The sequence below is a fragment of the Streptococcus sp. CF4-3 genome, assembly GCF_024295385.1.
Lineage (GTDB): Bacteria > Bacillota > Bacilli > Lactobacillales > Streptococcaceae > Streptococcus > Streptococcus infantis_I.
Window position 1 is genome coordinate 173014 of the sequence record NZ_JANCPN010000001.1, and the last position, 57671, is coordinate 230684.

A 57671-nucleotide genomic window follows, 5' to 3' on the forward strand; every position below is an offset into this window, starting at 1 on the left:
CAAATGTCCATATGGCATGGATGAGGACAGTAGCTGGTCGTTTGAAATCTGATTACAGATATTCAAAAGACATTGTTTATAATAATTTCCCTTGGCCTGAATTGACTGAGGAGCAGAAGAGTAAAATCTCTAAAACTGCTCAAGCAATTCTCGATGCACGTGCGCTATATCCAGATAGCTCATTAGCTGATCTTTATGATGAGTTAACTATGCCAGTCGAACTTAGACGGGCTCACCAGGCTAATGATAAAGCAGTTATGGAAGCTTATGACATGACAAAAATCGTAGATGGAAAGAGAACTTGGTTAACTGAAAGTGAAACGGTTGCAAGATTGTTTGAGATGTATGAAGATATAACAAAAACCAAATAACAAAAACTCTTCAAGATACACTCAATTACTTTAAGTATCGCTTAGGTTCGTACAAATTTAAGAAGGATATCACAGATATGCAACAGCAAAGATTTCATATTCCTAATAATGTAATAGAGCCATATCAATACGATATAGCTCTGAACTACATTGAAGCGTATCAGCCATCGACTGAAATTAATAATTTAATAGAAACCTATTTAATACTGAAGTTAATTAAAAAAGAAATTGAATTTTCTAAATTCAAACATCTAATTTCAAAATTTCATAACGATATATCCACGAATTTCCCAAATACCATTTTTGAAATAGACTATGATAGCATTGAAATTTTTTATAAAGATATCTTTTGGGAATTAGTATTATCCTTAGGAAAAATTAATAAAGATGATGCTTCCCAGTTTGAATCATACATTAAAAAATATAACATTCGGACAATAAATCTTAAAATTGTTACAAAATTGATTGATCTATTCCCACAAGTTGTTAAAGAAAATTTTCTCTCTTTATCTAGAAATATAGAATTTTTCCTGGATCATCAATCAGGAAGATTTACAGATTCTAATAATGGCTTATACATTAAATTAGGAATCACAAATGAAGAGATAAATAATCTAGCAAAAGAATATTGTAATACGGATAATATTAACCCAAACTATTTACAAAAAATAGTTGATTATAAGAAATTAAGCGAATATAAGTTTAATGACCCAATTAAACTCCTAGCTAAAAGAACTATTGAAGAGTTCTTAGAAAAAAATTCTGGTATCAGTCAGACATTACAGTATTCTCAATCCATTAGTATTGATAACTTAGCAGCTGATAAGTTATTTCAGTTAGAAAAAAATAAAATTATTCTTAACAAATTATTACTGGATGAATATCATGACTTTCCAACCTTATTAAATAACTATATATATTTTTTGGGTTTCTTTAATTATGAAATAGGATTACCCTGGCTTATTGCCAATGACGAAAGATTTGACTTCTCACGCTTCTTTTCCCCAAAATCAAATGCTAATTTTAATGGTTTTCATCCGAAATTAAAAACTACGTATAGTTTGTTATTTTTTGCATATTTTGTTTATTTGAAAAAAAATGGCATTGATATTGAAAAAATTGTGGAATGGTACTTTAATATTTACTTAAAGGATGAGTTAAATATAGTGGGATTCTACTTTCATGCTTCTAATAAAGATTCTACTTTCTATGAAAGAGGAAAATGTATAATCAGTGAAATGGATGGTATTTTAGACCAATATGAATTATTTTTTAGAAATGGAGAAATTGACCAAGATTTATTAGAGATTAAATCTGGCACTTCCTCTTATGCTACATTGAAATCCTTTAATAAGAAAAAATTTATCAAATTGAACGACACTCCTGATAATTCTGCATTGTTCTCTGCGCTTTTTTCTGATCAAAGTCCACTTAGCTTCATTTCATCGAAAGAAGAACATAAAACCTTCTTCAAACATATAAAAGAAGGTGTGAAGATTACAGATTTTGATGATTATCAGATAAGACAAATAAATATTCTAATAGAAAAGAATCTTTTAAAACTATCAAACGATGTAATAAAATTTTCAAACTTTCAAGAAATTAACATTTTGAATAAATTATGGAAATCAGGTACATATTGTCTATACTATAAAGATAAAATGATACTAAATATTGCAGAGGACCTTTGTAAGAAAGGGTATTGTGAATACTCAGATAATCTTTTTTCTGAACATGAAAGTAATTATTTATCTTATATTTTGGATGATAAAAAATATGGCAATGGATTAAAGATTAGAAATAAGTTTTCTCATGGTAAATTTGGATATAAAAGAGAAGAAGAACATTTACAAAATTATTTAGAGTTGCTCCAAATAGTCATTTTTTATGTTATAAGAATTAACGATGAGTTAGAATTTTCAAATCAAAGCTAGCTAATATATAATCTAGGTGTTTGTAAAAATCATCTATACTATATAAAAAGCACATAATAATTATTAGTGTATTTTCCTTCAATAACCATAAATGATTATATTGCAACAAACCATGGTAACGTCGCTTTCTTCTAGTATAGACAGGTTCGTGGAGTTTAGAAGAACAGAATCAAGATAAGGTGAAATAATCGACAAAAACAAATGGATTTTACAAATATTTCTCTTATCAGCTATAGCTGATAAGAGAAATCAAATCCTAAGGAAGTCCTTGAACTACCAAACTCCGTATCAAGTTTTTCTGAGTCTTGTGAAATTGTCTAGCTTAATTTAACAAATGAGATTATATAAGCTATGGGGGGAAACACGCTCTGGTTAGGATAAAAATATTGACCCCTACGCACCAGCTAAATAAGAAGCACTTATAAAACACTCTAAATAACTTAGTGAAAAATGGGCGTTCATTCTTTAATATGACGAACAACCTTGTTATCTTAATGGTAGAGAATGGATTGATGAAATAGCGAATAAAAATAGACCCCCAGTCGAAAATTTGTTTGACTGGGAACTGACACTAGTGACTTGACTTTTTGGAGGATTAGAAATGGAAAATATAGAAGAATTATTAGTAACTCTGCAGGAACAAAGCTTTACCTTCAATTATGAAAATAGAGAAGTGAGGATTGATTTAGATACATTATTGTCTGATTATGATGATGGAACATCATTTATAGACTACATATCAGATTTTTATTACGTTCAATCTGTTTATCAAAAATTAAAAAATAGTGAAGGTGCTGATCCTGTAGAATTCTTCAAAGAATTCTCTAATAGTAATAAATCATACTATAAACTATTATCATTTATTAAATTCTACTATTCAGAACTTAAAAAATGTCTTTATGAAATTAAAGATGGCACGAAATTTCGACGTCGGATACACTTTGAAATATATAGAGAGCTATTATACACCTCTTATTCGTATATAAAAATCGGTTGGATCCCCTATTTAGATAAAGAAGATAATGATATTGATGTGACTATTTATATTGAATCAAATTTGGAGGAAAAAAATAAAATTTTAACCTATTTTATTAAACAATATGATATAGGTTTAAACCCTGTACTCAAACTAACACTCTTACGAATTATTTTAGAATTACTAATTAACGATAGAGAGAATTTTGAACTGAGAAAGCAATCATTGGAAAAATTTTTGGAATCTTTTTCAAACAAATTAAATAATTTAACAAGTAAATTCCAAAGTACATTGAACAGACACGTTCCTAATCAAATACTTTGTCTTGTTTCAGTCGATAACAACAATTGGTTCGGACAAATGATTAATAATGTCGAATTTTCTAATGCTTTGAACACACTGACAGGAAAAAATAGACGGAACTTGAATTGTTATGCTGTTGCTTATAATGATAGTTTTGATTATTATTCTTATTCAATAAATCACCTAGATTTAGATGACCGAAATGACCTTCATAACATATTTAGTGAGTTACTAAATAAAGTTCCAGCAGCAAAATTAACTGATGATGTGAGATACTTTTTACCTAATGAAAATGATTCTATAACATATGGACAATTCAAAGATTTTCCAGAAAAATCAAATAGTAAATTTAATCGGATGTTTACGTGCTGTGAGAGGAAACTCTTCGCAAAACTTAGGAAGGAAGAGTCGGAAATTAATAAAATGAATATACTTGTAACACAGGCACCTTGCGTCTATTGTTCAAGAGAATTGAATTATATTAAGAAAAAATGTTCAGTGACTATTGACATAAATTATCCTGAATTAGACAGAATTAATACTCATGATTGCTTAGCACAAAAAATATTTGACTCTTTTCCGATATCGTCTCGTATACTTATATGGATTAAACAGAAATTTAAATTCAATCTCAAGTAGATAATAGAACAGTTTAAACAATGTAAATATTTTCGAACTTCCTTAAATTACTTTTTGCAAGCAATTAACCGACCATCTGAAGGGTAAATTGATTTCCCAACAAGTTGTTTAACATCTTCTGTTAGAGTAATATTTTGTATTTATAAGATTACTTTTTTCTATAAATTTCTTCCTTTAATTCGGGAGAATAGTAACGACTCTTCCCTTTTTTAACAATTTCTATTTCGTAATGAACAATCAATTTAATCATGTACTGAAAATTAGAAATGTTTATCCCAAATTGATCTGATAGCTGTCTAAAGCTCTCCCCTTGCTTTCTCATTTCATATATTTGAACTTTATCTTCATAAGTTGATTTCATAATAAAACACCCCAAAAATTAGACAGAAAAATCTAACTTTTGGGGTGCAGTTCATTACATTCAAATTAGAGTGTTTTTGTGTTCACTTTACAAAATAACACAATATATTGTGTATGCTTTTTAAAAAAACACAACATATTGACAAAGCAAATATTTAGTAGTATTATTACATTAAAGATGTTACTGGATTATAAGCTTTCTGAAGCAGAGTGACTATAAAATAGAGGTGTAGATGTTAGAATTTGATGTAATTGAACACTTTAAAGCGTTTGAAAAAAACTTGAAGACTTCTGAAGATGATGTAAATACTATAAGCAATAGAGTAAAAGTAATTACTAAAATAATTAACAAAGCCTATTGGAATATAGATTCTGAAGTTTTACATAGCATATTGGTAGGTTCGTATGGACGGGGGACAGCAATACACTTGAGTGATATAGACTTACTTGTAGAGCTTCCAGAAAATCAAAAAGATCGATTTGCTCAGTATAGCGGAAACGGTCAGAGTGCCTTGCTTCAGGATCTGAAAAGCAAATTATTGAAGCACTATTCAGATTCGATTATTAAGGGAGATGGACAGATTGTTAGCATCGAGTTCTCTGACGGCATTCGCTTTGAGGTATTACCAGCTTTTAAATTATCTGGTACAGATAAGTATGAATATCCTAATGCTAATAACGGTGGTAGTTGGGAAGAGACAGACCCTAGGCTTGGACAATATAAACTAACGGACCAGAATAAACGATATAAAAGTGCTGTTAAAAAATTTTGTCGTATGTTACGTGCATGGAACGATACAAACGATGTTGGATTGCATGGAATTGCCATAGATTCATTAAGCTATAGTTTTTTTGAAACTTGGGATGAGTCTAAGACAGGGTATGTATATTTTGATTGGATATCGCGCGATTTTTTCAGGTATGTAATAAATTTTATCGAAAATAATAATATTCTACTCTCGCTAGATGGAAGCTACAGCATTGAGATTGACACTGCTATAAAACGTAAGGCAGAGAGTGCTCTAAGGATTTGCGAAGCAGCTATTGTTTTCTGTAGAGATAATCAGAAATCAGAAGAGTATTGGAGTAAAGTCTTTGGGAAAAAATTTCCAAAACTGCTATCTGGAAAAAATTTCCAAACTGACAGAGTTTCAATCTCAAAACGTAGCACTAGAGAACCAATCGGCACTGCTATTGATACTGAGCAATTTGCAGATGAAATGGGATGGGATATTGCTATAGAAAAGACTGTTGAAATCCAATCAAGTTTGGAGATCAATGGTTTTAGGAAAGGTAGCATTTCACATAAATTTAGAATCCCAATAAAACCTAACTCAAAAATAATCTTTTCAGTTAAAGATGCTCCTGGTATTTATTGGTATTGGAAGGTTAGAAATGTTGGAGCGATAGCAAATAGTAGAAATGCAATCAGAGGTCAAATTGTAAAAAGAACATATAAGATCGTTGAACCTATTAATTTCAAAGGCAATCATTATGTAGAAGTATACGGGGTACATCAAGGCAGAGTGAAAATTTATGGGAAAATAGATGTGCCTTTGGAGGATTTTTTATGAGTGAAAATATTATGTATCAAAAGTTATGGCAACAAATCGTTGAACAACATGCCAAGTTAGTATATAGTTTTACTACAGATGAAAAAGAAATAGCTCGTATATTATGGTGGGCGAAATTTCGACAAGTAATATCTATTATTTCGTCTGCAATAACAGTTAGTCCCGCTCTTTCATCTTTGTTTGGTCATAATGTGTGGTGGAAGTTTTTTTCTGCAATAGCGGGTATCGTTTTATTATGCTTATCTACTTACAATCTTAAAACAGATAATGACGATAAGGTGATCGCTTTAAGAAAGTCAGCAGATACTTTATGGGAAATTAGAGAAAAATATATATCTTTATTAGTTGACTTTGATAATTTTACGATAGAGGAAATTAGAGATAGAAGAGATGAGCTGATTAAAGAGACTGCTAGTGTTTATAAAAATAGACCTAAGACAAGTCTACGTGCTTATAAAAAAGCTCAAAAAGCTTTACAAGTTGAAGAAGAGCAAACATTTAACGAGGGAGAAGCAGAGCAGCTATTACCTAGGTCACTGAGAAACAGGTATCCGAGGTCTTAAAAATTGATATAACGAAAAAGACAACAGATTTGACCCTGTTGTCTCTTTTATATATCCGAACATCTAATTTATTTCACAAAAAATGTAGTCAAAAATGTAGTCATTCGGTTGATTTTTATTGCAATACATTGAATTTTTAAAATTCAAGAATCGCGTTAAATCAAGGTTTTTTCGTTTCTACTGAAACGTAATGACCCACTATTTAACTTCTGTAAACACAACGTGTTTGCGAAGTTTTGGTGAGTATTTCTTCAATTGAAGACGGTCTGGAGTGTTACGTTTGTTTTTAGAAGTAAGGTACAAGCGTTCACCAGATTCTTTGTGTTCAAGTGTAATATTTACGCGCATGGTATCTCCCTTCTATTATTCAGCTGATGCAGCTTTAGCGATCTTACGTCCTTTGTAGTATCCTTTAAGTGATACACGGTGTGAACGTGAGTAATCTCCAGTAGTTTCGTCAAAGTTTACAGATGGAGCTGTTACTTTGTAGTGTGTACGACGTTTGTTTTTCTTCGCTTTTGAAGTGCGACGTGCAGGTACTGCCATTTCGTTTTTCTCCTTTTAAGATATAAATTCAATTAGGTTTGATTTTCATCAACTTTAATAGTATATCAAAACTTTTTTGTAAAGTAAAGTTACTTGACAAAAAAAGTTGTATTTTTTTATCGTACACTGTTGAATTGTCTGAAAATTTAAAAATTTTCTTCTGTTATTCATGTGAAAATTGTGCTATAATGGAACAAACTGAAATGGGAGGGACTTGAATGACAGAATTAGATAAACGTCACCGCAGCAGCATCTATGACAGCATGGTAAAATCACCCAACCGTGCCATGCTTCGTGCGACTGGTATGACAGATAAGGACTTTAAAACACCGATTGTTGGGGTCATCTCGACTTGGGCAGAAAACACACCGTGTAATATTCACTTGCATGACTTTGGGAAATTGGCTAAAGAAGGTGTTAAATCTGCTGGTGCTTGGCCTGTGCAGTTTGGAACCATTACCGTAGCCGACGGTATTGCCATGGGAACACCGGGTATGCGCTTCTCCCTAACGTCTCGTGATATCATCGCGGACTCAATCGAGGCTGCTATGGGAGGTCACAACGTGGATGCCTTTGTGGCTATCGGTGGTTGTGACAAGAACATGCCTGGATCTATGATTGCCATTGCCAATATGGATATCCCAGCTATTTTCGCTTACGGTGGTACTATCGCCCCTGGAAAACTGGATGGCAAAGACATCGACTTGGTTTCTGTATTTGAAGGAATCGGTAAGTGGAATCACGGCGATATGACTGCTGAGGACGTGAAACGTCTGGAATGTAATGCCTGCCCTGGCCCTGGTGGTTGTGGTGGTATGTATACTGCCAATACTATGGCTACTGCTATCGAAGTTTTGGGGATGAGTTTGCCAGGTTCTTCTTCTCACCCAGCTGAATCGGCTGACAAGAAGGAAGACATCGAAGCAGCCGGTCGTGCAGTTGTCAAAATGCTTGAACTTGGTATCAAACCTTCAGATATCTTGACTCGTGAAGCCTTTGAAGATGCTATTACAGTGACAATGGCTCTCGGTGGTTCTACTAACGCCACTCTTCACTTGCTTGCTATTGCCCACGCAGCTAATGTTGACTTGTCTCTTGAGGACTTTAATACTATCCAAGAACGTGTGCCTCACTTGGCCGACTTGAAACCTTCTGGTCAGTATGTCTTCCAAGACCTCTACGAAGTTGGTGGTGTGCCTGCGGTTATGAAGTACTTGCTGGCAAATGGATTCCTTCATGGAGACCGCATCACATGTACTGGTAAAACTGTCGCTGAAAACTTAGCTGACTTTGCAGACCTCACACCGGGTCAAAAAGTCATCATGCCACTTGAAAATCCTAAACGTGCGGACGGTCCGCTTATCATCTTGAACGGTAATCTTGCTCCTGACGGTGCAGTTGCCAAGGTATCAGGTGTTAAAGTGCGTCGTCACGTTGGTCCAGCCAAGGTCTTTGACTCAGAAGAAGATGCTATCCAAGCGGTCTTGTCCGATGAAATCGTTGATGGCGATGTTGTCGTTGTTCGTTTTGTTGGACCTAAGGGTGGCCCTGGTATGCCTGAGATGCTCTCACTTTCATCAATGATCGTTGGTAAAGGCCAAGGAGACAAAGTTGCCCTCTTAACAGATGGACGCTTCTCTGGTGGTACTTATGGATTGGTTGTTGGACATATCGCTCCTGAAGCTCAGGATGGTGGACCAATTGCCTACCTTCGTACAGGAGATATCGTTACGGTTGACCAAGATACTAAAGAAATTTCGATGGACGTTTCTGATGAAGAACTTGAAAAACGCAAGGCAGAAACAACCTTGCCACCACTCTATAGCCGTGGTGTCCTTGGTAAGTACGCCCATACCGTATCTTCTGCATCACGTGGTGCTGTTACAGATTTCTGGAATATGGAACAATCTGGTAAAAAATAAGCTCTCATATTATCCTATAAAGAATTACCTTATTACAGTGGTATAATAGGGCACACAAAAAGGATGAAGTTCTTACGAACTTCATCCTTTTTCATTGGAATAGGCAACAAAGTATGTTATCTACTCCACTTTTTTCTTTTTCCACAAGTAAATGAGTACGATGAGGGAAGTCATTGAAAGTACTATTCCAGTGTTTAACCCTGGTGGGCTATAACTCCATATAATCTCGTGTTCTCCTTCAGTTAGTGAAACACCCATAAAGAAACCAAGAGATTTTTGAACTTCTTGAGCTTGACCATCTACTGTTACACTCCAACCTGAGTGATATGGAATAGTGAAGGTTGCGAAGGATTGTTCACTATTTGGAACATTGACATGTGCTTTCACCGTTGAATTTGAATAGGAATCAATGGTGATATCATGTGTTTTTTTAAACTGTTCCAATGCATTTGTTAGCGTTGGTATATCAATTGAATAAAATTTAAAACCTCGAAAATCCCATTCTTTGGCTTTTCCTTCTTCAAAAGTGAGAGTAATCGTTTGATCTAAGTTTCCATTGCCAAGCATCCAAAATTGATTATCTCGGAATCGATTTTCATAGGGATAACTTAATCCGTTGAGCTTCACCTTTGACTTATTTACCGAACCAGCTTGTCTTTCTGGAATTTCAACAAAGTACAACTTATTTGGTTCAAGAGTCAACTTCCATTCAATGTTAGAATATTCTCCTTCATTTGATAGAGTGTATTTGTCTCCCGACTTTGTTAAATTCGAGGTAACTGGTTCCCCAACACTCACTTCGCTTAGTGCATTTGCTCCAGATAATCCAATCACTTGTAATAGCTGATTCAAATTGGCAGCGGGTTGATGTGCTTCAAATGAGATATTCGTCGCTGAACTTTCATTAGTTAAATATCCAAGAGAAAAGGCATATGGATTACGATAAACAGCAAAGTTCTTTAACGTACCTACTTTCTCATACAATCCACGAACGTCTGAAAAAATACGTTTTTCATCTCCATCCATCATAAAGTTTGAGATTCCAAAGAATGAATCCAGAATGACATTACGACTTGTATAGTTAACAACTGATTGCGATGACGGCAATCCTAGATAGCTCAATTCCTCAATCAATGAATACTCGAGACTCGAAGTGAAATGTGATACCCCATTATAATTATAGGCAATAGGGAAGTTGGCATGAGACAAGCCCTTATGCATTTCCATCCTTGTAAATACCTTTGAACCGCCGTAACCTTCTTGGTCAAAAGCAGTGGCGTATTCCATTTGACTCTTTAATCCTTCATTACCAATGAAAAAAGGTACCCTTTTTAATCCAACAAAAGAACTGATCATTAGTTCGATAATCACCACTCCGGCCACTAATTGTAACCTACGAACTTTATCTACTTTTCTAAAGAAAAACGCTAATAAGATGGTTGTCCAAAAGCAAAATGCGAGTATTTTCTGCGGCGTTTCAACAAATTGAAGACTTCTTTGAGTCGATAATACAAGTATTGAACCAAACCCAAAAATAGCCACTAGAAACTCGCTTAATCGAAGCTTATCTTTCCATTGTAGTAAGCTTTCTGACGCCAATACCAGCATAAAGCTGTTGGCTACCCATGAATTTCTAAAGAAGAAACCAACGGGACGTTGTCCCATATGCCAAATTTGATCGAAGCCTTGAATAGAGAATGAGAGAAACAACACAAGAAGGACGACTATCGCTGACAACTTCTTAAGGAGAGTAATCTCTTTCTTAGCAAAGAATGTAAACAACCCAAAGAGAGCCAAGCCACCAATATATAGCTGCGGTAGAGCCTTTGGATCACCCCATTCTTTTTCTCCGAAGGATCCTAGAATAAATTTTTGAGGCATTGCTACTACATCATTGACGAAGTCCCATGACCACGCGAAGGTACTCCCAGCGCTCGCTTTACTCTCTAACAAGGCACTAAAGACCGGCAATAACCAAAACGCTGCAATTCCTACACCAATTAGTGCAAATAAAGCAACTCTCCCCATTTTTAGTAGCGCCTCAATCAGAGGGTCATCCGTTGAGAAGATAATATAAAACGTATACAGTGCTACAAAAAGGCACATCATATAGCCTGTATAGAAATTCGTAATCAAACTAATAGAAAGAAAAATCGGTAATTTAAACGATCGCTTTCCACCCGCAATTTCTTCAATTCCTAAAAGAATCAACGGTACATAAATTAGATTATCTAAGAAATTAGGATTGTACTGTTGCGATACGATAAAGCCACTAAGAGCATACGACGAAGATAATCCTAACGATAACCAGTAATGTTTAGACACTCCTTGAAATTTCTTTTCCAAGAAATACCCAAAGACGACTCCCATTATCCCAGAACGAATTAGTGGGATTACATAACTCAAAATTTGAAATATTGAAACCGGGAAGATTACGTATAAAAACGTGAATGGACTTAAACTATTAAAACCCCAAACACTTGGCATTGCTCCTCCAAGTGATTTCTCGAAGGACCAAAACAGACCGCCATAATCTCCACTCCAGAACAGTTTATGTAATCCGATATATAGCGGAAAATATTGTGCAAGAAAGTCTCCACTATGTATCGAATTTTGTGAAAAGGGAGTCAACCCTAAACAAAGGAAGACCCCTAACATAACCATAAATGGAACAAAGAACAGCGAACTATATTTTAATTTCATTTTTGAAATTTTCATTATAGTCTACTCCCACTATATTAAATCCATTTTTTGTAAATTGCAAATCCATAAAGAGCGATAGATACGGTTGAGATTATAAAACCTAAAACAAATCCCTCTGGCAAGTAACTCATTTCAACTGTATGCTCACCTGGTGTAATTTTATATGCCAACAGGCTATCCCAAACTCTTGCAGTTTCAACTACTTTTCCATCTACTTTAACAGTCCAACCTTTTTCAAATGGAATACTTGTCATCATCCAGGTACTGTCATCAGTAATATTCACTGTCCCTTTAAAACTACGATTATCCCAATGAGACAATTTTATTCCTTGAAGCTGACGTTCTTGAATGATACGATTTACTAATGCACCATTTGAACGAGCTAATCGTAATCCAGATAAGTCATATTCATTATCCGTTTCAATTTCAATCGTTAAATCTACAGGTTGGCCAGCAGAATTATGCGCAATTTGTATGAACTGTGTTTGTTGAAATTTATCTTGGAATTCGTAATTTTTGCCATTCAACAAGATACGAACTTTGTTTTTATCTGTATGAGATAATTTTTGCGGAATTGATACCCAATAATCTTCAGCAGATTGAGGTAATAAGTGATAGGTAATCGTTCCTGGTTTAGATGAATCAATTCGTTTGTAAGTTTCTGGTTTAGATGATTCCATATTATCTAACTTCAATTCATTTGCTGCTAATATAGCTAAATAATAATCGCTCGTCGCTCCCATTGCTTGTACTATCTTATTTTGATTTTGAATCGGTTGGTGGTTCTCTAATTTTACATTCACCGTTGCATCATTAACACCATAAGCAATTGGTAAAATCAAATCTGTCTCGAAAGTCTTTGTTCTAGCAGCTTCATAAACAGGTTCTTTTGTCGTAATATCTTTACGCGTTACCATATTTCCGAATACATACAACTTGGATGTATCCGGATAGTCCTCTTTAAGCACTGGTTTTGGAGTCACTAAGTATTTCACTGAGAAGAGTGCATCTTGTAGCGGAGTTCCTTGATAGTAGGTCGTTGCGTTAATTCCATTATTTCCTAAACGGTCAAATAAATCTCGCGTACTATTTTCTAAGTTGGAACTAAAAATTGATAAGCCAGGATAATCCACCATGAATGGATCATTCTTACTTAGATTAAATGATTTATTAATTCTGTAAAAATCACTGTGGTCAGGTCGAATAGGGTTAATAGCATCCTTTAATTGTAAAACAGCATCGTGATACTTGTAGGCATCTGTATAGCCAACACGTGATTGAACAAGTGCTGCATTAGCTGTTAACTCAACTACAGTCAAAGCAGCTATAATCATCCAAGCTCTTTTTACTTTAGGATAGAATAAAGCCCCAAGCAGAACCACAAAAATCAAAATCGTTGCAAGACGTTGCCAAACTGTTAAGAAAGAGTGTTGTTGTAACTGTACAATAGAAAAGATAACTGCACCGCTAATCAGCAGGAAGCTAGCTTCTCTTTTAGTAAATTTCTCCACTTCTCGTAGACTTAGATAAGCCAAATAAACTAAAAAGAAAGCAATAATCCATGAGAATCGATAGAAAAATCCAGCAGGATTTTGTCCCATATGCCACAACTTACTTGTAAATTCATGGGCACAAGAAATCAAAAACACTACGAGAACAAAACTTGCTGCAATTTTACTCCATTTTGAAATCTTACTTGAAATAAAGTAATAAAGTGTTCCTAGTAAACCAAAGCTAGCCACATATATATTTGGCAAGTTAGGTCCAGCTGGCCAAGAAGTATTATCAAAAGCTCCTAAAAAGAGTTTTGCTAAAATCTCAAACGGATTGATTTGTAACTTCCAATCAAATCTCAGAGTGCTTTGCAAGCCCCCTTTTGTTGATACCAAACTAATCAGAATTGGGAGCAATACAGCTGATACTATTCCAACAGCTAGTATAGATGCGGCAGCTAATTTCCCCAGTCTTGTTAGAATAACCTTTTTATTTCTTAAATTCTCTGAACGAATAATGTAGAACAAAGCATAAATGACCACAAAAATGCAGGTCATATAACCCATGTAAAATTGAACAAAGAGAGATAATGCCAGCATGCCAATATAGCCTCTTGGAGACTTATTATCTAGTACTTGTTCAACCCCAATTAAAACTAATGGAAGCATGATCATTCCATCATAGAAAATTGGGTTCATTTGATAACTAACATTAAACCCATTTAATGCGTAGATGGTAGCGACGATTGGAACCAAGTAGGCCTTATTCTTTAATCCATCATATCGTTTAACCAAGAAATGTGCCATGGTTAATCCCATCGCTCCATAACGTAAGGCAATAACAATTGGAACCACCCATTGGAAATTTTCTTCAGAGGTTAATAGAAAGAGTAAGTTAAATGGACTCAACAAGTTGAAGCCCCAAATCCCTAACATCCCCCCTCCAATGGATTTAGAGAAAGAGTAGAAGAAACTACTCCAATCGCCATTTAAAAATAAATGTTTGAAATAAGCATATAAGCCAATATACTGTGCGTTAAAGTCAACCGCCATGAGTGACTTTGTCCCGAAAGGAAAGAAGCCATCAATAGCCCAAGCTACAAACATAATGAGCATAGGCGCAATAAAACTTGCTAGATAGACTTTTTTCTTAGTCGTCATTTTGCTCTCCTTTCACAGTAATGTTCGTTTGGTCAACAAGATAATGTGGACGTTTCTTCACTTCATAATAAATCTTACCGATATATTCTCCGAGTACCCCAATAGAAATCAATTGAATTCCACCAAAGAGAACGACTGAGAAGATTGTAGTAAAGTATCCACTCACGAGTGAATCCGGTACTACGAGATATTGGATAAAGGTCCAAAGAACATAAACCAATGAAATTAATAAGCAGAATAAACCAAAATTAATACACATACGTAGAGGTTTATCGTTGAATGATAAAATCCCTTGAATCGCATAGTTCAATGAGAACTTCAACGAGTATTTTGTTTCACCTACAGTACGAACTTGGTTTTCATATTCGATAACTTTTTCGTTAAAGCCGATCCAAGCAAAAATTCCTTTAGAAAAACGATTGTATTCTTGCATAGATATAATGGCGTTTACAACTTTACGGCTAAACAATCGGAATTCAGAGACTCCGTCCATTAGCTCGATATCCATCATTTTATTGGCAAGTTTATAAAAATGTTTAGCTAAAAAAGTACGGTGACGTTTTTCTCCTGTACGTGTACGACGAGCACTTACAACATCGTATCCTTGCTCATAAGCTTCAATCATTTGTGGAAGCATTGCTGGTGGATGCTGCAAATCTCCATCCATTAGAATAACTGCTTCTCCTGTTGCATATTCAAGCCCTGCAATAGTTCCAGCTTCTTTCCCGAAATTCCGACTGAAGCTGATGTATTTAACACGTGAATCGCCAGCTGCGATGGCTAACATACGTTCAAAAGTACGGTCCTTACTTCCGTCATTAATAAAAATAATTTCAAATTCCGCCTTTGTAATTTGATTGATTTCTTTAACCAATTCATCATACATCTTCTGAATCATATTCTCTTCGTTATAAAACGGAATTACTACAGATAATTTCATATCTATTCTACCTTATTCTTTTTATTATAATCACTTCTACTATAATAACATTTTTTTGAGTGAAGTGGTTACTCTTAACAAAAATTTTTGTTTATTGTATGAAATAAATAAACAAAAAAAAGAAAAATATAAATCAGGTCTTTAATCCCGATTCATAATTCATCTTATCACTCTATTTTTTATCGCGGAGGCAATCCCAGAGCTATACGTCCATAACGACTAATACGTGTAATCTTCCAGGCTGGAGACCAAGTAACTTCAACCTTGACATCTTCAATGCCATCAATTTGTTTTAAACCTGCTACGATCTCAATCGGCAAACTTTCTGCACAATCACAGGCAGTATCAGTGAAGGTCATGACAACTGTACAAAGACCAGCCTCATCTAAATGAATCTCATAAATCAGCCCAAGATTGTATACATCTAGCTCTACATCTGTATCATAAACTTTCTCGAGTACTTCAATGATTTGGTCTTCTAATGCTAGAGCACGGTCATTAATCTTGATGTCTTCTCTCATTGTATTCCCTCCATTTTTTGACTGTTCCTATTTTCTCATAATTCTGACAATTTGGCAAGTTTTTCCCAATCCTGTTTAAAGCAAAAAAGTAGAGATAGAATCTCTACTTTTCATTGATTATTTTGATTTGACAGGTTTATCTGCAAGAGATTTAACAGCTGCGTTAATCGTTTCTGCATATAGTTTAGCACCTTCATCCTGCTTAGTAGTATCACTACCAAAGTGAACTTGGTCTGTCCCTTTCCAAATATCTGGATGATCTTTGGCTACTTGATTCCAATCTGCAAGTGCAATATATGGATATTTTTGTGCCAATTCACGCGCATAGCTTGCATACTGTTCTACGTAAGGTTGTGTTTCCTGTGTTGTGTCACCCTCATATGGAGTTACAAGAACAAGCTGATGTCCCTTAGGTAGATTTGTTATCAGTAGATCAAGATCTTCCTTATAATTTTCAGGGTTATTGACACCAGTCGCGATGACTACAATTTTAGGCAAGGCTTTATTCTGACTGTAATTCAGCATCAATGCATTTGCTTGTTTAGTATTTCGACTGATCTGGCCATCAATCTGAGCGTCTGGTAAGAGCTCTTTCAGTCCAGCTGAAGCACGTAAGGTTACAGAATCTCCAATGATAGATACACCATCAGCTATGTTGTAGCGACTTGCTTCTGCTTGTTCTGCCATAGTTTTTGTTCGAGTGATATTAGTTTGAGCTTGATTAAGGCCAGTAAGCATCAAATCCGTTTCAAAAGCACCTACTTGTGGAGCTATCAGAATCACAACCAAGGTAATCAAACTAAGAACTCCAACACTACCAGCAAAGATTGGTTTGATGTGAGGAATTTCTTCTGCCATCCGCAAGAGTTTGCTGGATTTCCCTGCAATGAAAGGTTCGATCACATAGAAAGAAAGGGTAGCAAAAAGATAAGAAAAGATGGTCGTTAGAATCACTGCCGGTATATTTCCCACCAATTGAGAGAAAATAATATAAAACGGCCAGTGGAAAAGATAGACGGCATAGCTAGTGTCTGCTAAAAAACCGATAACCTTTGGTTCTTCGATTGTCGGAGTTTTCTCGTGCAACAGTCGTGCTGCAACAATCATCAGAAGCGCAGCTAAGCTTGCCAACAAGAAACCAAATAAATAAGCAAAAAGATAATTAAATTTTACAAAGAAGGTCAATAAGAGCAAGACTCCTAGACCCGCCCCAAAGACTAGTAAGGTTTGTCTCAAATCCAAGATTCTATTCAAACGTTTGAGAAGAGGCGTTACATGACGAACACCTACCAAGGTCGCAAGCACACTTCCTAAGAAGAATGGATAAACATGAGTCAAAGTTGAGAAGTAGAGTGTTGAGTAGGAGCTAACGATAAAGCTACCAATAAACATAGAAAGGAAGCTAACCATAAAGGTCGCTGAAGAAAGTAGGAAAATCATTCCTCGTAGTTGTCCACTTGTTTTTGCTCGCTTGGCCAAGAACCAAACTGCCAAGCCCCACAAAACATAATAATGAACTTCAACAGCTAAGCTCCAGTTGTGAACAAAGAGATGGGGGATAAACTGGGACTCATAACTTCCTCCTGTCAACATTTCATAGAAGTTTGTCATAAATCCAAGAACACCAGCAATCTGGCCACCGATACCTGCCACATAATCTTGACGAACCAAGAAAGTGAAGGGCATAACGACGAGGACCATCAAAACAACCGGCGGAAAAATCCGATAGAAGCGTCGTCTAAAAAATCCTAGGATATCAATTTTACTTTTTTGTTCAAATTCTTCTAATAAGAGAGATGTAATTAGAAAACCTGAGAAGGTGAAGAAGACGTCAACCCCGAAGAAACCTCCTGGGAAAACCGTCTGAAAGAAATGGTACAAGAGTACCAAAAGCAAACCTGTAATCCTAATCAAGGAAAACCATTTAATACGCATACGAGTTTATTCTCCATTCATTAGATTAGCAAAAAAAGCCATCTAATTTTCAATCCATAGTACCTTTATTTTATCAAAAAAAACAGAAAAATCCTAAGATAAAACTTAGGATTTTTAGCTGATATTAAGCAAAATTTAGAAATTTCGCCCAGACTTGTTATATCCATATTTTTCAACAAAATGCTCACGGAATTCCAAGAGATTGTCATCCATAATCGCCTGACGAACCTGCTTCATGAGATTGAGCAAGAAGTAGAGATTATGGTAACTTGTCAAGCGGATACCAAAGGTTTCATCGGCCTTGAGCAAGTGGCGAAGATAGGCACGAGTGTAGTTCTTACAAGTGTAGCAATCACACTCAGGATCAAGCGGTGTAAAGTCCTCTGCAAACTGAGCATTCTTCACAACCAAACGACCTTGACTGGTCATACAAGTACCGTTACGAGCAATACGTGTCGGCAAGACACAGTCAAACATATCTACCCCACGAATCACCCCATCAATCAAGCTATCTGGCGCTCCCACTCCCATCAAGTAGCGAGGTTTATTCTCAGGAAGCAGCTGAGTGGTGAAATCCAAAACAGCGTTCATCTCCTCATGAGTTTCTCCAACTGCTAAACCCCCGATAGAGTAGCCTGGGAAGTCCATGCTTACAAGGTTTTGAGCTGACTGACGGCGAAGATCTTCAAATCCTGCACCCTGTACAATCCCAAATAAACCTTGATCATGTGGACGACGGTGAGCTTTCAAGCCACGTTCAGCCCAACGGCTGGTACGTTCGATTGATTTTTTTACATAATCATAGGGTTGATAAAATTGAGGGCACTCATCAAAGGACATCATGATATCTGAACCTAGATTATTTTGGATAGAGATGGCCTTTTCAGGTGAAAGGAACATCTTAGAACCATTAAGGTGATTCTTGAAGGTTACTCCTTCCTCTGTGATATTACGGCTATCCGCTAGAGAATACACTTGAAAACCACCGCTATCTGTCAAGATTGGTTGGTCCCAGTTCATAAACTTATGAAGCCCACCAGCGCGGGCAATGAGTTCATCACCTGGACGAAGCCACAAGTGATAGGTGTTGGATAGGATTATTCCTGACCCCATCTCTTTTAATTCTTCTGGTGACTGAGTCTTGACCGTTGCTTGAGTCCCTACTGGCATAAACATAGGGGTTGGGAAGGTCCCATGTGGTGTGATAATTTCACCCAGACGAGCTCCCGTGTGTTTTTCTTTTTTGATCAAGCGGTATTTGATTGGCGAATCTGACATTTTTTACCTCCGAAGCTGGGAAAGACAGTCCCAGTTCATACTTTGTGCCCAAGGGCATACTGTATGATTCTATCAAAAAAAACAGGAACTGTCACGAACTATGGTATAATGAAAGAATGAAGTACCCAAAAATTAATTTAAAAGAAGTTCGCCAGCAGGCTAGACAATTTCAAGCTGAGCATCCTCGTCTGCTGCTTGTCTTTTTATTGCCAAGTATTCTCTTGATTCTATCGAGCTTCATCAGGCCTTTATCCCTGCTCGACGAGGGCATTCTTGAGCAGTCCTTCTTGAGTTTTCTAGGCATCACAATCCAGTCTGCTCTCTTTCCGATTGCCGTTGGATTTACAAGCTCCATTATCCTAGCTGGTGCTCTCTTTACTACCATTAATCTTTACAGAATTTCTGAGATAGAGCTTTCCTTTAAAGATAGCCTGTCCTTGCTTGACAACCGCTTCTTTACCCAGACTTTTCTAACTCTCTTACTCAAGCGTTTCTATCTCTTTTTATGGAGCATCCCTAGTCTTTTTGGAGTTTACTTGCTCTTTTATAGCAATGCCATGGCTCGTAAATTTGTGGAACTTCATCCCGAATTTCCATCTGTCGACGTGACAAATCCAGATATCGAACACTTCCTGCTTACTTTCGCACTCTACTTCTTTGGTAGTGTCCTTGTAATGATTTTGGGAACCATTCTCTATCTTCCGCAATACTACGCTTATTCCCAAGTTGAGCTACTCCTATGTGACACCCTTGCTATCGGAATTGCTAAACCAAGTCGTGTGCTACATACCAGCCGCTTTCTCATGAAAGGCTATAAGTTTCAACGCTTCGTCCTTGATTTACAGCTACTTCCATGGTATCTCCTTATCTGGATAAGCTTTGGAATTGCAAGTATCTCTATCTTCCCTTATATCTATAGTAGCCAGATTTTCTTCTATCAAAGGTTACTTGAAATCAAACGCAGAAAAGTTTAATACTAGTTATTAAAAACCAGCACCTTCTATGGAGAGTGCTGGTTGTTTTTATTTAAAGAAAAGGATACTTAAGATCGTTAAGATTGCCGGTCCACCTTGCTTGAGAATGATTTTTTTATCTGCAGTTAAGGCACCATAGGTCGCTGCTCCTATGACAAATAAAACAAAGATTGTTACGATTTCTAAGCTATGTGAGAAATAAATTCCGTAAATAAGAAACACCCCAATCAAGGCATTGTAAATTCCTTTGTTTTTAAACAGTGAGGTGACAGATGGTCGTGCTAATTCTTCCTTGTTCATATTAAAGACACGGCTAGTTGCGTCTGATTGGGTTGCGATACTTTCCAAATAAAAAATATAAAAATGCTCGAGGGCAACGATAGTTGCTAAGATAGTAGTAATGATTGAAATCGTTTTCTCCTTAAAATTCTATTTTTTCTAAACCTGAGACTAGTTTCGTCAGTAAAGCCGTCAGTTTTTTCTGTTCGGCTGTCGATAAGATGCTCTCCATCTGCTCCTTCACTTTCAAGTGATGTCTAGGTGGACTAAGCAAGAGTTGATTCTTGGCTTCTTGGGTTAATTCAACTAAAACTTCCCGCTGATTGACCGGATTACGCTTACGACTGACATAGCCTTCTGACTCCAGTATCTTAAAATGGCGGGTCAAGGCTGCTTGGTCAATCCGTAACTTCTCCTGAACAGCAATTTGGGTACAAGGTGATTTTTGTAGTAAAAACTGCAGGATTTGATAGCGGGTCAAACTAATTCCCAATTGTTTTTCAAAAAGTTGAGTGATGGTCTGATCTGTTAAATGGAGCTGGTACAGTAATTCATGCATTTCTGACATTGTTTCCTCCTTGTCAATGATTGATTTATCAATAGTTGACTTATCAAGCGTAATACAAATAAATTGACTTTGCAAGTATTTTGCTTACTCCGTTAAATTAGTTTCCTAGTCACAATCCCTCAAGGCTATGTTTTTCTATTTTATACCTGGAGTTGATTTACGCTATCTAAGAGTTTGAAAACAAAAAAAGAAGCAGAGACTGAATTAGTTTCCGCTTCTTTTTAATCATTAGTTCATAGATACGTGAACGTGGTCATAGTGGTTTTCTGTAACACTACCACGGTCTGGCATTGGATTCCATGTGTAGGCTGGTCCATATTTGCTATCGAATGGTGCATAGAAACGTTGTTTCCAGATGATGTAGCTGATGCCACGGCTAGCCATATTTTGGATAGCATAATCCGCAATTTGGTCTCCGAGAGCTGAGCTTACTGGAACCATAAAGTCAATGGCAAGACCTTTTCCGTGGTCTCCACTATCACCAGGACGGTAGCCGCTAAATGATGTAATACCAAACAAGTTCGCAACTTCTTCTTTAAAGGCAGCCGTTTGTGGTTGAAGACCTGCATTTTCTGATTTCGTAGCTGCGATACTTGCATAATCAGGTGCTGCTGGTGCTGCATAAGTTGTTGATGCACCTTGGCTTGCTTCAGCTTGGTAAGTTGATGGTGCTGATTGTACTTCTGTTACAGCTTCTGTTGTTGCTTCCGTAGTTGCTTCAGCAACTGTTGTGGTTGTTTCTTCCACTACAGGTGTTTCTGTTACTGGTGCTGCAGCCTCAGTAGTAGCTTCTGTTGTTGCTTCTGCTACAGGCTCTGCTACTGGTGTTGCTACTTCGGTAGTAGCTTCTACAGCTGGTGCTGCAGTTTCTGTTACAGCTTCTTCATTAGCTTGTGAATCTGTTGTTTCTGCTACAACTTCTGTTTCTTCAACTGGTTGAGTTAAATCTTCAACTTTTACAGTTTGGTCATCTACGATTACTTGGTTCTTTTTCAAATCTGCTGTTGCACTTGCTACATCAGAACCTACTTCTTCAGGTGTGTATACCTCAACACCTGTTACTTCTTCTTGTTCATTAACGATTGTAGTCAGTACAGTTTCTGGGAAAATCAAGTCAATATTTGTGATTTTGTTCAAGTTTGCAAGGACATTTAAGTCTACTCCCAAAGCCTCTGCAATCGTGCTTAGGGTATCTCCGTACTTAATTGTGTAACTTGTTTTATTTTCGCTTTTAGCAACATCGTTTTGAATTTGCTCAACTGTACGTGGTGACCATACAATTTCTTCTGCTTGAGTCGCCAAGGTAGGGGCAAGTGATAGAGCTACTGTTGATGCTAAAATAATTCGTTTCTTCATACTATTCAAACTCCTTTTCAAATGTAGTACCTTTCTATCATAACATAAAGAAAAAAGAAAAAAAGCCCTTTGGGGGCTATTTAATAAAACTGTCTAAGCTCTGTAACAAACCACATTAATTGAAATAGTTTGTATGAATTTTGTCACAAAGCTGACATATTCTCTTTCATAAAACTTTCAAAAAGAGAGAGAAGGAATATCCGCTAAACAAGAAATCTGATGATTGCAATCCACCGGAGTTCCAAGGAAATTGATACTCTGAATGCTACTATTCTGAGCAAATTCGATATCCAAAGTACGGTCCCCTATATAAAAGGTGCGGTCTGGTTTTAAATGGTATTTGCTAATAAGGTAGGTCGCTGCTTCTGGACTTGGTTTACGAGCAAAACCGCTCTGGCTTGTCAAAATTTCTGTGAAATAAACATCCAATCCCAAATCTCGTAAAATAGTCAAGGCATTATCGCCTTTGTGGGTGTAGACAAATTGCTGAATTCCTTGTTGATTTGCCCAGGCTAAAATCTCGCGCGCCCCCGGCATCAAGATGACCTGGGCATTCTTTTCAGCCAAGCTCTGAGCACGAACTTGATTGAGCTTATCAACATCCAAGCCTCTTTCTTCTGCCACTTGCACTAGTAAATCCTGGACAGAGTATTTCAAGATAAAAGCTCGAACTTTTTCCTTGTCAAAAGGAATGGAAAACTGTGCATAGGTCTCCTCAATTCCTGACAAAATAGCTTCATAGGAGTCCAATAAGGTCCCGTCTAAATCCCAAATAAAAGCCGTTTCTTGCATTTCTTATCCTTTCAATGTCATATAAGATTTGTAACGATAGCGTAGGAAAATCCAACGGAAACCATTATCCAAAAGCGTTCCAGCCCAAATACCAGGCAAACCCCATCCAAGAACAATTCCCATCAGGTAACCAGTCCCAATACGGATGCACCACATTCCAATACTTGTCGCATAAAAGGGAAGTCGGGCATTTCCCAAACCTTGCCAGACAGCTGTATAAATGACCGTCCCCGTTGTCATAGGAGTCCCTAAAAGTGAAAAAAGAGTCACTAAAACACTGGCTTTAATAGCCGCAGAATCACTGGTGTAGAGATAGCTTAGTGGTGTTCCGAGAGCATAGATACTAAGCGTCAAGGGCAACATGAGAAAGAGGGATAGCCAAAAAGTTTGCCTACTGAGCTTGTCCACCCTTGCCCAATCATTCTCCCCTACTGCTCGGGCCACCTGCATAACTGTTGCCGTAGCGACACCAAAAGCAGGCATGTAGTTAAATTGAGTCAAGACTTCACCAATCGCGTTTCCCGCGACAGCCTCTGTCCCAAAGGAAACAACTAGGGCAATTATGACTACATCACCAGCCCTCATCATGAGACGTTCTCCCGCTGCAGGTAAAGCCAAGGTCAGCAGGTCTTTATCCAGCCCAAACGTCGGTCTCATATATGGAAGTTTTAATTGTGACCACAAAATCACAACCCCGACCAACCGAGACAAAATAGTCCCCCAAGCTACACCAGCTATCCCCATATCAAGGATAAAAATGGCGACACTTGAAAAAACAATATTTAAAGCATTGGATAAAAAACTAACATAAAGCGGCAGTCGAGGATTGTGGGTAGCGCGAATCAAGGCCCCTAAACTAGTCATTAAGCCCAGGAGAACGATTGTCCCGCCAACTAAAGATAGGTATAAGCCTCCACTTTCAGCCACAACCTGTTCAGTACCCAAAAGACCAATCATCTCTTGACCTGCAAAGATGGACAAGCTACCTAAAATTAAACTCAATAGCAAGGTTATCTTGAGAGCTTCTGTCACATGGTAGGCTAGTCTAGACTGATCTTTCTGTCCCACACTTTTTGATATAACACTAGAAATTGCTGCTCCCAAGGCAATAAAAATAGCCTGATAAATGGTGATAATATTTCCAGCTACAGACACACCCGAAATGGCGATCAACCCCAGATTAGCTACCAAGTAGCTATCGACCATCCCCATGAGCATCTGCAAGAAATTTTCACCCATGGCAGGTAAAGCTATGTTGAGAATATCCTTATTTTTCTTAAACAATCCTTCCTCCTGATGAAAAGAAACTCAGTTAGTTTCCCAACCGAGTTTACTTCCTCTCTTTTAAAGTCCTAAATAAGATTCTACTGCTGCCTGCATATCTGCCATTGCAACAGTTGTCTTGTGACGAACTGGAGCTGTTTCAAGGCCATCAACTGCTGGTGGCACTGCCACTCCTGAAATTTCGTGCAACTGAGCCAAAGCTTCAAAGTCGGTCAAGCCTGATTTCCCTGTTACAGCTTCTACTGCAACTACTGGGAATTTATATGGACTAGCTGTTGAAGCAATTACGGTCTTAGCCACATCGCCTGTCCCCGCTTGATATTTTTTATATACGGCTGAGGCAACTGCTGTATGAGGGTCCTCAATATAAGAATCTGACTCATAAACACGCTTGATTTCTGCTGCTGTTTCTGCTTCCGTAGCATACTCTGCTGCAAAAAGGTCAAGAATCTCTGCATCAAAATCTGTCAATTCATACTGACCTTGGCTATTCAAAGCATTCATGAGTTCAGCTGTCTTAACCGCATCATTATCCAAAAGATGGAAAATCAAGCGCTCCAAGTTTGAAGACACTAAGATATCCATAGATGGACTAGTGGTTACCTTAAACTCACGCTTCTTGTCATAAACACGAGTTTTAAAGAAATCTGTCAAGACATTGTTGTCATTTGAAGCACAGATTAACTTGCCAACTGGTAGACCGATTTGTTTTGCGTAAAAGGCAGCTAAGATATTTCCAAAGTTCCCTGTCGGTACGGTGAAGTTAACCTTATCACCTGCATTAATTTCGCCAGTTTTAACAAGCTGAGCGTAGGCATAAACATAATAGACAATCTGTGGGACCAAACGACCAATATTCATAGAGTTAGCTGATGAAAACTGGAGCTTGTTGGCTGCCAATTTCTCACGAAGAGCTACATCATTGAACATATGTTTCACATTAGTCTGAGCATCGTCAAAATTTCCATCAATGGCGATAACATGGGTATTTCCGCCCGTTTGAGTGGTCATTTGCAACTCTTGTACCTTGCTGACACCGTCTTTTGGATAAAAAACGATAATTTCAGTACCTGGGACATCCGCGAATCCTGCCATAGCAGCTTTCCCAGTATCTCCAGATGTTGCTGTCAAGATGACAATCTTGTTTTCCAAACCGTGTTTCTTAGCTGCCGTTGTCATAAAGTATGGCAAGATGGACAAGGCCATATCCTTGAAGGCAATGGTTGAACCATGGAAAAGTTCCAAGTTGTATTGGCCATCGAGTTTGACAAGAGGGGCAATAGCTGGTGTATCAAACTTGCTGTCATAGGCGTTGGTGATACAGTAGTCCAACTCTTCTGCTGTAAAGTCATCCAAGAAAGCTGATAAGACAAGCTTAGCTACCTCTTGGTAAGAAGCGTCCTTTAATGTTTCAAAATCCAAATCCACCTTTGGATAGCTAACTGGAGTAAACAAGCCTCCATCTGTTGCCAAGCCCTGCAAAATCGCTTGGCTGGCTGTTACTGTATTGTTCGCATCACGCGTTGATTGATAAACTAATGTCATAAATCTCTATCCTTTATCTATAGTCTCATTCATTATAACATGATTTTTCAGAAAATTCTTCCGTTATAAGAAAATTATACGTCCATTTCTTCTTTCAAAGGCACTAAATAAGTCGTTTCACTCTGACCTCTCATCTCAAGTCCTTGCTCTGCTATCGCTAGCAAGTCTTTGGAGAACTGGACAATCCCAGCTGTTTCTTCATCTGTGAGGTGTTTCTTAGAAAATTGTCTTCTCAAAGACTTGTAGTCACGACCAAAACTTTCAAAGAAAGGAGCTGTTTCTAGGTAAGCTTCAAGCTTGTCAAGATTCACCAACAAACCTAGATGAAAGGCTGCTGAAGCAAAGGTGCGGTCTAGCGGCTGTGTACAAACACTCCGAAATTCAACTGTGCCTCTTGTTGTCAAGTCTTGAAACTGGTAGCTACGGTGCGTTTGGAAATCCTTTTCTAGAGGAACAAGAAGAGTTTCTTTCCCATTTAGAGTATAAGCAGGAATCTCATCAGTAGCTAGGTAATCTCTAGCTTGAATCGGAGAAAAATAATAGGTTTCTCCATCTCGTTCTGCTGTGAAAATCGCAGAATGGTCTAAATAATCAAAGAAATCATCCTCATTTTGAAATAGTTTTGAATTGACACCAACATTCTCTGGATAAATCCCATGCATAGAGTCTTCCCAAAAAATATCTCGTGAAATCTGGGTGTCCCAGTCCGCTCCAGAAAACTCAGAATTGGCAAACAGGTAAGCTTTGGCTGCCTCTATCTGTGTGAAAGCATTGATGACACGTAGGTAGTTATCGGTCGAAACATCCAACTGGACTTGACTCCCGCAGATGAAGGCTCCGTATTGTGGAAAGTCATGTAAATGCGCACTTTCTTGGTGACTCCCCATACTCAGATAAGCCATCAGCATCTGATAGCGTGGATAAGCCACAGGTCGGTTGTCATTTTGATTCCAATTTGGGTGAATCCCCCAACCCTGGATAGCATGATTCTTTTCGCCTAGCTTTTCTTGGATTACCTTCATATAGGCCTGAAAACGTCCTTCAACCTCTTGGATATTCTGAGCCCTACCAAAGGCAAACTCCAAGGTTGTATAAGAAACTTCAAACAAAATCCGATCTTGACTCATCGGTTCTACAAGTTGAATCGGATTGCCCTCCTGGTCTACCTTTTCAACTTCCAGACTGAGAGCATCCACCAAAAAGCGCAGCAAGTCCTTGCTGACTTCAATATCTGTAGGTTGGCCTTTCGTATGAACAATAGGAAACTCCAACTCAATACCGATGTAGAGATCTGGATTTTCTTTGATATTTTTTAAATAGCGGTCTTTTAATAACTGAATTGAAGGGGACATACATACCTCTCACTCTAACTTCTCATACTAGAAAATAAATTACTCTCTATTATACCAAAAATCAGAGATAATCTTGTCGAAAAAATACTATCTAAAAATGCTGATAATTTTGTAATTCATATTAAATTTCCCATACTTCCCTTCAAAGTCTTATCAAAAATATTGATATATCAATATTTAGAATAGCGGGTTTGTCACGCTACTTTTTAGGATTTATTATAAGTAGTTGATTTTTTGATGAAAACGGTTTATACTTAAAGAGTCTTAAAGTTTTCTTAAACTACAAGTCAAACATTTTATAAGGAGGAATGACAATAATGAGTATCGGAATCATTATTGCGAGTCACGGTGAATTTGCCGCGGGTATTCATCAGTCAGGATCTATGATCTTTGGTGAACAAGAAAAGGTTCAAGTTGTAACCTTTATGCCAAACGAAGGTCCAGATGATTTATACGCAAAATTCAACAATGCTGTGGCTGCATTTAACGCAGAAGATGAGGTTCTAGTCTTGGCTGACCTTTGGAGTGGTTCTCCATTTAACCAAGCTAGCCGCGTAATGGGAGAAAATCCTGAGCGTAAATTTGTCATCATCACAGGACTTAACTTGCCGATGTTAATCCAAGCCTACACTGAGCGCCTTATGGACGCCAATGCCGGAGTGGACAAAGTCGCTGCGAACATCATTAAAGAAGCCAAAGATGGCATCAAGGCTCTTCCAGAAGAGCTAAACCCAGCTGAGGAAGTTGCAACTGCTGTAGCTGCTCCTGTAGCCCAAGCTGCTATTCCAGAAGGAACTGTTATTGGAGACGGTAAATTGAAAATCAACCTTGCACGTCTTGATACACGTCTTCTTCACGGACAAGTCGCAACTGCTTGGACACCAGATTCAAAAGCAGACCGTATCATCGTTGCTTCAGATAACGTTGCAAACGACGATCTTCGTAAAGAGTTGATCAAACAAGCTGCTCCTAACGGAGTAAAAGCTAACGTTGTACCAATCAAAAAATTGATTGAGGTTGCAAAAGATCCTCGTTTTGGTGAAACACACGCCCTTATCTTGTTTGAAACACCACAAGATGCCCTCCGTGCTATCGAAGGCGGTGTACCAATCAAGACTCTTAACGTTGGATCAATGGCTCACTCAACTGGTAAAACAATGGTCAACAATGTATTGTCAATGGACAAAGACGACGTTGCTACATTTGAAAAAATGCGTGACCTTGGTGTTGAATTTGACGTACGTAAAGTACCAAACGACACGAAAAAAGATTTGTTTGACTTGATTAGCAAAGCTAACGTTCAATAATTTACATTAAATAGAAAAGGAATAAAACCATGTCAGATATTTCAATCATTTCTGCTATCTTGGTTGTAGTTGTTGCCTTCTTCGCAGGTCTTGAAGGTATCCTCGACCAATTCCAATTCCATCAACCAATCGTTGCATGTACCCTCATCGGGCTTGTAACTGGTAACCTCGAAGCTGGGGTTATGCTTGGTGGATCACTTCAAATGATTGCCCTTGGTTGGGCTAACATCGGAGCTGCCGTAGCTCCTGACGCTGCTCTTGCCTCTGTTGCAGCTGCAATCATCATGATTAAGGGTGGTAACTTTACTACTGAAGGTATCGCAGTCGCAACTGCAACTGCAATCCCTCTTGCCGTAGCTGGACTTTTCTTGACTATGATCGTTCGTACAATCTCAGTTGGTTTGGTTCACACTGCAGACGCTGCTGCTAAAGAAGGAAATATTGCAGCTGTTGAACGCGCTCACTACTTTGCTCTTGTTCTTCAAGGTCTACGTATTGCAATCCCTGCTGCCTTCCTTATCGCTATCCCTGCTTCTGCTGTTCAAGATGCTCTTAAATTGATGCCAGACTGGTTGAACGGTGGTATGGCTGTCGGTGGTGCTATGGTCGTTGCCGTTGGTTACGCTTTGGTTATCAACATGATGGCTACTCGTGAAGTATGGCCATTCTTTGCTATCGGTTTTGCTCTTGCAGCAATTTCTCAATTGACTTTGATTGCCCTTGGTGTCATCGGTGTTGCCCTTGCCTTCATCTACCTCAACCTTTCTAAACAAGGTGGAAACGGTGGCGGAGGAGCTGCAACTTCTAACGATCCAATCGGTGATATCCTAGAAGACTACTAGAAAGGGGAACAATCATGGCTGAAAAAATTCAATTATCAAAATCAGATCGCCAAAAAGTTTGGTGGCGTTCACAATTCCTTCAAGGTTCTTGGAACTACGAACGTATGCAAAACTTGGGTTGGGCTTACTCTTTGATCCCAGCTATCAAGAAACTTTATACTAAAAAAGAAGACCAAGCAGCTGCTCTTGAGCGTCACCTTGAATTCTTCAACACTCACCCATACGTAGCTGCTCCAATCATGGGGGTTACTCTTGCACTTGAAGAAGAACGCGCTAACGGTACTGAAATCGATGACGCTGCTATCCAAGGTGTTAAGATCGGTATGATGGGACCTCTTGCTGGTATCGGTGACCCAGTCTTCTGGTTTACAGTTCGTCCTATCCTTGGTGCCCTTGGTGCATCACTTGCTGCAACTGGTAATATCGTTGGACCACTTCTCTTCTTCTTTGGATGGAATGCAATCCGTATGTCTTTCCTATGGTACACACAAGAGTTTGGTTACAAGGCTGGATCTGAAATCACTAAAGACATGTCAGGTGGTATCTTGAAAGACATCACTAAAGGAGCTTCTATCCTTGGTATGTTCATCCTTGCCGTTCTTGTACAACGTTGGGTATCCATCAACTTCACTATCAACCTTCCAGGTAAACAATTATCAGAAGGTGCCTACATCAACTTCCCAGAAGGTGCTGTTACAGGTGGAGAATTGAAGGGTATTCTTGGTCAAGCACTTAGTGGTATGAGCTTGGATAGCGTTCAACCACAAACCCTTCAAGGTCAGTTGAACTCATTGATTCCAGGATTGATGGGACTTCTCCTTACTTTCCTTTGCATGTGGTTGCTTAAGAAAAAAGTATCTCCAATCACAATCATCCTTGCACTCTTTGCAGTTGGTATCGCAGCTCGTTACTTCGGTATCATGTAATCTCGGTGAGAATATACAAACAAAAAAGAATCAGGTTTATCACCTGATTCTTTTGGCTCTTTGTCAAATAGTGTTGATGAAGAACCTAATGAAAAAAGAATCCAACAAAAATTGGACTACCTGTCTCCGGTTGAATACCGAAGACGGTAGCCCTAGGGTGTTTTTATTAAATTCTCACTTTTTGGGGTCAGTCCCTAAGCCTGATAGTAGTTTCTTGTTCATACTATTCCCCTTTAGTCATTTACTACTTTGAGTCCTAAACTATTGGCAGCCTCTTCTGCCTTTGATCCCTTAGGTGTATGGATTTCTACATTCTTATTTGAATTTTCTGGGAAGTAAAATAAGTCTGTTATTTCAATTACACTTTCAGGTATTGTGATCGATTTGATTGATGGTGTGTCTGAAAATACCAATTGACCAATTGATTTTGTTCCTTCTGGAAATACAACAGACTCTAGAGAACTTGCTCCTAAAAATGCGTGATCATCAACAGTTTCTAATGATGTTCCTAAATAAATGTACTTCAATGCTTTATCTTGACCAAAAGATGACTCTCCAACATATCTTACTGTATCTGGTAAGACGATTGCTTCACATTTTTCAACATTTGCCATACCACGCTGTGCAATCGCTATAACAGGTTTACCATTAATGGTTTTTGGTACACGAACAACCTTGTCGTCAGAAGTACAACTATAGATTGCGTATCCTTCTTGCCACTCTTCATATGTGAAGTACTTTTCATCTGTATCCGGGAAGTCTTTGAAGTTCTTCTCTGTTACTTCAGAGTTATTTGTTGTGGTATTTTTTGTTTCTATTGTAGAAGTACTTGTTGTGGTATTTTGTTTTGACTCCTTAGGTCCGCATCCTACTAAACCTGATAAGAGTACTGCTGCACATAAGCCTGATAATAGTTTCTTGTTCATTATTTCTCCTCCTAATATTTTATGAATATATTAATACCTATATGTTATAAGATGTAGATATTCTTGCTAATATCAAATATTTCTATTTAATCTTCCTATAAATATACGAATGTTAATATATTAATATCTTTAAGTATTTATAACTATAGTTCCTTAATTTTCCCAGTAAAAAACGAAAGGCACCACAAGTTATTTATATGTTTTCTTTAAACGATTCATGTACTTCTGTCGCAACTTCTCGCCCGTCTTTAATTGCGGTTGCGATAGATTGAGGACCTAAATATGCATCACCTGTTATTATTTATTTCTATGTATTCTGATGTTGACCGAAAGTCAAATTTTTACCTTTCATCTAGAACACTAAAGTCTACTTTTGTTCAATTGCTGCAACGACAAGATCACATGGAATAATATGTTCACTACCTGCCACTTCATGCGTTAATCTTCTTCCACTTTCATCTGATTCACCAAGTTCCATTGTAATAACCTTTACACCAGTTACTTTCCCACTCTCATCACGCAATACTTCTTTAATATTCTCTAAGAAATGGAATGTAACACCTTCATTGTGTGCATCTTTGATTTGTAGTATAGCTTCTAGTATATTGTTCATATGGTCATCATCCTTTTGTTTTAGGTTTAGGCGCTTTTAATATAATGGATGTTGGCCTTTTTGTATACACTAAAATAGGGTTGGTGGAAAATTTCCATCAACCCTAAAAATTATAGAACCACACAAAACCCTGACCAGAGATGGTCAGGGTCTTGTATTTCAAAAATTATTCTGTAAATTCTATAGTTACTTTTACTTCAGAATCCATTGAAGAAAATATTGTTTTATAATAATTGATTGCAGATTCTTTAATTTCACTCTTAAATTTATCTAAATACTCTGCTTGTTTATCACTAGAAAGTTGGTTTGTGACCAATTTCCCAGTATCAACATCTTCTGTAGTCCCACTTAATAACTCTCCATGACTATCATATAAATCATAAGGATCATCTTTTGAAAGTTCAACACCAATTACTTCCAATTTTGGAACAATAACCTTATATTCTTTTTCGCTTATTTGTTCAACCTTTACACTACTTTTAATTCCAAATTTAGCGTTATAATTTAAAATTACTAATGCTGCTTTTTTAGAGAACGGCACATCAAACCCAAAAACTTGAGTTGTTTTTGTTTCAGAAATAATTTCATTAATTCCCGCATTCAAAAATACAACTTCATTCACTTTTTCAATACTTTCGATATTAATTGACGATTTGACTTCTGATTTATGTTCCTTAGGTAAGAAAAATAGCACTCCAATAGCTATAATAGCTATTAATACCAGATTCAATAGAACACTAAACTTATTAAATTTCTTCTTTAATATAGACAAGATAAAAAAACCTCACTTTAAATAATCTATCTAAATTTTACACATTCTAAAGAAAACAGTCAATATTTTTTCGTACTATCTTCTAAAATTAATTGTGCCTATTAAAAATGAAATTAGTTTGTTGCATTTGATTATATTTTTTGAACACCAAATCCATTTAAAATTGAGTGCTATTTTGAGCACTAAAAAAGGGCTCTTTGTCAAATAGTGTTGATGAAGAAATTTAGGAAGGGATTAAGCAACTAATTGTTGCTTAATTCCTTTTTGTTTTGGGCCAAACATTTTTGTTATTAAAATAATCCTATTTCTAAAATAGTAATAGTTTCTAAAGCCGTAGGCATTTCATTTAAGCACTTTTATTTTATTGTTTATTCCTTCAATAGGGCCATTTGTTCTAGTTGGATACTCACAAGTATTTTGAATATATGGCAAGTAAGTCATAAGAGTCTTTAATACTCTTTTTAAACCAGGAGATAGGTCTAATTGCGTAGCTGCTTCAATCGTTTCCTTGAATTCTATATAATCTCTATCCTGTATACATTCACGAGGTGAATGTACAACCTCATAATCATTTTTTAGAGATGGATTGTTTTCTAAGATATAATCTACGATTCCTTTACTTGTTATGAAGCTTTCAAAAAGCTTATAACGATTATATTTATAGTTCTGAAGTTCATTAGGGTTCTTTAAAATTAACTTCCAATAATGTTTTAACTTTCGATATAATTTAGGATTTTTATAACGATGCTGATTCATGACACGTACCCGAGTTCGATTTAATTCTCTATTTAAGGCTTGTACGATGTGAAAAGGATCAATGATAATTTTAGCGTTAGGAAACATTTCTTTTATTAATTGAATGTACGGTAAGTACATGTCGATTGAGATAGTTTTTACCTTTAATCTTGTCTTAGTCTCAAAACGATGAAAATATTGTTTTAAACTGTAAGATTTTCTATCACGTACAACATCGACCAGCTTGTGTGTAGTGCTATCACAAATAATGAAGCTCATATTACTATCGGAAGCTTTGACGGATTTAAATTCATTAAAACACAAATGTTCAGGGAAATCATGTAATGGTTTAATCGTTAATAATCGTGCTGTATCATCTATGATACGTCTTACAGTATGAACTGAAACATTTGATTCTTTTGAGATATATATTTCAGATACTGTTTCACTTATTTTTGCCTTAATTTCATTTTTTAATCGTTTCGAAATATGACAATGTTTTTCTACAATGCGACTAGCATCTGCGGTAAATGAAGAACTACATTCTCTACAGAGAAATCTTTGCTTGCGTAGATTTAAGTAGGCCGGAAGGCCTGAAACAGAACAGAGAGTGATACGAGAAGTTTTCGTTCCGTTTTTAACGATATTGTTATTTTGGCTAACACACCCACAAACAGTACAAAATTCTGGTTTATGCGTATATGTAGCTGAATAAAATAAAGATTTTCCCTTTTTAAATATCTTCTCTTGAACTTTATCATCCCAAATAATGTTTTTATCTTTGATTTGTAGTGTAGCTTCTAGTATATTGTTCATATGGTCATCATCCTTTTATTTTAGGTTTAGGCGCTTTTAATATAATGGATGTTGGCCTTTTTGTATACACTAAAATAGGGTTGGTGGAAAATTTCCACCAACCCTAAAAATTATAGAAACATTCTTTTTATATCTCATTTATTCTGCCAAGGCACCCATTGGATCCCATGGTGCAAGGACGATTGGTTCTGCTTCGTAAGCAGCTCGTTCTTCTGCTGTTAGTAATTCCTTACGAACAACAATTTGGTAAGTGTATTCGTCCATCCAAGCATCTGAAGCAACAAAGTAACCATCGGTACCAACCTTGTCTCCCCATGAGTTTTCAACTTTCCACTTGACTGATTTACCGTTTTCGTCCAAATCAACACCTGTCAAGACCATAGCGTGGGTCATCAAGCTTTCGCTGTAGTCCAAACGACCTGCTTTGTCCTGAGTGAGTTGAATATCCATGCTTGATTCAAAATCATAAACATCTGTCGCAAGGATTCCGGCTTTACGGTTGCTGAGTTGGCCGACATCTGAACCAAACCAAACAGTTTCTCCTGTCTGCATTTGGGCAATGGCCAATTCTTTCAAACGTTCCATCGGTACGTTGATGTAACGAACCGCACGGCTACCAACGACATTTCCCAACATCTCAACTGTGTAAGATTTACCGTAAGGTTTGTCAGCAGTTGGAGCATTAATCACAGAAACGTAATCTTCTAGTGGAAGGTCAACGTATTTCTTGTAAAATTCTTGTGGGGTGATGGCTTTTTCGCTTTGGTAGTTGTTGTCCTTATCGCGATAAGCAAAGTCAAACTGACGTGGTGGAAGTCCTAGTGACATAGCAAGGAAGTTAAAAATCTCTTGCAAGAGGTCTTCTTTCTTAGCTTGAACAGTCGCTTGGTCTGCGCCAGAAGCCAAGAGGTCACGCAAGATTTGAGCATCTTGACGAAGCAATTTATTAAGGATTGCATTGAGCTCACGACTGCTGCTAGATGAAACAGACTCTGGATAAACAGACTTAGGAACGACACCGTATTTCTCAAAGAGAGAAACTACCATATCCCACTGACCACCATCTTGTTGTGGAGTTTGGAGTAGGAAGCTAACCTTGCGGCTTGTCAATTCTTGGTCAGCAGTCGCAATCACTTGCTCCAAGAACCAATTAGATTTTTCATACTTGTCCCAGAAGAAGGTGTGGGCTTGTGACAATTCAAAGTTTTCAAGTTTGTATTGAGAGATGAGTTTGTGGCGGAAAGTATTAAGTGCCGCAAACATCCAGCAACGGCCAGATGCTTTCTGGTTAGTGACCTTGTCCTTAGTCAAGTCAAGTGAGAAAACAGGTGTGTTGTCTACATGGCTTTGACGACGCTCAAGGGCTGCAAAAATTCCATTGTGACTGGCAGCATTTTCGATAGCTTGGTATTTTACATTTGCTTCATAGTTAGCAAATAATTTATCTGTAAATGATTCTTGAATCGCGTTCATAAAATCCTCCTTTTTTCTTACTGTCTATTATAACTCTTTTCACAAAGGAAGCAACCAAAAACTGAAAAAGGCAGGGACATTTCCCCTACCTTTTCCTATTATCCAGTTTATTGAACACTTTTAAGCAAGCCTTCTAGCTCTTCCTTGCTTAAACGACGCCATTCTCCACTTTTCAAATCCTCATCCAAGGTCAAAGTTCCCATGGTTAAACGTTGCAAGTCCACAACTTCTTTACCACAGTAGGCCACCATCCGTTTGACCTGGTGAAATTTCCCTTCTGCAATGGTCACTCGGACCAGGCTTTGATCCTTTTCCGTATCAATAGACACAAGCTCCAGTTTGGCAGGCTGACAGGTAAAGTCCTTGAGCGGAATTCCTTGCGCAAATGTCTCAATGTCTTCATCCGTCATGATTCCATTGACTTGCGCTAGATAGGTTTTATCCACATGACGTTTTGGTGAAAGAAGAGCATGAGCCAGCTTGCCATCATTGGTCAAGAGCAAGAGTCCATGCGTATCGATATCCAAGCGCCCTACCGGGAAAACTTCCTTGGCACGTGCATAGTCATCCAACAAATCCAAAACAGTCTTGTGTTTAGGATCTTCAGTCGCTGAGATAACGCCCTGGGGCTTGTTCATCATATAGTAAACAAACTCCTCGTAGTCTAGCTTTTGTCCGTCAAAACAAATCTCGTCTGTCTCTTCATCAATTTGTAGCTTGGCAGATTTTTCTTTCTCGCCATTGACCGTCACGCGCCCAGCCTTTAGAAAGTTTTTTACCTCGGTCCGACTCCCGACAGCACAGGCAACTAAAAATTTATCTAATCTCATAGGGCTATTATATCATGAAAAAACATAGAATTAGAACAAAAAAAGCCGCCTGATTGGGCGACTTAATTTTTTTATAGGGAGATTATTATGAAAAAGTTTTAGGAGTATAAGTTAAGGTCTTCTTAACTTATGAGATAAGTATACAGCTCCTATCTTAAAGTTTCCTTAAGTATTTTTAAATGTGAGATTTTTCCATTTTTCTCGCCAGTTTTTCTTAGATAAACGCTGTTGATAAAGCTTCATCCGGTCGTCATTTTCTAAAAAATGGGGAGTTGGAGAAACCTGAAAGTTCAAAATATCCTCCAAACCATAAGGCGCAAAGAGCTCTAAAGTTGCGTCAACTTGCAAGCGAAGTCCTATCGCCGTACAACGTTCGGGATATTTACTCATAGCGTCACAGGAATTCACATACGGTTCCGTATGGGGACTATGCTGATGCATATAGGCTTGATTTTTCAACTCCCATTGATACTGGGGAAAATCCTCTCTCAACTTACTTTCTATAGCCAGCGTTTCTTCATAACTCACCTCTGGGTCAAAGAAAATGACGTCCACATCCGTTTCACGGTCAAAAGCTGGTTTATCTGACAAGAGATTCCAGATAAAATTTCGAACCGAACCAGCCGCCAACCAGGAATCTTTCAACTCCAAGTCACGAATGATAGTCAGAATAGCCATCATATCAGGATTTTCTCTGAAAGAGTCTAAAATATCAGCCTTATTTTTCAATGTATTCATACCCCAAATGCTCATAAGCCTTGGCTGTCGCGACCCGTCCTGAACGAGTTCGCATGATAAATCCTTTCTGGATCAGGTAAGGTTCGTACATATCCTCAACCGTCTCACGCTCTTCAGCGATATTAACCGAAAGAGTTCCTAGACCGACAGGACCCCCACCGTACATCTCAATCATGGTGCGAAGGATTTTCTGGTCTACATAGTCCAAACCTTCATGGTCTACATCCAGCATAGTCAAGGCCTTATCCGTAATCACATCATCAATCAAGCCATCGCCCATAATCTGCGCAAAATCACGCACGCGCTTGAGGAGACGATTGGCGATACGAGGAGTTCCACGACTGCGTAAAGCTAACTCGGAAGCCGCCTCATGAGTGATTTCCATCTCAAAGATATCTGCCGTCCGCTCGACAATCTCTGTCAAGTCAGCATGTTCGTAATATTCCATGTGACCTGTAATCCCAAAACGGGCACGAAGAGGATTGGACAGCATCCCAGCTCGTGTCGTTGCCCCAATCAAGGTAAAAGGTGGCAAATCTAGATGGACACTACGGCTAGCTTCTCCTGCACCAATCATGATGTCAATGTAGAAGTCTTCCATGGCACTGTAAAGGACCTCTTCTACCGACATGGGCAAGCGATGAATCTCATCAATAAAAAGAACATCTCCTGGCTCCAAGTCATTCAAAATCGCTACCAAATCACCTGCTTTTTCGATGACAGGACCAGACGTCTGCTTAAGATTGACTCCCAATTCATTGGCAATGACAAAAGCCATGGTTGTTTTCCCGAGACCTGGAGGGCCAAACAAAAGAACATGATCTAGCGCCTCATCACGCATTTTTGCTGCCTCGATAAAGATTTGAAGCTGATCCTTGACCTTGTCTTGTCCGATATATTCACGTAAATATTGGGGACGGAGGGTACGCTCTACCAACTCCTCATCACCCATGATTTCATTATCTAAAATTCTACTCATGTTCCTATTATAGCAAAAATCCAGCCTACAAACAAAAAAGCCACCTGATTTGGTGGCTTCTTTAGGGAGATTATTATGAAAAAGAAAAGTTTAGGATTTCTATTAAATAAAGTTAGGAGGTCTTTACTTAATGATTACATGATACAGTAGAAGACTTAAAGTTAGCTTAACCTATAAATTTTATTTTTTTGCTAGAGATTTTAACTACTACCAGCCAAAGCAGAAAAGTTAGGAGGCAGATACTCACCACTATTAAGTATGTTTCTTCCTTTGTTAAAAGGTTCTGCCAATTAAGCCGGATTCCTAATTTTTCTTGAAACTCTTCTAATAAGCTACTATTCCCCATAAATGTAGTTTCTAATTGCTCCTTCATTAAGACCTGTCTATAGAGAGAAGCAAGATAGGTAGCCGGTGTGCACTTCATGAGAACTTTAGCGAAGTTAGGAAGAATTCCCATTGGTACATAAGTTCCCACTAAAAATCCTGAAGCTGTACCTACAATTGTAGCCAATTTACCCAGACTATCTACTGACTGGAAATGATAAATCAAGAGTACATTTACCAATGTTGAAAGGAGACTACTTAGCAGCATGATTAAACTAATTTCAAATAGCTTACTCATAGCTGGAATTTCTTGAAAATAAAGGCTCATAACAACAAGCATAAAGGCTTGCATAACAAAGGAAATGATAAGGCTACTAATAAGATAAGACAGTTGCAAGCCCCAGCTCCCTAAATCTGTCAAAAAGAGATCCTGATCCACTTGATTTTCACGATCTTGTACCATCTGGGTCAAAGCTGTAAAACTGGTTGTAATCCCAGTCACAGCCAATGTTCCACCCATCAGCCAGTTATTTAAAAGGCTCTTATTATCAGGAAGTTGAGACCAGGCATCCATCAGATTTTTCTGCAAAAAAATGATATAGAGTAGAAAGGAAATCAAAGCTCCCAGTAATGAGAAAAAGACTCCTGAACGATTACGAAAATACAACAAAAAATCACGTTTTAACAAAGCTAACATTAGCGCACCTCTCTTCCTGTAAGGGCTATGAAGGCATCATCCATAGTTCCTGGACGAAATTCAAAGCTAGCAATCTTCTCACGAACTTGGGTCAAATAATCAATAGCTTCCAATTGGCTCTTAGGATAAAGACTATACTCAAACTCATTTTCCTTTTCCACAGGCATATTTTTAGGTAAGAATTTCTCCACCTGCTTGTCTTTAAAACAAATTTTTAAAAGATTGGAAGCGTACTCACTTTTAATTTCAGCAGCAGAACCTTGGGCAATAACCTTTCCATGATCTATAATATAAAGTTGATCTGCCTCATCTGCTTCATCCAGATAATGAGTCGTTAAGATAATAGTCATCCCTTCATCTCTTTGTAGACGATACAATAAATCCCAAATGGATTTGCGAGTCTGAATATCTAGTCCAGTCGTAGGCTCATCTAGAAATAAAATATCGGGATTGGCTAGGAGAGCCCGAGCAATGTCAACTCGACGTTTCTGTCCTCCTGATAAAGTTCCATAAAGTTGTTTCTGAAAAGCAGTCAACCCTAGTTGATTGATTAAATCTTCCACACGACCACCTTTAATCCCCTTATACTGCTGAGCGCGAATGGCTAGGTTTTCTTTGACCGTCAACTTTTCATCCAATACACTTGCTTGAAAAACAACTCCAATCCGAGTATTGGGCGCATAGATGATTTGACCATTAGTTGCTCTTTTAAGTCCGATTAACATTGAAATCGTGGTCGATTTGCCAGCCCCATTAGGTCCTAAGATTGCGTTAAAACTTCCTTTTTTAAACTCTAAATTTATATCTTTTACTGCTGTATAGTCTCCATAGTTCTTAGTGAGGCCTTTTACTTGTAAAATCATATTTCCTTCCTCCTTTTTACACCTTCAGTTTAACAAAAAGGAAAAAGAAAAAATATAGTTTGGTGCTATGTGGTCGAAATGGATGATTATGTGGTCAATTCTACCTTAAAACTTCTGCATTTGAACATAAAAAAAGCCACCTGATTTGGTGGCTTCTTTAGGGAGATTATTATGAAAAAGAAAAGTTTAGGATTTCTATTAAATAAAGTTAGGAGGTCTTTACTTAATGATTACATGATACATGAGTAAACTTAAAGTTAACTTAAGATAAAAGAATTATTTAAATTTTTTTCGATCCACCCAAATCATTCCTGTACAATCATAAGTAGATAAGGTTTCAAACCCCAGAGAACGGTAAAAACCCAAGTTTTTTTCTGTCTGTTCAGTCGCTAGTTGTATTTGGTAGGCATCCTTATAGTCAGCTAAGGCTTCTTTCATCAAATTACTACCAATTCCTTGGCGCTGATAGCTAGGCAAAACAATCAAATCCTGGACAAAAACGGATGAAAAACCGTCTCCAACCAGACGCATTAAACCAACGATTTCCTCACCATCACGCGCAAGATAAGTCGTTAGCGAATGAGACAAGGCCTGCTCCAACATCTGTGGCTGATTGGTATAGTTTGTCCAACCAACTGCCTGATAGAGATGTAAAACGTCATCAATTGAAACAGAGGATTCTTTTGTAAATTTTATCATAGTAGAACCTTTCTAACATTGCCTAAGCGATTTTATCTGCTGCCCATTTTTATCAAAGTTTTTAGGAGCCAACCATGTTTCCAAACGAGCTTTGACTTGTGGCCAGTCCTTATCGATCATGGACAACCAATCCGTATCTCTGGTGCGACCTTTATAGATAACAGCTTGGCGGAAGGTGCCTTCATAGACAAAGCCCAAACGTTCTGCTGCTTTTCTAGATTGAAGATTGAGGGCGTCGCACTTCCACTCATAGCGTCGATAGTTGAGTTCTTCAAAGACATAACGGGCTAGCAAACAGTGAGCTTCTGTTCCCATCCTGGTCTGTTTGAGAGCCGGAGAAAAAGTCACCGAGCCAACTTCAATGGTGCGATTGGCTTGGTCAATACGCATGAGCGAAAAAGTACCCAGTGCTTTACCAGTCGCTTTATCGATAATCGCGTAGTAAAAGCGATCCTTTTGCTCAATCATCTGCTTTAAAGCTACCATTAACTCTTCTAGATTAGCCACAGGTGGTTGAAAAAGGTAGGTCCACATCTCACGAGGACTATCTGGGCCATAGACAGCTAATAAATCCTCTGCATGCTTTTCCACCGATAGAGCTTCTATAGTCGTATATCGCCCTTCTATCCGTATAAGTGAAGGCAAAACTCCAGGTGTATCATCTACAGATTCACCAATCATCTGACCGTATTCATTTACTGGCATAACTTTCTCCTTGTCTCCCACTTATAAGTTTAAAGATGTGAATAGTATATCACATCTCACAGGTAATCTACAAAAAATCCTCCAGATTCTACTCTGAAGGACTTTTAAATTTATTTCGTTACGATATTTACAAGCTTATTAGGTACACTAATTACTTTCACGATTTCTTTACCTTCGATCTCTGCTTTGACTTTTTCGTCAGAGAGAGCAACTTCTTGCAATTCCTCGCGTGACAGGTCTTTAGCGACCATGAGTTTGGCGCGGACTTTTCCTTTGATTTGGACTACGATTTCAATTTCATCTTCAACCAATTTGCTTTCGTCCCATGTTGGCCAAGCTACATAAGAGATAGACTCGCCTGTTGCTGCCACTGTTTGCCAGAGTTCTTCAGCCAAGTGAGGAGCAAATGGAGCAATCAATTGGATAAAGCCTTTAGCGTAATCCACATAGAGTTTGTCTTCCTTGTTCGCTGCGTTGACAAAGACCATGAGTTGGGCAATGGCTGTGTTGAATTTCATGGACTCGATTTGCTCTGTGACAGCTTTAACAGTTTCGTTGTAAACCTTGTCTAGAGCACCATTGTTTTCTGCAACGATTTCTTTACTTGTGATCAAACGGTAAACACGATCAAGGAATTTACGACTTCCTTCCAAGCCTTCTTCTGACCAAGCGATCGAAGCATCGAGTGGCCCCATGAACATTTCATAGACACGAAGGGTATCAGCACCGTATTGTTCCACCACATCGTCTGGGTTTACCACGTTCTTGAGGGATTTCGACATCTTGGCTGGCGCTTGTTCCAACTCTTCGCCTGTTTCCACATGGAAGAAGGAACCGTCACGTTTTTCAACTTTATCAGTCGCTACAAGAGCACCACGGTGGTCACGGTAGCTTGTTCCCAAAATCATTCCTTGGTTAAAGAGTTTTTGGAATGGTTCTTTGGTTGGAACAACACCGATATCATAGAGGAATTTATGCCAGAAACGAGCGTAAAGCAAGTGGAGCACAGCGTGTTCTGCACCACCCACGTAGATATCGACTGGCAACCATTGTTTGAGTAGATCCTCATCAGCCAATTTTTCTGTGTTATGTGGATCGATATAGCGGAGGTAGTACCAGCTTGAACCTGCCCATTGTGGCATGGTATTGGTTTCGCGACGACCTTTGACGCCATCTTCGCGGGTTACTTCCAGCCAGTCTGTCAAGTTGGCTAGTGGGCTTTCCCCAGTACCTGAAGGGCGGATGTCCTTGGTGACTGGCAAGACAAGTGGGAGTTCATTTTCTGGAACGGCTGTTGAAGTTCCATCTTCCCAATGAATGATTGGGATTGGTTCACCCCAGTAACGTTGACGGCTAAAGAGCCAGTCGCGGAGACGGTAGGTCACCTTCTCTTGGCCGCAACCTTTTTCTTCCAGCCAAGCCACGATTTTAGCAATCGCTTCTTCTTTGTTAAGACCGTTCAAGAAGTCTGAGTTGACGTGAAGGCCATCTTCTGTGTAGGCAGCTTCTGCTACGTTTCCACCTTCCAGTACTTCTACGATTGGAAGTCCAAACTGTTTGGCAAATTCCCAGTCACGTTGGTCGTGGGCAGGTACAGCCATAACAGCACCTGTACCATAGCTAGACAAAACGTAGTCGGCAATCCAGATTGGAATTTCTTTGCCGTTTACAGGGTTGATCGCATAAGCACCAGTCCAAACCCCTGTTTTTTCCTTGGCAAGGTCTGTACGAGCCAAGTCTGATTTCAAGCTAGCTTGGTGTTTGTAATCTGCTACGGCTTCAGCTTGTTCCGCACTTACGATGGCATCTACTAGTTCATGCTCAGGCGCCAAAACAGTGAAGGTCGCACCAAAAAGAGTATCAGGACGTGTCGTAAAGACGGTGAATTCCTTGTCAGTCCCTTTCACTTTGAAGGTGACATTGGCACCAGTTGATTTACCAATCCAGTTGCGTTGCATGTCCTTGATAGACTCTGGCCAGTCCAGATCATCCAAGTCATTGAGCAAGCGCTCTGCATAGGCCGTGATTTTAAGCATCCATTGGCGCATTGGTTTGCGGACAACTGGATAGCCTCCACGCTCAGACGTTCCATCAGGAAGGACTTCTTCATTGGCGATAGCTGTTCCTAGTTCCTCAACCCAGTTTACTGGTACCTCTGCTTCATAGGCCAAGCCTTTTTCATAAAGCTTGGTGAAGATCCATTGCGTCCACTTGTAGTAGTTTGGATCTGTTGTGTTGACTTCACGGTCCCAGTCGTAAGAGAATCCAAGCGCATTGATTTGGCGTTTGAAGTTGGCAATGTTTTCCGCTGTGAATTCTGCTGGGTCATTACCAGTATCCATAGCGTATTGCTCTGCAGGCAAACCAAAAGCATCCCAGCCCATTGGGTGAAGGACGTTGTAGCCTTGGGCACGTTTGAAACGACTGAGAATATCTGTCGCTGTATAGCCTTCTGGGTGCCCTACGTGCAGACCTGCTCCAGATGGATAAGGGAACATGTCCAATGCATAAAACTTCGGTTTTGATGCGTCAGTTCCTGTCTTAAAAGTATGATGGTCAGCCCAGTGTTTCTGCCACTTAGGCTCGATTTCTTTGTGATTGTAAAAACTCATGCTGTCTCTCCAATTTTCGTGATGCTCCTATTATACCATTTTTAGGGGAAATATTGTTCCTCTTTTCGTGTTTTTTATCGTTTCGCCCTTTGAACACTAAACTATTTTACAAATAAATTCTAAAAATTCTCAATATATATAATTTACCATTCAATTAACTCTTCATAAATAATATAGATGCAAGATAAGGCTTTTTATGGTAGAATATAGGAAAGTGCTTTCTCAGAAGGAGGGAAAAATGAACAAACAAACCATCGCTGTTTTAGGGCCTGGTTCTTGGGGTACTGCTCTGTCACAAGTTTTAAATGACAATGGACATGAAGTACGTATCTGGGGAAATATTCCTGACCAAATTGACGAAATCAATACACAACATACCAACAAACGCTATTTTAAGGATACTGTATTAGACGAAAAGATTGTTGCCTACCATGATTTAGCAGAAGTCTTGAAGGGCTCTGACGCTGTTTTGTTCGTAGTCCCAACTAAGGTGACAAGATTGGTAGCTCAACAGGTAGCTGCTGTTCTTGATCATAAAGTGGTTATTATGCATGCTTCAAAAGGTCTCGAACCAAATAGTCACAAACGTCTTTCAACCATTCTTGAAGAAGAAATCCCTGAAGAGCTCCGCAGCGAAATTGTGGTTGTATCTGGTCCTAGTCACGCAGAAGAAACAATCGTCCGTGATATTACCTTGATTACAGCCGCATCTAAGGATTTAGAGACAGCTCAGTATGTTCAGACACTCTTTAGTAACCACTACTTCCGTCTTTATACCAATACAGATGTGATCGGAGTGGAAACAGCTGGTGCTCTTAAAAATATCATCGCTGTTGGTGCAGGGGCACTCCATGGACTTGGCTTTGGTGATAACGCTAAGGCGGCGATTATCACGCGCGGGCTTGCGGAAATCACTCGTCTAGGAGTCAAGCTTGGAGCAAATCCATTAACTTACAGTGGTCTTTCTGGAGTTGGGGATTTAATCGTCACCGGAACTTCTGTCCACTCACGCAACTGGCGAGCAGGTGATGCTCTTGGGCGTGGTGAAGCCTTGGCAGATATCGAAGCCAACATGGGAATGGTCATCGAAGGAATTTCAACTACCAAAGCTGCTTACGAATTAGCGCAAGAGCTTAGAGTCTATATGCCTATCACCCAGGCTATCTACCAAGTTATTTATGAAAATGTTAATATTAAGGATGCTGTTTCTGAACTCATGAGTAACGAGTTCAAGGCAGAAAACGAGTGGTCATAATCACCGTTAGAAAGGAAGCTCATGAAGCAAAAAGTTAGAAAAGCTGTTATCCCTGCCGCGGGGCTTGGAACTCGCTTCCTCCCGGCAACCAAAGCCTTGGCCAAAGAAATGTTGCCAATCGTGGATAAGCCAACTATTCAATTCATCGTTGAAGAAGCTCTCAAGTCTGGAATTGAGGATATTCTTGTTGTAACAGGGAAGTCAAAACGTTCTATCGAAGACCATTTTGATTCAAACTTTGAACTAGAGTACAACCTTAAGGAAAAAGGAAAAACAGATCTCTTAAAATTAGTTGACGAAACAACTGGAATGCGCCTCCACTTCATCCGTCAAACACACCCACGTGGACTCGGAGATGCCGTTTTACAAGCCAAAGCTTTCGTTGGAAATGAACCGTTTGTGGTCATGCTTGGAGACGACCTCATGGATATCACTGATGACAATGCTGTCCCATTGACCAAGCAACTTATGAATGATTACGAAGAGACTCACGCTTCTACCATCGCTGTAATGCCTGTACCACACGAAGAAGTCTCTGCTTATGGTGTCATTGCTCCTCAAGGAGAAGGAAAAGACGGACTTTACAGTGTTGAAACCTTCGTTGAAAAACCAGCACCTGAGGATGCTCCTAGTGATTTAGCCATCATCGGTCGTTACCTTCTCACACCAGAGATTTTCGGTATTCTTGAAAATCAAAAACCTGGTGCCGGAAATGAAATCCAGCTAACAGACGCTATTGATACCCTCAACAAAACTCAACGTGTATTCGCCCGTGAATTTAAAGGTTCACGTTATGACGTTGGAGATAAGTTTGGATTCATGAAGACTTCCATCGAATACGCCCTCAAACATCCTCAAGTTAAAGACCACTTGAAAGACTACTTAATTGATCTTGGAAAAGAACTTTCAGGTGAATAACAAACTCTTAAAACCAGGTTGAATTTACCTGGTTTTTTTGTTGCCTAACTCCCTCTAAAGCTCGTCCATGACTAATTTCTTGCAATCATTGCTTTTATGGTATAATAAAATAAGAGTGAGGAAAGAAATGAAGAATAAATTGTTAGAACTTAAAGAAAAAGGACTGGCTTTCCTTCAGTCCCTAAAAACAAAGTTAAAAAATATACATTTAGGAAAAAGTAGTCCTAAAAAATCTAAAAAGAAAAAGCAAACCAAAACGAATATTTGGACTATCTTTGCCAATATCTTACTGGGAATTAAGGCAACCTTTAATACCCTATTCATTATCGCCTTTCTTGGTGGACTTTTAGGTACTGGAGTTGTTTTCGGTTATGCAGTTTCCCTGTTTGATAAAGTAAGTGTCCCTCAAACAGAAGATTTAGTCAAACAAGTGAACGATATTTCATCCATCTCTGAAATTCGCTATGCTGACGGTTCCATGATTGGCGCTATCGAGAGTGACCTCCTTCGGACATCTGTCGCATCAGATGCTATTTCAGAAAATCTCAAGCAAGCTATCGTTGCGACCGAGGATGAACATTTCGCCGAACATAATGGAGTCGTTCCTAAAGCGGTTATTCGTGCTAGTTTAGGAAACTTTATCGGACTTGGTTCTTCTAGTGGAGGTTCTACACTAACCCAGCAGCTCATCAAGCAGCAAGTGGTTGGGGATGCTCCTACACTAACTCGTAAAGCTACTGAAATCGTGGATGCCTTGGCCTTGGAGAGAGCAATGAGTAAGGACGAAATCTTGACAACTTATCTCAACGTTGCTCCATTTGGTCGTAATAATAAAGGTCAAAACATCGCAGGAGCTCAACAAGCAGCCAAGGGTATTTTCGGGGTTGACGCCAATCAGCTAACGATTCCTCAAGCAGCCTTCATAGCAGGATTGCCACAAAGTCCTATCTCCTACTCACCTTATGAATCAACTGGGGAAATGAAGAGCGAAGAGGATATGGAACTAGGTATCAAACGTTCAAAAGATGTCCTTTACAATATGTACAGAACAGGGGTCCTCAGTCAGGAAGACTACGAAACCTATAAAGCATACGACATCAAACAAGATTTCTTACCAGCTGAAAGTGTAGACGTAACTTCTAGGGGCTATCTCTACTTTACTGCTCTCGATGAAGCAACTAATCTCATGTATGACTACTTGGTACAAAAAGACAACGTCTCTGCCCAAGAACTCAAAAACGAGTCTATCCAAAAATCCTATCGTGAATTAGCTGAAAAAGAAATTCAAAATGGTGGTTACCGTATCACTACTACAATCGACAAAACAATCCACGCTGCCATGCAAGATGCTGTGGCAAATTATGGCTACCTTTTAAATGATAGTAGTGGTCAACCTGAAGTCGGAAATGTCTTAATGGATAATAAAACAGGAGCCATCATAGGATTTGTAGGAGGACGAGATTACCAAAACAATCAAAATAATCATGCTTTTGATACTAAACGCTCTCCTGCCTCTACTACTAAGCCACTATTAGCTTATGGTATTGCTATTGACCAAGGATTGATGGGAAGTGCTAGTATCCTATCAAACTATCCTACCAACTTTGCTAACGGAACCCCTATCATGCACGTCAACAGTCCAGGAACAGCTATGATAAACCTTAAGGAAGCCCTCAATTATTCATGGAACATCCCTGCCTACTGGACCTATCGTATGCTCCGTGAAAAAGGAGTTGATGTCCGTTCTTACATGGAAAAAATGGGCTATGAGATTCCAGAATACGGTATTGAAAGCCTTCCTATGGGCGGAGGAATCGAAGTTACTGTAGCTCAACATACAAATGGATATCAGACACTTGCTAATAATGGAATTTACCATAAAAAATACATGATTTCGAAAATCGAAAAAAGCAATGGCGAGGTCATTTATGAGCATAAAGACGAACCTGTTCAGGTCTACTCTAAAGCTACTGCAACCATTATGCAAAGTCTACTGAGAGATGTACTTTCATCCCGGATAACTACAAGCTTCCAAAGCGATCTTTATAGCATAAATTCCAGTCTAGCAGGTGCTGATTGGATTGGGAAAACTGGTACAACTAACGAGGAAGGTGATATGTGGCTCATGCTTTCAACGCCACGATTGACTCTTGGTGGTTGGGTTGGTCACGATGATAATAGTCCCCTAGCTAACGGCGCATACTTCCGTAATGCTAAGTACATGGCTAATCTGGTAAATGCTATTCAACAAGCTTCTCCTTCTGCTTGGGGAACTGAGCGTTTCAGCCTTGATTCAAGTGTAACTTCTTCTCAAGTTCTTAAATCAACTGGTCAAAAGCCAGGACGAGTTAATCTCAACGGAAAAGATTACGAAATTGGTGGAGAGACTGTTACAAGTTACTGGGCCAACCAAGCTGGTGCCCCAACTACGACATTCCACTTTGCAATTGGTGGTAGTGAGGCTGACTATCGACATGCTTGGAATACAATTGTTGGAAATTTAATAAAACAAGACAACAAAGATAAAGACAAGGATAAAGATAAAGACAAGGATAAAGATAAAGACAAGGATAAAGACAAGGATAAAGATAAAGACAAGGATAAAGATAAAGATAATAACAATAATAACAGCTCTTCTTCGAATAGGTCTCAACGCTAACATACCTATTATCAAGAGTATGTCACCTAACTCGACTTTTATATGAATCACTATCAAAAAAATATTTTCAAGGGAACCATATACTCTCTCCTATCCGGATTAATATGGGGTATCTGTGGCATTTTAGGAGAATTCTTCTTTACGCATTATCCAGTCTCCTCTGGTTGGATCACTTCTATGCGACTAAGCCTTGCAGGTGGTTTCGTACTTATCTTGTCCGGCTTTAAGTTCCGTTCACAGTTATTCGACCTTTGGAGAAACCGCAACAATTATATACCTTTTCTGGCTTATGCTATCCTAGGAATCTTCTCCGTTCAGTATTTCTTCTATCTCTGTGTAGAATACTCTAATGCGACAACGGCAACCATCCTACAATTTATCAGTCCTGTCTTCATTCTTATCTACAACCGCATCATCTACAAGAAAAAAGCTTCTAAAAAAGCAATCTTCTATGTTTTAACTGCTATGCTTGGAGTCTTTTTGATGGCTACCAAAGGCGATTTGTCTAAGTTATCCATCACTCCTATCGCTTTATTAACTGGACTACTCAGTGCACTGGGAGTTATGTTTAATGTCATTTTGCCCCAGCCATTTGCTCGAAAATACGGTTTTGTTCCTACTGTTGGTTGGGGAATGATGCTAGCTGGACTCTTTAGTAATTTTCTCTACCCTGTATATAGAATTAGCTTTCAGCTAGATTGGGTGAGCATCTTGATTTGTTTGACCATTGCCTTTTTGGGAACAGCTTTTGCCTTTTTCCTATCTATGAAGGCTGTCTCGCTGGTATCCCCATTGGTGGTGTCAGTGGTCAGTGCAAGTGAACCGCTATCCTCTGCTATTCTAAGCGTTCTATTTCTAGGTCTGGTCTTAGATGGCTACCTGCTATTAGCTATGATTTTGATTATTATTCCCATGATCTTCTTATCCATCGAAGAATCAAAGGATAAACTGAAAGAATCTTCTTTTAACACTTAAGGCTTCAATTTTGAAGCCTTTTTTGGTAGAATAGTAAGCATTACAAAGAGTGAGGAGACCCCTATGACTGCTACAAAAATGAATGCACAAGAAATTATCCAATTTATCGCCAATGCTGAAAAAAAGACAAGTGTAAAAGTAACCTTTGAAGGACAACTTGCTGGAACTATCCCTACTTCTGTTATCAAGCTTGGGAATGTTCTCTTTGGAGACTGGAAAGATATCGCTCCACTTCTTGATGGACTAACAGAAAACAAGGACTATGTTGTTGAACAAGACGCTCGCAACTCTGCTGTGCCTCTCCTTGATAAACGTGATATCAATGCTCGTATCGAGCCAGGCGCTATCATCCGTGACCAGGTTGAGATTGGCGACAACGCTGTTATTATGATGGGAGCTGTGATCAATATCGGTGCAGAAATCGGAGCTGGTACTATGATTGATATGGGAGCTATTTTAGGTGGACGTGCTATTGTCGGTAAAAATAGCCACGTCGGTGCCGGTGCTGTTCTTGCAGGTGTTATCGAACCAGCTAGTGCAGAGCCTGTTCGTGTCGGTGACAATGTACTCATCGGTGCTAATGCTGTGGTCATCGAGGGTGTTCAAATCGGTAGCGGTTCTGTTGTTGCGGCAGGTGCCATCGTCACTCAAGATGTACCAGAAAATGTTGTGGTAGCTGGTGTTCCAGCTCGTGTTATCAAAGAAATCGATAGCCAAACCCAACAAAAAACAGCGCTAGAAGATGCGCTTCGCACCTTGTAATGAGTAACAGAGGCGGAAACCTTTCCAGCCTCTTTATCGTATCAATAGAAAGAAATTAGATATGTTAGATTTGATTCAAACTCGACGCGATCTTCACCAAATTCCTGAGATTGGCTTAGAAGAATTCAAGACTCACGCTTATTTGCTCAATGTCATTGAGAAATTAACAGCTGGCAAGGATTTTGTTCAGATTCGTACTTGGCGAACAGGTATTTTAGTTTACTTGCAAGGGAGTCAACCCGAACGTACCATCGGTTGGCGGACAGATATCGATGGACTCCCAATCGTTGAACAAACAGGCCTTCCCTTTGCCTCTCAGCACCCAGACCGTATGCATGCTTGTGGGCACGATTTTCATATGACCATTGCCCTTGGAAGTCTCGAACGTGCTCTAGAAAAACAACCAAAAAATAACCTCCTCTTTCTCTTTCAACCTGCAGAAGAAAACGAAGCAGGGGGCATGCTCATGTATGAGGATGGAGCTTTTGGCGACTGGTTGCCTGACCAATTCTATGGACTTCATGTCCGTCCAGACTTAAAAGTTGGACAGATTGCGACCAATACCCATACACTCTTTGCTGGAACATGTGAGGTTAAGATTCGCTTTAAGGGTAAAGGTGGCCATGCTGCCTTTCCACACCAAGCCAAGGACGCTCTGGTTGCAGCTAGCTATTTTGTGACACAAGTTCAGTCGGTCGTCAGCCGTAATGTCGATCCTATCGAGGGAGCTGTTGTTACTTTCGGTGTCTTTCAAGCTGGAACAACCAACAATGTCATCGCTGATACTGCCTTCTTGCATGGAACCATCCGAGCTCTTACACATAGTATGAGTCTCTTGGTTCAGAAACGTGTCAAAGCCATCGCTGAGGGCGTGGCTGCTGCTTTTGATATAGATGTAGAGATTGAACTCAAGCAGGGAGGTTATTTACCAGTTGAAAACAACCCTGAACTAGCCCGAGAATTGATGACCTTCTTTGATGAAAAAGAGGAAATTGAACTCATCGATATCGAACCCGCCATGACAGGGGAGGACTTTGGTTATCTTCTCTCAAAGGTTCCTGGCGTCATGTTCTGGCTAGGTATTGATAGTCCTTATGCCCTTCATCATCCAAAGATGAGTCCTAAGGAAGAAGCGCTGGCTGTCGGTGTCGATGCTGTATCAAGCTTCTTAGCCAAGAAAGCTGCGGAGTAAACTATGAAAAAAGTCTTACGCAAGCAGGTCTTGCAAGAACTCAAATCCCTATCAGCAGAAGAAAAGCGAAACATGAACGATTGGATTACCAATCAGCTCCTTCAACATCCTTTTTACAAAGAAGCAAATACAATCGCCACTTATCTGTCTTTTCCCCATGAATTTCAGACAGCTAGACTCATTGAACAGGCTCAAAAAGATGGGAAAGCCATCCTCATCCCCAAAACCTATCCACATGGGAAAATGGACTTTGTTCTATATGAACCAGAGAAACTCGAAAGAAATTCTTTTGGACTTCTTGAACCTCAAGGAGAGTTCACAATCCTTGAACCTTCTCAGATTGACCTAATTCATGTTCCTGGTTTGGTCTTCAATCCTTCTGGCTATCGGGTTGGGTATGGTGGTGGCTACTATGACAGATATTTGAGCCATTATTCTGGCAACTCCATCAGCACACTTTATCCATGTCAGATTCAGGAATTCCATCCTGAATCACACGATATTCCCGTTAAGGAGGTACTCATCTATGAAAGAGATTTTTGATCGTCGTTATCCTGTCACGAGCTTCTTTCTTCTTGTGACAACCCTGGTTTTTGTCATCATGTTTTTAACCAGTGGTTTCAACTACACCAGTGCAGCAACCTTGTATCAGTTTGGTGCTATTTACCCTCCTGCCATAAAGGCCATGCCTGAACAAATCTGGCGTCTGTTTTCAGCAATCTTTGTCCACATTGGCTTGCAGCACTTTTTAGTCAACATGCTATCCCTCTACTTTTTGGGGCGTCAGATGGAGGACATCTTTGGTTCCAAACAATTTTTCTTTATCTATCTCTTATCAGGGATGATGGGGAATCTCTTTGTTTTGGTCTTTAGTCCTAATGCCATCTCAGCTGGAGCCTCAACTGCCCTTTACGGCATGTTCGCATCTATTGTCGTTCTTCGGTATGCTTCACGCAATCCCTACCTGCAACAGCTTGGTCAATCCTATCTCTCCCTCTTAGTTATCAACCTAATAGGTAGTGTCTTAATCCCTGGAATCAGTCTTGCGGGGCATGTGGGTGGAGCTGTTGGTGGCGCATTACTAGCTATCGTCTTCCCAGTCCGAGGAGAACGAAAGATTTATAGCCCAGTCCAACGTGGTCTTGCAACCCTAGCTTTCATCGCTTTATCAGCCCTACTACTTTTTATCGGATTACTTTAAAACAAAGAAAAACCATTGGACTCTCACTCAGAGAGCTTTATTTCCAATGGTTTTTTGAATCTATTTGAAAAGTTGCTTAAAACCCATTATTGTCACTGAGTTCTTTGAACCAGTGGCCTGATTTTTTCAAGAGGCGTTCTTGCGTTTCTAAGTCAAGCTCGACTAAACCATAACGGTTTTTATAGCTATTGAGCCATGACCAGCAGTCGATAAAGGTCCAGATCAAGTAGCCTTTACAGTTGGCACCATCTTCGATAGCACGATGAAGTTCACGCAGGTGCCCTTTGACAAAGTCGATACGATAATCATCTTGAATCATACCGTTTTCCCGGAATTTATCTTCACCTTCAACGCCCATACCGTTTTCGGTCAGCATCCACTCGATATTACCATAGTTTTCCTTGATATTTTGGGCAATGTCATAAATTCCTTGCTCGTAGATTTCCCAACCACGGTGGGGATTGATCTTACGACCGGGCATGACATAAGGTTCATAAAAATGTTCTGACAAGAGCGGGCTGTCAGGATGCTTAGCAAAACGTGGCGCCATGACACGCAAGGGTTGGTAGTAGTTGACTCCAAGGAAATCTACTGTGTGCTCACGAATAAGCTCCAACTCCTCAGCTGTAGAATCTGGCAGCAAATCATGCTCAGCTAAAATTTCCACTAATTCTTCGGGATAAGTTCCCAAGACAGATGGATCTAGGAAAGATTGAGCTTGGAATAGATCAGCAATGCGTGCAGCTTTCACATCCGCAGGATGTTGACTACGTGGATAAGCTGGTGTCAAGTTGAGGACAATCCCAATCTTAGAATTTGGCAGAATTTCGTGACAAGCCTTAACTGCAAGAGTGCTTGCCAGTTGAGTGTTATAGGCTACCTGAACCGCAGCTTTGGCATCCACCTTATGTGGATAATGAGCATCATAGAAATAGCCAAACTCAACAGGTACGATCGGCTCATTGAAGGTAATCCACTGATCTACCAAGTCACCATAGGTCTCAAAACAGAAACGGGCATAGTCTTCGTAGGCCTTAATGGTCGCCTTATTTTCCCAACCATCGCCATCTTCTTGAAGGGCAAAAGGCAAGTCAAAATGGTAGAGATTGACTAAGAGACGGATGCCCTTAGCCTTAATCGCTTCAAAGACCTGACGGTAGAAAGCCACACCTTGAGGATTGACTTCTCCACGACCCTGCGGGAAAATACGAGACCACTGGATAGAAGTTCGAAAGGCTGTATGACCAGTTTCTAACAAAAGTTCGATATCTTTTTCCCAGTTTTCATAGAAGGTCGACGTCTCACCAGGGCCAATCCCATTGTAGTAACGGTTTGGCTCTACTTGATACCAATAATCCCAGAGATTATCTCCCTTGCCGTCACCAGGTACTCGTCCTTCTGTCTGTGGCCCAGAAGTTGAGGAACCCCAGACAAAATCCTTTGGAAATTTTAGCATAGCTCTACCTCTTTATTTACTCTTTTTATGTTTATTTTATCTCATTATAGAGAAAAAACAAGGCAAAAACTAGTTACATTTTTGTCTTGTTTTTCTTCTGATTATAGATTTTATTTATTTGTTAGGATTTCAAGAGTTTCAAGTAAGTTATCAGCGTGAACTTCGATAGTATCTCCAGTTGCCTTAATCTTAACTTCTACGATACCATCAGCTGCTTTTTTACCGACAGTGATACGGATTGGAAGACCAATCAAGTCGCTATCGCTAAATTTAACACCGACACGTTCGTTACGGTCATCCGTCAAGACTTCGTAGCCTTTATTTACCAAAGCTTCTTCGATACGATTTGTCAATGCAAGACTTTCTTCATCCTTGACGTTAACTGGAATCAAGTGCACATCAAATGGCGCCAATTCTTTAGGGAAGTTGATTCCCCAAGCGTAACGGTATTCACCTTTTGGAGTTTTATTGACAAAGAGGCGAGCATGTTGTTCCATAACTGCTGAAAGGAGACGACTAACACCGATACCGTAGCAGCCCATGATGATTGGAACTGCACGACCGTTTTCGTCCAAGACATCTGCTCCCATACTTGCTGAGTAACGAGTCCCAAGTTTAAAAATGTGACCAATCTCGATACCACGTGCAAAGTTGAGAACACCTTGTCCGTCAGGAGAGATTTCGCCCTCACGAACTTCACGGATATCGACATACTCAGCAGTGAAGTCACGACCTGGGTTGACACCAGTCAAGTGGTAACCATCTTCGTTAGCACCTACAACAGCATTGCGACTATCTTGCACCTTGCGGTCTGCGATAATCTTAACATTTTCTGGAAGATTGACTGGCCCAAGTGAACCAAAGTCTGCTCCCAACAATTCTTTCACTTCCGCCTCGGTTGCGGGTTCCAAGAAGTCTGCTCCAAGGTAGTTTTTCAATTTGACTTCATTTAGTTGATCATTGCCAACGAGTAGGGCAACAACTGGCTCCTCGTCTGCGATATAAACCAAGGTCTTGATTGTTTGCTCTTCAGAGACATTCAAGAAAGCAGCAACTTCATCAATCGATTTGACACCTGGTGTTTCCACACGTGCTACTTGATCTTCAGTCACAACACGGTTGCTCGGTTTGTACTCGTTGGTTGCCATTTCCAAGTTGGCTGCATAGCTTGACTCACTTGAGTAGGCAATGGTATCTTCACCAGAAACCATCCATTTGAGCAATTCTGCCTTGATTTCTTCTTGCACTTCTGCAGGAATCTCATCAAATGATGCGACTGACTTGTCTAACACCACCCAACGGTCAAGATCTGTACGAGCAGGTGTGATGGCCATAAACTCTTGGCTATCCTTACCACCCATAGCTCCACCATCACCGATGATGGCTTTGAAGTCTAAACCACTACGAGTGAAGATACGCTCATAAGCTGCCTTATACTCATCATAAGTTACATCCAAACTATCGTAGTTAGCATGGAAGCTATAGCCATCTTTCATGATGAATTCACGCGTACGGAGAAGTCCATTACGTGGACGTTTTTCATCACGGTATTTAGGTTGGATTTGGTACAAGTTTAGTGGCAATTGCTTGTAAGACTTGACAGAATCACGGACAATCGCTGTGAAAGTTTCTTCGTGAGTAGGACCTAGAATAAAGTCAGAACCTTCACGGTTTTTCAATTTGTACAAGTCTTCACCGTAAGTATCATAACGGCCAGACTCACGCCAAAGATCCGCACTGAGAAGGGCTGGAGTCAACATCTCAACCGCACCAATCTTGTCAAATTCCTGGCGCATGATTTTCTTAGCTTTTTCAATAACACGGTTAGCAAGTGGCAGGTAAGAATAGACTCCTGCTGATACTTGACGAACATAACCAGCACGCAACATAAGGGCGTGGCTGATAACTTGAGCATCGCTTGGCATTTCGCGAAGCGTTGGGATTAGCATTTTACTTTGTTTCATATTTTTCCTCTAATTCTTAAAAGAAGGTACGCATGATGTCGTTCCAGGTTACGGCGATCATCAAGACAACCATAATCACAACTCCAACTAGAGTAACATAGGTTTCAATTTCTTGTTTTAGTGGTTTACGGCGAATGGCTTCAATGATGTTGAGCACAATTTTTCCACCATCTAGTGCCGGGATCGGAATCAAGTTGAAAATCCCGATATTGATGGAAATCATTGCCAAGAAGAATAAGACATTTTCAAGACCATTTTTAGCGGCATCACTACTTGCCTTAAAGATAGCAACAGGACCACCTAATTTATTCAAATCAGGTTGGAAGATCAAGCTTTTCAAAGCATTGAGAATGCGCAAGGCTGAGTCAGCCGCACTGGTAAATCCACCTACAAACATAGACCAGGTATCGGATTTGAGTCTCGGTTGAACCCCTAGAATATAACGTCCTTGGTTCTCAACAGGTGACACACTGACCTGTTTTTCAGTTCCATTTTCAGAGACTGTGACATCCAATACAGGTGCTGTTTTATCTTTGGTCTCTGCTTCAACAGCCTGAATCAAATCTTGCCAGTTACTGATTTCGTGTGAACCGACTTTAGTGATTTGTGCCGTATTTTCAATACCGACCTTGGTTAATGCACTATCGGGAAGAATACTGAAGTTATTCGTTTGCGTATCACGAACGCCACCTTGCATGAAAATCAAGATCCAAAAGACGATAACACCTAAAATGAAGTTGTTCATAGGTCCTGCAAAGTTGGTAATAAGCTTGCCCCAGACAGTCGCATTTTGATACTGAACATCTAGCGGAGCGATACGAACTTCCGTCCCATCAGCTTCTACAATAGTCGCATCATGGTCTACTGAGAAAGTTTTTTCCTCTTCCAAAACCAGACCTGTGATAAAGAGTTTATCCTCAAAGTCAAACTGGGTTACCTGCATAGGAAGAGCCGTTTGGTCGACCTTCTTACCAGAAAGATTGATGCGCTTAACCTTGCCATCTTCAGCCAAAGTCAAACTCACAGGAGTTCCTGTCTTAATCTCTGTAGCATCCTCGCCCCA

Annotated in this window: 49 protein-coding genes and 3 pseudogenes (2 of these 52 only partly in view); 20 read left to right on the forward strand and 32 right to left on the reverse strand. The window is 39.1% G+C overall.

Translation table 11 applies throughout. From position 1 onward, the window contains the following. The 4 genes and pseudogenes from NML75_RS00885 to NML75_RS00900 form a co-directional block, all read left to right on the forward strand. Positions 1-371: the end of a DNA methyltransferase gene (locus tag NML75_RS00885; protein ID WP_254731263.1), read on the forward strand. Its footprint begins 2413 nt before the window's first position; only the last 371 of its 2784 coding nucleotides appear in the window; its start codon lies beyond the left edge, outside the window; the stop codon is at positions 369-371. 77 nt (positions 372-448) lie between these two features. After that, positions 449-2305 carry a hypothetical protein gene (locus NML75_RS00890; protein ID WP_254731266.1) on the forward strand — a complete coding sequence of 619 codons (1857 nt, stop codon included), beginning with the start codon at positions 449-451 and terminating at the stop codon, positions 2303-2305. Positions 2306-2528: 223 nt separating this feature from the next. Then, a pseudogene (locus tag NML75_RS00895) lies at positions 2529-2636 on the forward strand (IS30 family transposase); the annotation flags it as partial. 270 nt (positions 2637-2906) lie between these two features. Beyond that, on the forward strand, positions 2907-4223 hold the full coding sequence (locus NML75_RS00900) for a hypothetical protein (RefSeq protein ID WP_254731269.1): 1317 nt from the start codon (positions 2907-2909) through the stop codon (positions 4221-4223). A gap of 154 nt (positions 4224-4377) precedes the next feature. Here the strand turns inward: NML75_RS00900 and NML75_RS00905 are convergent. After that, positions 4378-4584 (reverse strand): annotated as a pseudogene (locus tag NML75_RS00905) (IS3 family transposase); the annotation flags it as partial. 232 nt (positions 4585-4816) lie between these two features. Here NML75_RS00905 and NML75_RS00910 point away from each other — a divergent pair. Continuing rightward, positions 4817-6157, forward strand: coding sequence for an SMODS domain-containing nucleotidyltransferase (locus tag NML75_RS00910; RefSeq protein ID WP_254731272.1), 1341 nt, complete (start codon positions 4817-4819; stop codon positions 6155-6157). Beyond that, on the forward strand, positions 6154-6720 hold the full coding sequence (locus tag NML75_RS00915) for an SLATT domain-containing protein (RefSeq protein ID WP_254731275.1): 567 nt from the start codon (positions 6154-6156) through the stop codon (positions 6718-6720). Before NML75_RS00910 ends, NML75_RS00915 begins: the two co-directional genes overlap by 4 nt. A 198-nt stretch (positions 6721-6918) precedes the next feature. Here NML75_RS00915 and rpmG read toward each other — a convergent pair whose 3' ends face one another. Further along, positions 6919-7068, reverse strand: a complete 150-nt coding sequence (gene rpmG, locus NML75_RS00920) for a 50S ribosomal protein L33 (RefSeq protein WP_001265622.1) — start codon at positions 7066-7068, stop codon at positions 6919-6921. Positions 7069-7083: 15 nt separating this feature from the next. Next, complete coding sequence (gene rpmF, locus NML75_RS00925; RefSeq protein ID WP_000290417.1) at positions 7084-7266, reverse strand: 50S ribosomal protein L32; 183 nt, start codon at positions 7264-7266, stop codon at positions 7084-7086. 218 nt (positions 7267-7484) lie between these two features. On the opposite strand from rpmF, the gene ilvD reads away from it, so the two are divergent. Further along, positions 7485-9188, forward strand: a complete 1704-nt coding sequence (ilvD, locus tag NML75_RS00930) for a dihydroxy-acid dehydratase (RefSeq protein ID WP_074324508.1) — start codon at positions 7485-7487, stop codon at positions 9186-9188. Positions 9189-9308: 120 nt separating this feature from the next. On the opposite strand, the gene NML75_RS00935 is transcribed toward ilvD, so the two are convergent. The 6 genes from NML75_RS00935 to tgt form a co-directional block, all read right to left on the reverse strand. Beyond that, on the reverse strand, positions 9309-11906 hold the full coding sequence (locus NML75_RS00935) for a YfhO family protein (RefSeq protein ID WP_254731277.1): 2598 nt from the start codon (positions 11904-11906) through the stop codon (positions 9309-9311). A gap of 20 nt (positions 11907-11926) precedes the next feature. Continuing rightward, positions 11927-14545, reverse strand: a complete 2619-nt coding sequence (locus tag NML75_RS00940) for a YfhO family protein (RefSeq protein ID WP_254731280.1) — start codon at positions 14543-14545, stop codon at positions 11927-11929. Next, positions 14535-15485, reverse strand: a complete 951-nt coding sequence (gene pgfS / locus NML75_RS00945; protein ID WP_004250666.1) for a glycosyltransferase PgfS — start codon at positions 15483-15485, stop codon at positions 14535-14537. The genes NML75_RS00940 and pgfS overlap by 11 nt, the downstream gene beginning before the upstream one ends. A gap of 179 nt (positions 15486-15664) precedes the next feature. After that, positions 15665-16006 carry a metal-sulfur cluster assembly factor gene (locus NML75_RS00950; RefSeq protein WP_004250665.1) on the reverse strand — a complete coding sequence of 114 codons (342 nt, stop codon included), beginning with the start codon at positions 16004-16006 and terminating at the stop codon, positions 15665-15667. 117 nt (positions 16007-16123) lie between these two features. Then, positions 16124-17941 carry an acyltransferase family protein gene (locus NML75_RS00955; protein WP_254731282.1) on the reverse strand — a complete coding sequence of 606 codons (1818 nt, stop codon included), beginning with the start codon at positions 17939-17941 and terminating at the stop codon, positions 16124-16126. A gap of 135 nt (positions 17942-18076) precedes the next feature. Continuing rightward, entirely contained in the window at positions 18077-19219 is a 1143-nt protein-coding gene (gene tgt, locus NML75_RS00960) for a tRNA guanosine(34) transglycosylase Tgt (protein WP_235083476.1), read from the reverse strand. Between the two features lie 116 nt (positions 19220-19335). On the opposite strand from tgt, the gene NML75_RS00965 reads away from it, so the two are divergent. Further along, positions 19336-20193: a DUF975 family protein gene (locus tag NML75_RS00965; protein ID WP_254731285.1), complete on the forward strand. Its 858-nt coding sequence runs from the start codon at positions 19336-19338 to the stop codon at positions 20191-20193. Positions 20194-20241: 48 nt separating this feature from the next. Here the strand turns inward: NML75_RS00965 and NML75_RS00970 are convergent, their stop codons facing one another. From NML75_RS00970 to NML75_RS01000, 7 genes are all read right to left on the reverse strand, one after another. Beyond that, a complete protein-coding gene (locus NML75_RS00970) occupies positions 20242-20604 on the reverse strand; it encodes a DUF1304 domain-containing protein (protein ID WP_254803998.1) in 363 nt (120 codons plus the stop codon). A gap of 10 nt (positions 20605-20614) precedes the next feature. Then, entirely contained in the window at positions 20615-21040 is a 426-nt protein-coding gene (locus NML75_RS00975) for a MarR family winged helix-turn-helix transcriptional regulator (RefSeq protein WP_254726734.1), read from the reverse strand. 228 nt (positions 21041-21268) lie between these two features. Continuing rightward, entirely contained in the window at positions 21269-22396 is a 1128-nt protein-coding gene (locus tag NML75_RS00980; RefSeq protein ID WP_254731288.1) for a LysM peptidoglycan-binding domain-containing protein, read from the reverse strand. Positions 22397-22573: 177 nt separating this feature from the next. Further along, a complete protein-coding gene (locus NML75_RS00985) occupies positions 22574-23188 on the reverse strand; it encodes an HAD family hydrolase (protein ID WP_254731291.1) in 615 nt (204 codons plus the stop codon). A gap of 3 nt (positions 23189-23191) precedes the next feature. Beyond that, positions 23192-24472, reverse strand: coding sequence for an MATE family efflux transporter (locus NML75_RS00990; RefSeq protein WP_254731294.1), 1281 nt, complete (start codon positions 24470-24472; stop codon positions 23192-23194). Between the two features lie 60 nt (positions 24473-24532). Beyond that, the gene (thrC, locus tag NML75_RS00995; RefSeq protein ID WP_254731297.1) at positions 24533-26017 is read right to left on the reverse strand and encodes a threonine synthase; all 1485 of its coding nucleotides are present in this window, start codon (positions 26015-26017) and stop codon (positions 24533-24535) included. 74 nt (positions 26018-26091) lie between these two features. Then, positions 26092-27369 carry a gamma-glutamylcysteine synthetase gene (locus tag NML75_RS01000; protein WP_254731300.1) on the reverse strand — a complete coding sequence of 426 codons (1278 nt, stop codon included), beginning with the start codon at positions 27367-27369 and terminating at the stop codon, positions 26092-26094. A gap of 317 nt (positions 27370-27686) precedes the next feature. Between NML75_RS01000 and NML75_RS01005 the strand changes: the two genes are divergently transcribed. Genes NML75_RS01005 through NML75_RS08835 form a run of 4 tightly spaced genes read left to right on the forward strand, consistent with a single transcriptional unit; the run spans position 27687 to position 30594 of the window. Further along, entirely contained in the window at positions 27687-28676 is a 990-nt protein-coding gene (locus tag NML75_RS01005; protein ID WP_254731303.1) for a PTS sugar transporter subunit IIB, read from the forward strand. Positions 28677-28705: 29 nt separating this feature from the next. Then, the gene (locus NML75_RS01010) at positions 28706-29518 is read left to right on the forward strand and encodes a PTS mannose/fructose/sorbose transporter subunit IIC (protein WP_004250648.1); all 813 of its coding nucleotides are present in this window, start codon (positions 28706-28708) and stop codon (positions 29516-29518) included. Positions 29519-29532: 14 nt separating this feature from the next. Continuing rightward, positions 29533-30444: a PTS system mannose/fructose/sorbose family transporter subunit IID gene (locus NML75_RS01015; protein ID WP_254731306.1), complete on the forward strand. Its 912-nt coding sequence runs from the start codon at positions 29533-29535 to the stop codon at positions 30442-30444. A gap of 60 nt (positions 30445-30504) precedes the next feature. Next, the gene (locus NML75_RS08835) at positions 30505-30594 is read left to right on the forward strand and encodes an IS3 family transposase (RefSeq protein ID WP_367400507.1); all 90 of its coding nucleotides are present in this window, start codon (positions 30505-30507) and stop codon (positions 30592-30594) included. 83 nt (positions 30595-30677) lie between these two features. On the opposite strand, the gene NML75_RS01020 is transcribed toward NML75_RS08835, so the two are convergent. The 13 genes and pseudogenes from NML75_RS01020 to leuS form a co-directional block, all read right to left on the reverse strand. Then, positions 30678-31370 carry a leucine-rich repeat domain-containing protein gene (locus NML75_RS01020; RefSeq protein WP_254731309.1) on the reverse strand — a complete coding sequence of 231 codons (693 nt, stop codon included), beginning with the start codon at positions 31368-31370 and terminating at the stop codon, positions 30678-30680. A gap of 367 nt (positions 31371-31737) precedes the next feature. Further along, complete coding sequence (locus NML75_RS01025) at positions 31738-31983, reverse strand: hypothetical protein (RefSeq protein ID WP_004250643.1); 246 nt, start codon at positions 31981-31983, stop codon at positions 31738-31740. A gap of 166 nt (positions 31984-32149) precedes the next feature. Continuing rightward, a complete protein-coding gene (locus tag NML75_RS01030) occupies positions 32150-32755 on the reverse strand; it encodes a DUF4230 domain-containing protein (RefSeq protein ID WP_004250641.1) in 606 nt (201 codons plus the stop codon). Between the two features lie 234 nt (positions 32756-32989). Beyond that, positions 32990-34306: pseudogene (locus NML75_RS01035) on the reverse strand (ISL3 family transposase). A gap of 138 nt (positions 34307-34444) precedes the next feature. Continuing rightward, positions 34445-35779 carry an aminopeptidase C gene (gene pepC / locus NML75_RS01040; RefSeq protein WP_254731312.1) on the reverse strand — a complete coding sequence of 445 codons (1335 nt, stop codon included), beginning with the start codon at positions 35777-35779 and terminating at the stop codon, positions 34445-34447. Positions 35780-35886: 107 nt separating this feature from the next. After that, positions 35887-36609 (reverse strand): pseudouridine synthase, encoded by a 723-nt coding sequence (locus tag NML75_RS01045; RefSeq protein WP_004250633.1) that lies wholly within the window; start codon positions 36607-36609, stop codon positions 35887-35889. A gap of 165 nt (positions 36610-36774) precedes the next feature. Beyond that, on the reverse strand, positions 36775-37347 hold the full coding sequence (locus NML75_RS01050) for a nucleotidyltransferase family protein (RefSeq protein WP_004250632.1): 573 nt from the start codon (positions 37345-37347) through the stop codon (positions 36775-36777). Further along, positions 37328-38326, reverse strand: coding sequence for a Holliday junction branch migration DNA helicase RuvB (gene ruvB, locus NML75_RS01055; protein WP_004250631.1), 999 nt, complete (start codon positions 38324-38326; stop codon positions 37328-37330). Before ruvB ends, NML75_RS01050 begins: the two co-directional genes overlap by 20 nt. A gap of 166 nt (positions 38327-38492) precedes the next feature. Beyond that, complete coding sequence (locus NML75_RS01060) at positions 38493-39347, reverse strand: ABC transporter permease (protein ID WP_004250630.1); 855 nt, start codon at positions 39345-39347, stop codon at positions 38493-38495. Further along, a complete protein-coding gene (locus NML75_RS01065; protein ID WP_004250628.1) occupies positions 39347-40210 on the reverse strand; it encodes an ABC transporter ATP-binding protein in 864 nt (287 codons plus the stop codon). The genes NML75_RS01060 and NML75_RS01065 overlap by 1 nt, the downstream gene beginning before the upstream one ends. A gap of 276 nt (positions 40211-40486) precedes the next feature. Continuing rightward, positions 40487-40909 carry a GNAT family N-acetyltransferase gene (locus NML75_RS01070; protein WP_004250626.1) on the reverse strand — a complete coding sequence of 141 codons (423 nt, stop codon included), beginning with the start codon at positions 40907-40909 and terminating at the stop codon, positions 40487-40489. A gap of 12 nt (positions 40910-40921) precedes the next feature. Beyond that, positions 40922-41614 (reverse strand): GNAT family N-acetyltransferase, encoded by a 693-nt coding sequence (locus NML75_RS01075; protein ID WP_004250624.1) that lies wholly within the window; start codon positions 41612-41614, stop codon positions 40922-40924. A gap of 110 nt (positions 41615-41724) precedes the next feature. Next, positions 41725-44226 (reverse strand): leucine--tRNA ligase, encoded by a 2502-nt coding sequence (gene leuS / locus NML75_RS01080; RefSeq protein ID WP_225749950.1) that lies wholly within the window; start codon positions 44224-44226, stop codon positions 41725-41727. 238 nt (positions 44227-44464) lie between these two features. Between leuS and NML75_RS01085 the strand changes: the two genes are divergently transcribed. From NML75_RS01085 to NML75_RS01120, 8 genes are all read left to right on the forward strand, one after another. Continuing rightward, positions 44465-45481, forward strand: a complete 1017-nt coding sequence (locus NML75_RS01085; RefSeq protein ID WP_254731315.1) for an NAD(P)H-dependent glycerol-3-phosphate dehydrogenase — start codon at positions 44465-44467, stop codon at positions 45479-45481. 21 nt (positions 45482-45502) lie between these two features. Continuing rightward, entirely contained in the window at positions 45503-46399 is an 897-nt protein-coding gene (gene galU / locus NML75_RS01090; RefSeq protein ID WP_254731318.1) for a UTP--glucose-1-phosphate uridylyltransferase GalU, read from the forward strand. Between the two features lie 127 nt (positions 46400-46526). Further along, positions 46527-49058 (forward strand): penicillin-binding protein PBP1B, encoded by a 2532-nt coding sequence (pbp1b, locus tag NML75_RS01095; protein ID WP_254731321.1) that lies wholly within the window; start codon positions 46527-46529, stop codon positions 49056-49058. 42 nt (positions 49059-49100) lie between these two features. Beyond that, positions 49101-50033, forward strand: a complete 933-nt coding sequence (locus NML75_RS01100) for a DMT family transporter (protein WP_025170516.1) — start codon at positions 49101-49103, stop codon at positions 50031-50033. A 63-nt stretch (positions 50034-50096) separates the two neighbouring features. Then, a complete protein-coding gene (gene dapD, locus NML75_RS01105; RefSeq protein WP_254731324.1) occupies positions 50097-50795 on the forward strand; it encodes a 2,3,4,5-tetrahydropyridine-2,6-dicarboxylate N-acetyltransferase in 699 nt (232 codons plus the stop codon). A 61-nt stretch (positions 50796-50856) separates the two neighbouring features. Beyond that, on the forward strand, positions 50857-51987 hold the full coding sequence (locus NML75_RS01110; protein ID WP_254731327.1) for an N-acetyldiaminopimelate deacetylase: 1131 nt from the start codon (positions 50857-50859) through the stop codon (positions 51985-51987). Between the two features lie 3 nt (positions 51988-51990). Beyond that, positions 51991-52530, forward strand: a complete 540-nt coding sequence (locus tag NML75_RS01115) for a 5-formyltetrahydrofolate cyclo-ligase (RefSeq protein WP_254731330.1) — start codon at positions 51991-51993, stop codon at positions 52528-52530. Further along, positions 52514-53188 carry a rhomboid family intramembrane serine protease gene (locus NML75_RS01120; protein ID WP_254731333.1) on the forward strand — a complete coding sequence of 225 codons (675 nt, stop codon included), beginning with the start codon at positions 52514-52516 and terminating at the stop codon, positions 53186-53188. Before NML75_RS01115 ends, NML75_RS01120 begins: the two co-directional genes overlap by 17 nt. A gap of 76 nt (positions 53189-53264) precedes the next feature. Here NML75_RS01120 and NML75_RS01125 read toward each other — a convergent pair whose 3' ends face one another. The 3 genes from NML75_RS01125 to rseP all read right to left on the reverse strand — a co-directional run. Then, complete coding sequence (locus NML75_RS01125; protein ID WP_254731336.1) at positions 53265-54644, reverse strand: glycoside hydrolase family 1 protein; 1380 nt, start codon at positions 54642-54644, stop codon at positions 53265-53267. A 110-nt stretch (positions 54645-54754) separates the two neighbouring features. Then, positions 54755-56608 carry a proline--tRNA ligase gene (locus NML75_RS01130; protein ID WP_254731339.1) on the reverse strand — a complete coding sequence of 618 codons (1854 nt, stop codon included), beginning with the start codon at positions 56606-56608 and terminating at the stop codon, positions 54755-54757. A 16-nt stretch (positions 56609-56624) separates the two neighbouring features. Next, positions 56625-57671, reverse strand: partial view of an RIP metalloprotease RseP gene (gene rseP, locus NML75_RS01135; RefSeq protein WP_254731342.1) — the 3' portion only. 210 nt of this gene lie beyond the right edge of the window; only the last 1047 of its 1257 coding nucleotides appear in the window; its start codon lies beyond the right edge, outside the window — the gene reads right to left on this strand; it ends in the stop codon at positions 56625-56627.

Excerpts from the sequence above, each read along its gene's own strand:
- NML75_RS00890 (WP_254731266.1), top strand. The coding sequence starts at position 449 with ATGCAACAGCAAAGATTTCATATTCCTAATAATGTAATAGAGCCATAT.
- NML75_RS00900 (WP_254731269.1), top strand. The coding sequence starts at position 2,907 with ATGGAAAATATAGAAGAATTATTAGTAACTCTGCAGGAACAAAGCTTT.
- NML75_RS00910 (WP_254731272.1), top strand. The coding sequence starts at position 4,817 with ATGTTAGAATTTGATGTAATTGAACACTTTAAAGCGTTTGAAAAAAAC.
- NML75_RS00915 (WP_254731275.1), top strand. The coding sequence starts at position 6,154 with ATGAGTGAAAATATTATGTATCAAAAGTTATGGCAACAAATCGTTGAA.
- rpmG (WP_001265622.1), bottom strand. The coding sequence starts at position 7,068 with ATGCGCGTAAATATTACACTTGAACACAAAGAATCTGGTGAACGCTTG.
- rpmF (WP_000290417.1), bottom strand. The coding sequence starts at position 7,266 with ATGGCAGTACCTGCACGTCGCACTTCAAAAGCGAAGAAAAACAAACGT.
- ilvD (WP_074324508.1), top strand. The coding sequence starts at position 7,485 with ATGACAGAATTAGATAAACGTCACCGCAGCAGCATCTATGACAGCATG.
- NML75_RS00935 (WP_254731277.1), bottom strand. The coding sequence starts at position 11,906 with ATGAAAATTTCAAAAATGAAATTAAAATATAGTTCGCTGTTCTTTGTT.
- NML75_RS00940 (WP_254731280.1), bottom strand. The coding sequence starts at position 14,545 with ATGACGACTAAGAAAAAAGTCTATCTAGCAAGTTTTATTGCGCCTATG.
- pgfS (WP_004250666.1), bottom strand. The coding sequence starts at position 15,485 with ATGAAATTATCTGTAGTAATTCCGTTTTATAACGAAGAGAATATGATT.
- NML75_RS00950 (WP_004250665.1), bottom strand. The coding sequence starts at position 16,006 with ATGAGAGAAGACATCAAGATTAATGACCGTGCTCTAGCATTAGAAGAC.
- NML75_RS00955 (WP_254731282.1), bottom strand. The coding sequence starts at position 17,941 with ATGCGTATTAAATGGTTTTCCTTGATTAGGATTACAGGTTTGCTTTTG.
- tgt (WP_235083476.1), bottom strand. The coding sequence starts at position 19,219 with ATGTCAGATTCGCCAATCAAATACCGCTTGATCAAAAAAGAAAAACAC.
- NML75_RS00965 (WP_254731285.1), top strand. The coding sequence starts at position 19,336 with ATGAAGTACCCAAAAATTAATTTAAAAGAAGTTCGCCAGCAGGCTAGA.
- NML75_RS00975 (WP_254726734.1), bottom strand. The coding sequence starts at position 21,040 with ATGTCAGAAATGCATGAATTACTGTACCAGCTCCATTTAACAGATCAG.
- NML75_RS00980 (WP_254731288.1), bottom strand. The coding sequence starts at position 22,396 with ATGAAGAAACGAATTATTTTAGCATCAACAGTAGCTCTATCACTTGCC.
- NML75_RS00985 (WP_254731291.1), bottom strand. The coding sequence starts at position 23,188 with ATGCAAGAAACGGCTTTTATTTGGGATTTAGACGGGACCTTATTGGAC.
- thrC (WP_254731297.1), bottom strand. The coding sequence starts at position 26,017 with ATGACATTAGTTTATCAATCAACGCGTGATGCGAACAATACAGTAACA.
- NML75_RS01000 (WP_254731300.1), bottom strand. The coding sequence starts at position 27,369 with ATGTCCCCTTCAATTCAGTTATTAAAAGACCGCTATTTAAAAAATATC.
- NML75_RS01005 (WP_254731303.1), top strand. The coding sequence starts at position 27,687 with ATGAGTATCGGAATCATTATTGCGAGTCACGGTGAATTTGCCGCGGGT.
- NML75_RS01010 (WP_004250648.1), top strand. The coding sequence starts at position 28,706 with ATGTCAGATATTTCAATCATTTCTGCTATCTTGGTTGTAGTTGTTGCC.
- NML75_RS01015 (WP_254731306.1), top strand. The coding sequence starts at position 29,533 with ATGGCTGAAAAAATTCAATTATCAAAATCAGATCGCCAAAAAGTTTGG.
- NML75_RS01020 (WP_254731309.1), bottom strand. The coding sequence starts at position 31,370 with ATGAACAAGAAACTATTATCAGGCTTATGTGCAGCAGTACTCTTATCA.
- NML75_RS01025 (WP_004250643.1), bottom strand. The coding sequence starts at position 31,983 with ATGAACAATATACTAGAAGCTATACTACAAATCAAAGATGCACACAAT.
- pepC (WP_254731312.1), bottom strand. The coding sequence starts at position 35,779 with ATGAACGCGATTCAAGAATCATTTACAGATAAATTATTTGCTAACTAT.
- NML75_RS01045 (WP_004250633.1), bottom strand. The coding sequence starts at position 36,609 with ATGAGATTAGATAAATTTTTAGTTGCCTGTGCTGTCGGGAGTCGGACC.
- NML75_RS01050 (WP_004250632.1), bottom strand. The coding sequence starts at position 37,347 with ATGAATACATTGAAAAATAAGGCTGATATTTTAGACTCTTTCAGAGAA.
- ruvB (WP_004250631.1), bottom strand. The coding sequence starts at position 38,326 with ATGAGTAGAATTTTAGATAATGAAATCATGGGTGATGAGGAGTTGGTA.
- NML75_RS01060 (WP_004250630.1), bottom strand. The coding sequence starts at position 39,347 with ATGTTAGCTTTGTTAAAACGTGATTTTTTGTTGTATTTTCGTAATCGT.
- NML75_RS01065 (WP_004250628.1), bottom strand. The coding sequence starts at position 40,210 with ATGATTTTACAAGTAAAAGGCCTCACTAAGAACTATGGAGACTATACA.
- NML75_RS01070 (WP_004250626.1), bottom strand. The coding sequence starts at position 40,909 with ATGATAAAATTTACAAAAGAATCCTCTGTTTCAATTGATGACGTTTTA.
- NML75_RS01075 (WP_004250624.1), bottom strand. The coding sequence starts at position 41,614 with ATGCCAGTAAATGAATACGGTCAGATGATTGGTGAATCTGTAGATGAT.
- leuS (WP_225749950.1), bottom strand. The coding sequence starts at position 44,226 with ATGAGTTTTTACAATCACAAAGAAATCGAGCCTAAGTGGCAGAAACAC.
- NML75_RS01085 (WP_254731315.1), top strand. The coding sequence starts at position 44,465 with ATGAACAAACAAACCATCGCTGTTTTAGGGCCTGGTTCTTGGGGTACT.
- galU (WP_254731318.1), top strand. The coding sequence starts at position 45,503 with ATGAAGCAAAAAGTTAGAAAAGCTGTTATCCCTGCCGCGGGGCTTGGA.
- pbp1b (WP_254731321.1), top strand. The coding sequence starts at position 46,527 with ATGAAGAATAAATTGTTAGAACTTAAAGAAAAAGGACTGGCTTTCCTT.
- NML75_RS01100 (WP_025170516.1), top strand. The coding sequence starts at position 49,101 with ATGAATCACTATCAAAAAAATATTTTCAAGGGAACCATATACTCTCTC.
- dapD (WP_254731324.1), top strand. The coding sequence starts at position 50,097 with ATGACTGCTACAAAAATGAATGCACAAGAAATTATCCAATTTATCGCC.
- NML75_RS01110 (WP_254731327.1), top strand. The coding sequence starts at position 50,857 with ATGTTAGATTTGATTCAAACTCGACGCGATCTTCACCAAATTCCTGAG.
- NML75_RS01115 (WP_254731330.1), top strand. The coding sequence starts at position 51,991 with ATGAAAAAAGTCTTACGCAAGCAGGTCTTGCAAGAACTCAAATCCCTA.
- NML75_RS01120 (WP_254731333.1), top strand. The coding sequence starts at position 52,514 with ATGAAAGAGATTTTTGATCGTCGTTATCCTGTCACGAGCTTCTTTCTT.
- NML75_RS01125 (WP_254731336.1), bottom strand. The coding sequence starts at position 54,644 with ATGCTAAAATTTCCAAAGGATTTTGTCTGGGGTTCCTCAACTTCTGGG.
- NML75_RS01130 (WP_254731339.1), bottom strand. The coding sequence starts at position 56,608 with ATGAAACAAAGTAAAATGCTAATCCCAACGCTTCGCGAAATGCCAAGC.